The organism is Psychrobacter sp. 1U2, from assembly GCF_051847575.1.
In genome coordinates this window covers 1-57671 of the sequence record NZ_JBPYDC010000011.1, presented here as the reverse complement: position 1 = coordinate 57671, position 57671 = coordinate 1, and the positions used below count along the sequence as shown (strand labels likewise).

Below are 57671 nucleotides of genomic sequence, written 5' to 3'. Positions count from 1 at the left end.
TTGAAAGAAGATATGAGCAATTCAATACCTTTATATGGTTTAATCTGACCAGTAAAGCAGATTACAAAAGAATCGTTCGGTATGCCTAACATTTCTCTAGATTCCTCTTTACTTAAATAATTAGGGTAAAAAGGTATAAAGCTTCCATGTTCAATTACTCTTATCTTACTATACAAACTATCGTCTAAATAAATTAACTGATAAAAATCTTTTTCGTTATGTAGGTGTATTCTATAACTCAATTCACCTATTTTCTTTCTATAATAATTCTCAATCTCTATAAATTTTGAATCGTGTTCTGATTCGTTATGTATAGTCCAAACAATTCTGCCTCCTAAATCAGAAAATATATGCAATTTTTTTAAGAAACTCTCAAAAAGTTTAATAATATTTTCTTTACTATCTTTTTTCAAATCAGCAATTTTGTTCAACCAGTGTAGATGAAAATAAACTTCTTTTCCGTTATCCTTTAGAGATTTTATTGCGGAATCTATATCTCCAGATAAGACGTATTTATCTTTTAATAAACTAGAGTACATGAACTTTTGATAAGGATTACTAGTTGTATAGTCTGGCCAAAAAAATATGCGGGTTTGTGGATTATTTAAATAATAGTAATTTATAGTTCTCTTTGATTGATCACCAACAAAGTGACTACCAAAATAATGTTCTAGACCTTGTCTCATAAGACTCATTTTTTGAACTTTAAGTGTATTTTCAGTTTGCTTATCAACATTTACAATTGAAGTATTACTACCATGCCATCTTCTTTGATAGAGAACTTTATCATAATGGTAACATTCAGTTATCTCTGATATTTTCAAGAAAATATCATAATCAACTGCATTTTCAATATCTTCTCTAAAACCTTCAGTGCGGTGCCATATTTGTGAACGGAACATTCTTAAATGATGTATTATAGAGGTCATCATCATTTTTTCTCTAGAGAATATCGGGAAGTTATATTCGTCCTTTATATAGTTTCCAGTACTATCGATTCTTTCAGCAGATGAATAAACGCAACCAACCTTGCGGTTATTATCTAAATACTCTACGAGTTCAGCTATAGCTGTTGGTTTTAATTTATCATCGGAGTCCAGTTGTGCTATATAAATGCCAGAACACATATTGATTGCTTTATTTGAAGCATAACCAATACCTCCATTAGGCCCAAAAATCACTTTAACTTTAGAGTTTTTACTATATTTATCTGTTAGTACTTTTTTTGTCTCGTCTGTTGAACCATCATCATAAACACAAACTTCTAAATCCTGAAAGGTCTGTTCCAGAGCTGAATTGATAGCTTGAACAATATATTCAGCATTATTATAAGATGGAATATAAATTGATACTTTAGGCAGAACATTTTTTTTACTGTATGTCTTTCTGTACCAATGCGCTGCACAGTAGTCTTCAAATGCTTCGGTCCCTTTAATGCTATTAACATCATTGGCAGAATAGACTCCTAATGCGGGAATGAAATACTTTCCACTTAAATACAGTCTATAAGCTAAATTTTTAAAAGATATTGCTCCATCAAATATATTTGGATAAAATCCTCCAATAGACTCGAACTGTTCACGAGTCAAAGTCAGATTAGAAAAACCTACTTTTCTGAATGGATAGAGTTCTTTTTCCCAAGATGATTTACTATCAATATTAAGTGTTATTTCTTCTTTTTCTATATTTTTATCATATTCTAAAGCAAAGACTGTGAGGTCAGTAAAATTATAGTACTTAACTATCCTCTCAAGCATAAACCTTGATATTTTAAAACTTGAGATTTCTGGGAAAAAACAGATTATGTCGTATTGTATACTTTCTATAATACTATTAAGCTGATCTAGAGGTTTTAAAAAATTATAGTTATATACTAAAAGCTCACCAAAACTTCTGACAACTCCATTAGAAATATCAATTATAAGTAGCTCATGTTCAAAATAATCATTTTTTTGTGCATTAACAATCTTTAATAATTGCTCTAATTCCTTGGTATTTTTCACAAACTTCACTATTAGAAGTTTTTTTCTTATTAATTTATAATTGTTCGATAAATACTCTATGCTAGAACTAATATACTCATATTGGTTAATATTTCCTATTATCTTATTTAGTTGCAGATCAAAGTTATATCCCGATGGGTATTTCCTATCTTTACTTATCCTTCTGATAGGGGTTATTACTTTTTTCTTATGGCTATCTATTACCTGATAAACATCAAGTGGCGTACTAATGTAAGGCGCTTTGTTTACTAATATCTCCTTCAATACATCTAACTGCTTTTCAACTAAATCCTCATTTAAAGAACCATTTAGAAAGCTAGTTTTAAACACTTTATAGGCTTCATTATAATCCCCCATCTTTATATCACATAAAAAAACATTAAACCTAATCCAAAATGCACGAGGGTTAGAACTTAAAAACTTCAAATAAAATGCTTTGGCTTTTTTATAATCTTTAAGAAAATAAGAATCATTAGCTTTTTTTAATTCATTCATTTTTTTTACCTAGTAATTTAATTTTAATTACGATACTGAAATATATCTCATGTATTTAATTTAATTTGAATTAATTGTATTATATTTCAACTTTTCTTATTAATCCTATAAAAACTTATTATCTGTTGACTTAAATCTCTTGGTAACCGATATATTCTTTTGGGTGAATTTAAGCTATCAACTAATACTTTACCTACTCTATAAGACAGATGTTCTTTTACTCTCTCAGCTTCTTCCCAATCCTCGTATACATCAATATTAGGTAAGTTTTTTAGATCTAACTTAGTTTTGTGAAAATCATTATATTCCTTAAATAAAATCAAAGGTAATTTAACAATACCTATAGGATTTTTAGCTTTGACTATTTTATTTCCTATTCTATACGGTAAATCTTTTTTTACTCTATCCGCTGCACCATATTGGCTTTCTCTTTCTACTTTATCTTCTATAGTATTAGCATTACTTATACTACTTTCGCTTTTTAAAACTTTATTTTCAGTATGTTTTCTTGTTAATAGTTCTTGTAATTGATGCACTTGAGTTATTAGTAAAGTATTTTCTTTTACTAATAACTCATACTCAACTTTCATATTATCTTTAGTAGAGTATTTATTTTCTATATTATTCAAATCTAAGCAATAGTTCCTAAACAACTGGTATTTACCTTTTTCCTGCTTACCTGAATCTATTTTCTTCAACTCTTCTTCAAATATTTGCTTCTTCGTTAAATAGTATATACTTTCTTTTTGTTTACTTAATTCTTTTGAAATAGTGATCAATCTAGAAAGCTCAGCCTGCTTAGTTCTATAGATTGGCTCACTGCTTTTTATAGCCGCTTTATTCAGTAGTGTATTAAACAGCTTGATTACTTCTGGATATTTTTTTAGGATTTCATTATTGATATAATCTATCGCTGCACCACTTTGGTTAACAGCATCAGTATCATTATTTGAGGTTGGATCTGTAGCATCTTTAAATACTTGCCAATGCTTTTTTAAATATAAATCACTAGAAATAGACTCAACTTGCTTTCCTAGATTGCTAATGTTATCAACTGCACAGCTGCCTTCGATAAGTATGGCTTTATCTTCATGAGCCTCAAGTGTTTCAAGCATTTTTTGATGGTACTCTACCCATTCAGACATAACTTGATCGATGGTGTCTACCGTTATATCTGCGCTTATTGATTCACCTAACAGATAACTTGGATGATCAAATACCAATATAAACCTTGCTTCCGACTCTAACTGCTGCCAAAGATCCATAGCGAACAGGTTTTTTTCAGCCGACCAGCCCCAGTTTTTAATATCTAAATTGGACAATAGCAGATCAACCATCACATTATCAGCCAACTTATTATGAGCGGCTAATATTCCTGCACGAGACACTATCTGATACAACTTATCTGCCACTTGCTGTGCGGTCATATTATGAGTATAACTATCAAATGGCTGACCCAATCCACGCTCATACAGTTTTTGCATAATGACATCTGAGTAAGATGAACAATGTCCAGCTTGAATAAGAATACTCATAAGACCCTCTTTATAAACAGTTAAATTAAGAAATTACAAATAATATATCTTAGACTATGCATACCCATTAGGATTCTTGCTCTGCCAACGCCAGGTATCTTGGCACATCTCAGTGATAGACAGCTTGGCTTCCCAGCCTAATAACTCTTTGGCTTTATCCGCACTGGCATAGCAACTGGCAATATCCCCTGCACGGCGGGCAGCGAATTGATAAGGAATAGGCTGTTTAGAAACTTTGGTAAACGCTGCAACCAAATCTAATACCGAGGTGCCTTTACCCGTTCCTAGATTAATAGGTAAAAAACCGACTGAGCCAGCTGCATCCGAGCTGCTGTTTGAGCTGGCGTGTTGCTGTAAATAATTCAGTGCGGCCACATGACCTTGCGCCAGATCAGTCACATGGATAAAGTCACGCACGCCTGTGCCATCAACCGTTGGATAGTCATCGCCAAAGATACTCAATCGCTCAAGCTTGCCAACGGCAACTTGTGAGATATAAGGCATCAAATTATTAGGGATGTCGTTTGGGTCTTCACCGATCTGACCGGAGGGATGCGCGCCAACAGGGTTAAAGTATCTTAGGCTGATTAAGTTGAGACTAGGATAAGCGGTCGCTAAGTCTTCTAGCATATGCTCAATCATCAGCTTGCTTTGACCATAAGGATTGGTACACGAGCGCGGGGCTGTCTCATCAATCGGTAGGGTCTTAGGATCGCCATAGACAGTGGCTGAAGAGGAAAATATCAGATTATCGACTTGATGCGCCATCATGACCTCTAGCAAGGTAATGCTACCACTGACATTATTGTCATAATACATCAGCGGTTTGGCAACCGACTCGCCAACGGCTTTGAGTCCTGCAAAATGGATGACGCCAAAGAACTTATGCTCATCAAACACCTGATTCAGGCGCTTTTTATCACGGATATCGCCTTGAATAAAGTCAATAGGGCGATCAATCAAAGCGGAGACGCGGTTGATAGCCTCTACACTACTGTTGGATAAATTGTCATAGACCACCATCTCGTAGCCTGCCTCGTGTAGCGCAATACAGGTATGCGAGCCAATATAACCCGCGCCACCTGTAACTAAAACTTTGTTTTTCATGATGTTCTTAATGACATAAAAAAGACACCCCATTGTAGGGGTGTCTTCAGCATTTTTCAATACTGATTAAGGGTTTATTTAGCAAACTTCTGTTTTTATCTAACAGCGTCAGTGATTACCAGCCCGTCACTTCTTTTAGCTTCTCGCCGATTTTTGACGGATCGCGCGTGTAAGCGATGCCCGCATCTTCAAAGGCTTTGAATTTCTCTTCAGCTGTACCTTGACCGCCTGAGATGATCGCGCCAGCGTGGCCCATACGCTTACCAGCAGGAGCCGTAACGCCAGCGATATAGCCAACAACAGGCTTAGTAACATTGTCTTTGATATAAGCAGCGGCTTCTTCTTCAGCCGTACCACCGATCTCACCGATCAGTACGATAGCTTCGGTTTGTGGATCATCTTGAAACAGTTTTAGTGCATCGATCTGGTTCATACCAGGGATAGGGTCTCCGCCGATACCGATACACGTTGACTGACCGAAGCCAAGCTTAGTGGTTTGTGCGACCGCTTCATAAGTTAGCGTACCAGAGCGTGAAATGATGCCTACTTTACCCGGCAAGTGGATATGACCTGGCATGATGCCGATTTTGCATTCACCTGGAGTGATGACGCCTGGGCAGTTAGGACCGACCATACGTACATCGCCTGCTTCTTCGATGTAGCGCTTCGCTTTTAGCATATCGATAGTCGGCACGCCTTCAGTGATGACGATAATTAGCTTGACGCCGGCATCGACCGCTTCAACGATAGAATCGAGTACAAATGGCGCTGGCACATAGATGACTGAAGCGTCTGCTTGCGTCTCGCTCATCGCTTCCGCCATAGTGTTGAATACTGGCAGACCTAAATGCGTTTGCCCGCCTTTACCTGGCGTCACACCGCCAACGACCTTAGTGCCGTATTCAATCGCTTGCTCAGAGTGGAAAGTACCGTTTTTACCAGTGAAGCCTTGTACCAATACTTTGGTATCTTTATCAATTAATACACTCATTATTTTTCCTTATATTCGGTTGTCTTATAGCTGTTTGTAATAGAGGCTTGCTCGCTTAAATGGGCAAGCAAGCGGCAACTATTACAGCTGAACTCTACTGTTAACTCCTATTAATGACAGATTAGGCTTGCACAGCATCGACGATTTTTTGCGCAGCGCCTGCTAAGCCTTGAGCGGAGATGATTTTGACATCGGACTGCTCTAGGAGCTCGATACCTTTCTCAGCGTTGTTACCCTCTAAGCGCACAACAACAGGTACTTGTACATCGACTTCTTTAACCGCGGCGATGATAGCTTCTGCGATCATGTCACAGCGCACGATACCGCCGAAGATATTGATCAACACACCCTCAACACTGCTGTCTTCTAGAATGATTTTGAACGCTTCAACCACGCGATCTTTGGTTGCGCCGCCGCCTACGTCTAAAAAGTTAGCAGGCTTGCCGCCATATAGTTTAATGATATCCATCGTCGCCATGGCAAGACCAGCGCCGTTGACCATACAACCGATGTTACCTTCTAGCGCCACATAGTTTAGATCGAACTCAGCCGCTTTTAACTCACGCTCGTTTTCTTGCGTTTTATCTTGTAGCGCGGCGATTTTTGGTAGGCGGAATAGAGCATTTGAATCGATACCAATTTTACCGTCGACGCAAACGATCTCGCCATTTTCGCGTACTGCTAATGGGTTAACTTCAAGTAAAGCAAAGTCGTTATCGACAAAGGCATGATAAGCGCCAGTCATAGTTTTCACAAACTGATTGATCTGCTTGCCTTCTAGACCTAGCTGGAATGCCACGTCGCGCGCTTGATATGGCATTAAACCAACTAATGGATCAACGGTGACTTTGAAGATTTTTTCTGGGGTCTCGTTAGCAACTTCTTCAATATCGACACCGCCTTCGGTTGAAGCCATAAAGGTCACACGGCGGGTAGAACGATCGACAACTGCGCCTAAATATAGCTCAGTCTGTACCGGATACATATCTTCTGCAACTAAGACGAAGTTGACCGGTTGGCCGTCAGCGTCAGTCTGAAAAGTCACTAAGTTAGTGCCAATCAGTTCATCAGCAACTTGCTTGGCTTCTTCACGCGTTTTGACGAGCTTGACGCCGCCAGCTTTACCGCGGCCACCCGCATGAACCTGCGCTTTAATAACCGCGATGTCCGTTGGCGTCTTATCAAAAGCGGCTGCAGCTTCGTCACCGCTATGAGCGATGATACCTTCTTGGATGGGCAGGCCGTAACTTTTTAATAGCTCTTTGGCTTGATACTCGTGTAAATTCATTGATTGTATCCTTTATTTTTTTCAATTGAAAAGGTGATAATAAATAGTCGAGTAAACGCGCTACGATGTGACTGATAGCGTGCTTAGTTTTAGCGCTAGCCGTACTAATAAATACCGCTAGCGACTTATGCGCTTAGATTTGTCCGAATAACAGCGCGTTAGCGTGCCGACTTGCCAGCTATTGGCGCTTTAATTGCCATCTTCTCTAGGATTAAGTGATGACCGACTAAGGACAAACCTGCACTGTTACTATTTACGTTTTTTACGCTGAATGGCGTGAATAGCACGGCCATCAGCAGATAAGGCGGCTTCATGCACTGCTTCTGAAATCGTTGGATGGGCAAACGTCATCAGCTGCAGATCTTCGATACTAGAGACAAACTCCATCGCGATCATGCCTTGATGAACGATGTCGCCAGCGCCGGCAGAGATAGCATGCATGCCTAATAGGCGATCGGTCTTAGCATCAGCAACCACTTTAATCGAGCCTTGCGCTTCGCTTTGTGCAAGAGCACGACCGTTAGCGGCTAGATTGAATGAGCCAGTTTTGACCTCGTAGCCAGCATCAGCGGCTTCTTTTTCAGTCATACCGACCCAAGCGATTTCTGGATGAGTATAGATGACGTTGATGATAGTGTCGTAGTTGACTTGCGCTTTTTCGCCATGGATGCGCTCAACCGCCATCATACCCTCTTCCATCGCTTTGTGCGCCAGCATCGGACCGCGTACTAGATCGCCAATAGCATAGACGCCATCTAGATTAGTTTTGCACTGATCATCGACATCGATTAAACCGCGTTCAGTGAGCGTCACACCGCTATCATCGCCAAGTAGCTTTTCAGCATAAGCACGGCGACCGACACAAACGATCAATTTGTCGAAGCTTTCATCTGATGCTTCGCCTTTGTTTTCACTAGTGACGACGACTTGGCCATCTTTGACTTCAGCATTGGTCACTTTGGTATCGACGCGGATGTCCAAGCCTTGTTTTTTGAACATTTTGCGCGCTTCTTTAGCGATATCTTTATCCGCAGCGGCTAAGAATTCAGGTAGTGCTTCATAAACCACGACTTCAGAGCCAAGGCGACGCCATACTGAGCCGAGCTCAAGGCCGATGACGCCAGCGCCAATCACGCCTAAACGCTTTGGCGTTTCAGTGAAGTCAAGCGCGCCAGTCGAGTCAACGATATGTTCGTGATCTACTTTGGCAACAGGGATATCAATAGGCACAGAGCCTGAGGCTAAGATGACGTTCTTCGCGGTGATCGTGCTTTCAGCGTCGTCCTCTAGAGCGACGAACTTGACTTTTTTGTCAGCGCCTTTACCGTCGACTAGCGTGCCCCAGCCTTGTAGCCAGTCGACGCCATTGCCTTTTAATAGTGCCGCGACACCGCCAGTTAACTGCTTGACGATACCTTCTTTACGCTCAATCATCTTCTCAACGTTGATGCCGACATCGCCGGTACTGATACCATGCTCATCAAGATCATGCTTAGTGGCTTCATAACGATGTGAGGTATCAAGCAGTGCCTTTGAAGGGATACAGCCAACGTTCAAGCAAGTACCGCCTAGCGCCGGCTCGCCTTTATAGACGCGCTTTTCGATACAAGCGACGCTCATGCCCAATTGTCCGGCACGAATAGCCGCTTCGTAACCACCAGGTCCACCGCCGATAACGACTAGATCATAATTATCTTTCATAGTAGTTTCCTAATATTTCTATAATAAAATTTAGTTTGGCTCTATGCTGTTGACGCTATTCTCGCTTGTAGAGCTACTTATTTTAATTGATTCATAATGCATCAAACTCAAGATATATAGTTAATATACTATCTTGGCCGGATGGTTCATCTAAAATGAATAGCGAGAGTTGTCAGGTGAAGTTTATTGTTTTAAAAAATAGACAAGACAGAACGCTTATTAGCATAAAGGTAAAAAGCTTGTATTAGCGATTGCCAATACAAGCTTAGAAGCTTATAAGTCTAATAACAGCATGGTTGGGTCTTCAACGAGATCCTTGAGAGTGACCAAGAACTGTACGGCTTCTTTACCATCGATCATGCGGTGATCATAAGATAGCGCTAGGTACATCATTGGTAAAATCTCAACCTTACCATCAACAGCCATAGGACGATCGTTGATCGCATGCATTCCTAAGATAGCGGTTTGTGGTGGGTTCAAGATAGGCGTTGACATCAGCGAGCCAAAGACGCCGCCGTTAGAGATAGTGAAAGTACCGCCTGTCATTTCATCAAGACCAAGCTTACCGTTTTGCGCTTTACCGCCAAGCTCACGGATTTTGCTTTCGACATCCGCCATGCTCATCTGATCGGTATCACGTAGTACGGGTACCACTAAGCCGCGATCTGATGATACAGCAACACCGATATCATAAAAACCATGATAGACGATATCATCGCCATCAAGTGAGGCGTTAACCGCTGGGAAACGTTTCAATGCTTCAGTCGCTGCTTTAACGAATAATGACATAAAGCCAAGACGCACACCATGACGCTTTTCAAACTGATCTTTGTACTTTGTACGCATATCCATCAGCGGCTTCATGTTGACTTCGTTAAACGTGGTCAGCATCGCCGTTTCTTGGGTCGCTGACAATAGACGTTCAGCAACACGCTTACGCAGACGAGTCATCGGCACGCGTTTTTCGCTACGCTCGCCAGTAGATTCAGCGACTGGCGTACCCTTGTCGTTTTTGATACTGCTATCGGCTTTGAGTTTAGGGCTAGCCATATCTGATTTGGTAACGCGGCCATCACGACCACTGCCTTCAACATTCTTTGGATCAACGCCAGACTCTTTAGCCGCTTTACGGACTGCTGGGCTTTGATCTTTATGATCGTTTTCTTTCTTATCCGTCGCTTGTACTGGCTCGCCGCCGTCGGCTGCTTGTTTTTTCTGTACAGGGGCAGCAGGCTGGTTTGGATCGACGGCTGGAGCTTCCGCGTCCTCATCAGCGCTGTCATCACTACCACTATCGGTACTACCGCTAGCGCCAGCTTCAAACTCAGCGATCAGATCATCTGACTCAACCGTATCATCGACTTGCTTAACGATTTTGGTGACAACACCATCATCCGGGGCAACCACTTCTAATACAACTTTATCGGTTTCGATCTCTGCTAAAATATCATCACGGTTGACTTGTTGACCTTCAGTAACGTGCCACTCAACAATCGTGCCATCGGCTACCGATTCTGGAAACACGGGGGCTTTAATCTCAGCCATCGATATACTCCTTAGATTGGGATAAATACTATTTATTATGAAATTGCGGTAGGCAGTCAGATTATTTATTTAAGTACTTTGTTTCAATACTTCTCTTAAATGAATAATACACTGACTGCTACCACCTGTTTATTCGATCTTTTTCAAGCTAATACTTTCAAAAATTATTTTGTCAGTTGTGACACCTCTACACCTAAGCCGCCTGCAATTAAGTCTTGCTGCTGACTAGCATGTAATTTTGGCGATCCGGTAGCTGGTGCGGCACTTGCTGGACGCGCAACAGGCTCCATCACTTTCGCTTTGGTTGGGTGCGGTACGACAATACGGAACATATGCGGCGCTAGATAATACCAAGCCCCTTGGTTCAAAGGCTCTTCTTGCGTCCAAACGATCTCTTTTAGATTGCTGTATTTATCAAATTCAGCAATCAAGCGCTCTTCTGGCAGCGGGTACAGCTGCTCAATACGCACAATCGCCACATGATCTAAACCCAATTCGCGGCGCTGCTCAAGTAAGTCATAATAGACTTTACCGCCGCAAAGTACTAAGCGAGTAATCTTGTCCGCGTTTTGCTCATCGATCTCAGGGAGCACGGTCTCGAACTTGTGACCACTAGATAAATCTTCTAGCTCTGAGGTGGCAAGCTTATGACGCAGCAAGCTCTTCGGCGACATGACAATCAAAGGCTTACGAATCGGACGTACCGCTTGGCGACGCAGGGCGTGGAATATCTGCGCTGGTGTCGTTGGGGTAATCACTTGCATGTTATCTTCTGCGCAGAGCTGCAAGAAGCGCTCAAGACGAGCTGATGAATGCTCGGGGCCCTGACCCTCATAGCCATGCGGCAATAACATGGTTAAGCCGCAAACGCGCTGCCACTTCGTTTCACCACTAGCGATAAACTGGTCGATGACCATTTGCGCGCCGTTCACGAAGTCGCCGAACTGAGCTTCCCATACGATTAACGCATTGGGCACAGTAGTAGCATAGCCGTATTCAAAAGCTAGCACTGCCTCTTCTGATAATAGCGAGTTATAAGTTGCAAATCGCGCTTGATCGTTGCTCATATGCGCTAGTGGCACGTACATACTGCCATCAGTCATATTGTATATCTCGCTATGACGATGCGAGAAAGTACCACGGCCAACATCTTCCCCAGTGATACGCACTAAGGTTTTATCATGTTCGACTAAACTGGCATAAGCGAGCGTTTCAGCCGCACCCCAGTTCAGTGGCTCTTCGCCGGTTTGCATTGCTAGGCGCTGATCAACCACTTTTTGCACTTGGCGTTGTAGCTTATAGCCTTCAGGCATCGTCGCCATCTGTTTACCATAGCCTTTTAAAATTTCGATATCGACGCCAGTATCCCAGTCATCTTCTAGCTCATGACCTAAGTATGGTGTCCAATCGACAAACAATGCTTCATCAGGCTCACTCACTAACGAGTTAGCCACATATTCGCCGCGATCTAGCGATTCGCGATATTCATCTTCATATTTTGCCGCTTCGTCTTTACTAATTACGCCCGCTTCAATAAGCTTATTGGTATAAATAGTACGCGTTGTTGGCAGTTTTTTGATCACTGAATACATCAGTGGCTGCGTGGCTGAAGGTTCGTCCGCTTCGTTATGACCATTACGGCGGTAGCAGAATAAATCGATAACGATGTCTTTGTCGAACTCATGGCGATAATCTAGCGCTAATTGCGCGGCAAAAACTACCGACTCAGGATCATCACCATTGACATGAAGAATAGGCGCATGCACCATTTTTGCAATATCGGTACAGTACTCTGTCGAGCGTGCATCTTCTTGACGGCTAGTCGTAAAGCCAACTTGGTTATTGATAACGATATGCACCGTACCGCCGGTCGTATAAGCACGGGTCTGTGACATCTGGAAGGTTTCTTGTACGACACCTTGCGCAGCAAAAGCGGCATCACCATGAACGACAATCGGTAGTACCGAGTTGCCATCTTTACCATGGTCTTTTGGTTGGTCGTTGCGGCGAACTTGCCGTGCGCGTACTGAGCCTTGTAGTACAGGCGCCACAATCTCAAGATGCGAGGGGTTAAAGGCTAAGGCCAAATGCGCCTCTCCGCCAGGCGTCATCACGTTTGACGAGTAGCCATTATGATACTTAACGTCACCTGAGCCTTTTTCTGGCTGTACTTTACCATCGAACTCATCGAATAAATCCGCTGGGTTCTTACCTAAGATATTGACCAGTAAGTTGAGACGTCCACGGTGCGCCATGCCGATAACCATCTCTTTAGTACCATAGCCACCAGCGCGTTGGATGATTTCGTTAACCGCAGGAATAAAGCTCTCACCGCCTTCTAGACCGAAGCGTTTCACCCCAGTGTATTTACGCGCTAAGTATTTCTCCAGTCCTTCGGCAGCCGTTAAGCGCTCAAGAATAGATAAGCGTTTTTCTTTATCGAATTCTATATGGCCAAGATTACTCTCCATATACTGCTCCATCCAACGCTTCTCCACGCTAGTGGTCACATGCATATATTCGATACCGATATAACGGCAATAGACGCGCTCCATGATCTCGATAATTTCACGCAGCGACGCTTCAGGCTTGCCAATTTTTAGATCGTTAGTGGGAAAGATGGTATCTAAATCAGCTTCTGATAGATTGTGATAGGCTAGCGTCAAGTCTTCGACTTTATCGCGTGGGTGCAAATCTAAAGGATCAAGCTGCGCGCGGCGATGACCACGGCGACGATAAGCGGAGATGAGCTGTTGCACGCCCATTTGCTTAGGGTCAGCACAATGAGCGGTACTGCTATCACTACTAGCAGCCGGAGCACCAGCTTTACTTGCCGTCTGATTGCGTGCCAGTAGCAAAAACTGATCTTGAATGGCGTTATGCTTAGCATCATTTGGCGATTGATATTGTTTAAAGTACTGCTGCCAATCTTCATCGACGCTGTTGGGGTCGGTTAAGAACTGCTCATAAAGCGCTTCTATATAATGAGCATTATCAGCGGCAAGTTCTGTGTAACCTACATCGGCTTTTCTTTGAGTTGTACTATTCATAATAATCGTCTATTTCATAGATAAATGAATGGGAATTGCGGGTTGTACTTATAATTATTAGAGTGTTTTGGCTAAATTAACTATTTGTGAACGCTCAGTCTTATTATCTTAGTCGTTTGATAATAATAATTTATATATACTAGCTCTAGTCATAACTATGTCTATAAGTTAGTTTTTGCTCTAAGACGCTCACTATGACTGTCATAAATCAGTAATAGCTTCATTACTCAAGAATACTTGTTAATAATTTAATAATAGCGACTTATTATTAATAACCATTTCGTTAATAATAATTATTTATAAAGTTTACTGATTATTAGTATTCTTGCACTTTCGCTATACAATGCTCCCTAGGGTAGCACGGCCTACCAACTAACCATAGTTTGTTTGTTCAATACTAGGTATTTAAGTAATGAATATTCACTATCATAGCAGACGTTAACAATAGCTATCTTACTATCGAGAAACATAAGATTTAGCAGAGAATCGGTAAATTTCGTCAATTCAGCTCATGCTGCTAATGATAACATTTTCGCTCGTAAGTTTTTATGGCTAGTTTGTGATTATCGTTGCACTTAACACAAAATATTAACAAAAGAAAAACACCGCCTTGAGACGGTGTTTTTGTATCTGATAAATAGTGGGTCGCTAGAAATTGATCTACTATACTAACCGGCTTGATCGATAAGCAAATTACGTAGATGACCAATAGCTTTGGTTGGGTTCAGGCCCTTTGGACAGACTGAAACGCAGTTCATAATACCGCGGCAACGGAACAAGCTGAACGGATCATCTAAGCGCGCTAAGCGAGCTTGCGCATCGCTATCACGACTATCGGCTACGAAGCGATAGGCATGTAACAACGCTGATGGTCCCAAGAACTTATCCGGATTCCACCAAAATGAAGGGCAAGCGGTTGAGCAGCAAGCACAAAGAATACACTCATAAAGGCCATTTAGCTGCTCACGCTGCTCAGGAGACTGCAAACGTTCCGTTGGCGGTGCTGGCTGATCGTTGATCAAGTAAGGATGTACTTTTTCATACTGCTCGTAGAACTGGTTCATATCTACTACTAGGTCACGAACGACTGGTAGCCCAGGTAGCGGTCTAATGGTAATCTTTTCAGGCAGCGTATTCATGTTAATAAGACATGCTAAGCCATTTTTACCATTGATGTTCATACCGTCAGAACCACAAATACCTTCACGGCACGAGCGGCGGAAAGTGATGGTTTCATCTTCTTTCTTTAGGCGTAATAATAAATCAAGCAACATACGATCTGACTCTAATAGTTCAATCGTATAAGTTTGCATGCGCGGCGCTGCGTCCACATCAGGATCGTAGCGATAAATTTCGATGGTGCGAGTACCTCGGCTCATATTGCTAAACTCCACACTTAGTAATGGCTGGCATACAAGGGTTCTATTCTCTTAGCGTAAAGTGCTGTTGAGTAACTTGTAGCTGGCAGTAAGCTGCATTAAAGTAAATATCTTAATATTTCTACTGGTACTAGCGAATTAGTATGCGCTAGTACCAAAAAATCCAAGTAGCGATTAATTAATAAACGCGAACTTTTGGTTCAATATAATCGACCGTTAATGGAATCTTGCGCACAGGCTTATAAACGATACGGTTATCATCAGAGTACCAGATAGTGTGCTTCATCCAGTCGTGATCGTTACGACCATTTGGTGCGTAATCGTCATCTTCAGGACGGTCATAGTCAGCGACACTGTGCGCGCCGCGGCTCTCGTGACGGCTAGCCGCTGAAATCATGGTTGCTTTGGCTACTTCGTATAAGTTGATCACTTCAAAAGCTTCGATACGAGCAGTATTAAATACTTGTGACTTATCCGCTAAGTGAATATGATCGATCTTCTCACCTAGTGCTAACAGTTTCTCTACGCCTTCATCCATCAGCGCTTGAGTACGAAAGACACTAGCATGCTTTTGCATAATAGCGCGAATCTCATCAGCAACTTCTTGTGCATTGTAGCCTTCAGTTGATTGCTGTAGCTTATTTAAGCGGCCTACAGTGAAGTCTAACACATGCGTATCAAGCGGCTTGTAGTTATGATCATTGTGATGATACTCATCAACGATATGCTTGCCCGCTGCACGTCCAAATACTACTAGATCAAGCAGTGAGTTAGTGCCTAAACGGTTAGCGCCGTGGACACTGACGCAGGCGCATTCGCCAATAGCGTATAGACCTTTGACAATCGTGCCTTCAGTATATAGGCCTTCGTCGTTGGTACCAGCTTCTAGATTCGGGGTAATGACCTGACCATGAATAGTGGTTGGAATACCGCCCATCATATAGTGAATCGTTGGAATTACCGGAATAGGCTCTTTGGTGATATCGACGTTAGCGAAGTTTTTACCAATCTCAAACACCGATGGCAAGCGCTTCATAATGGTATCTACACCTAAATGCGTCATATCCATCACGATATAATCAGCATTCGGTCCACAGCCGCGGCCTTCTTTGATCTCTTGGTCCATAGAGCGCGATACAAGATCGCGCGGCGCCAAATCTTTAACCGTTGGCGCGTAACGCTCCATAAAGGCTTCGCCATCTTTATTACGTAAGATAGCGCCTTCACCGCGGCACCCTTCAGTCAACAGTACACCGGCTCCTGCCACACCCGTTGGATGAAACTGCCAGAACTCCATATCTTGTAGAGGCACACCCGCGCGAACCGCCATGCCGATACCGTCGCCGGTATTGATATAAGCGTTGGTAGAAGCCGCAAAAATACGACCTGCACCGCCCGTTGCGAGTACAGTCACTGGCGATTGGAATACCGCAACGGTACCCGTTTCTTGCTCAAGAGCGATGACGCCGTTGATATTACCATCTTCGTCTTTGATCAAATCAAGAGCAATCCACTCGATAAAGAACTGGGTGCCTTGTTCAAGGTTTTTCTGATATAGAGTATGCAATAACGCGTGACCCGTTCTATCAGCTGCCGCACAAGCACGTTGTACCGCTTTTTCGCCGTAGTTTGACGTATGACCACCAAACGGACGTTGATAGATTGTGCCGTCTTCGTTACGGTCAAAAGGCATACCCATGTGCTCAAGCTCGTAAACCACTTTCGGGGCTTCACGGCACATATATTCGATAGCGTCTTGATCGCCTAACCAATCTGAGCCTTTAACCGTGTCATAGAAATGAAAATGCCAGTTGTCATTGCTCATATTACCAAGGCTTGCACCGATACCACCCTGAGCGGCTACGGTGTGTGAACGCGTTGGGAATACTTTAGTGATTACCGCGACATTCATACCCGACTCAGCCAGTTGTAGTGAGGCGCGCATACCTGAGCCGCCACCACCGACGATGACTGCATCGTAGTTAAGGGTTTTAATATTGCTAATAGTATTATCTTGTCTTGTTGCCATTGTGATTTTCCTAATGCCTGTTTGTGCTCGCGCCTGTTTTATTGATACAGGATGCCAGCGAAGTAACTACAAGGGCTATCTACTATCTAGATCTGTACGTCTGTAAAAGGTAAAGGATTTGGCTAGTTATCGCTGCCATTCTTAGTACTTATTTATATGGTGACTGATTGGTAAGCTTTAAAGCGCTAAGTTTGACTCAAAGGTTTTAACCCAACTACCCAATCCTCTATCAAAGCGCTACGCTCAAAAGTTATACAGCGATAACCCCAAAGCCATTGCCCCAAAAGATCATGATGCCCCAAAATACGTAAACCAAAATCGCGGCAACCATCAAAGCTTGTAAGAGTAAACGCAGACCGCTCGACTTGACGTAATCGGTTAATACCGTCCAAATCCCAACCCAAGCATGTCCTGCTAGCGCGATGATGGCGACTAAACTGAATAAACGCATAGGCAAGCTAGTAATAAAAGCGCTCCACTCAACGAAGCCCACACCACTGTGCGTTAAAAAGTAACCCAGTAATACAAGGCTATATAGGGCCAGTACTAAAGCGCCAAAGCGCTGTACTACCCAATCGCGTGAGCCTGAACCGGTAAGACCGGTAGCACTTTTGACACCTGAATTATTTTTTATCATTAGAACATCACCCATATAAATGACGCGACAATCAATATCGCTGCAATCACAAAGCTAACCACTGCCGCAGTGCGACCTGATTTTAGCTCTTCGTTCATCCCTATATCAGCAAGTAAATGCTTCACACCCATCACGAAATGGTAAGAGATAGCCGCGACAAATATCCAAGCGACAAAACGCACTAGTACATTGTCGAACACGGTTGCAAAGCTCTCAGGCGAAGCCAAAGAAGTTTGCAGTAACCACAACATGACAGGAATAAGTAAAAATAGAATAATGCCAGAGATACGATGCATGATCGAGGCAATCGCAATCGGTGATTTAGCGTTTATGGTAATCACTTGGCTTAAGGGCAGATCAATAGGTCGGTTGCTTTTCACAGCGGGCATCCTTTTAGCGGTTATACTCGAGTTCTACTTATGGTCTGGCAATCATGTACCAAACGCACTGAGCAACATACGAGATGAATAAAATAAGGAAGAGCTAGCTGACTTTGCTAAATGCACGTTACGCCATCATGGTGATATGACATACTTACTAAGCGATGATTGAATTATTCTGACTAGTGCCTGTTAACCACCATAAACACAAAAAAAAGATAACGCCATCGGCTCATCTTTATTAAGAATAACTACATGATCATCATTCTAAAAATAGAATAAATAACAATAACATTCAAGTCTTAAACGCTTTTTAATCCCTAAAATGCCCTATCAATCGTAACAAGATATTAGAAAACAACCTTATTAGTCATTAACTTTTGATAGGTTTGCATCAAATTAACAAAGCGTATGCCAGTTAAATTACCGCAATTATAAAATGACTGGCGTCTAATTACAAACTTATCCCTGAAATAGTCACTTTTGTCGTTATTTTTACAAAAACTTAAGCTTTGGTAATGGTTGGTTTAACTTTTAGATCTGACTATCCTTATAAGGGCATATCCTTTATAAATGCATAACACAGCTGTATATCTGCTCACATTGAGCGCACTATCGTCATGGTGCTGCTACTTTGTACTTATTTGTTTTCGGTATTATCCTTTATATAAGCCTAAAATATAATGCTCTCAGCTTATTTTTATCAGCAGCGTTTGGCTTAGTGTGGGGTTAAAAACAGACGAAATTAACGCTAAATTACAGTTTAGACATATTTTGATACAACTTATCATCCTTTTAGCTGCCTTTAAAGTCTATGAATTTGGTGTTTGCTAAGAAAAGTCTTTTCACCTCTCCCTGAATTACTGCTAATATAGCTTACATATGAAGTGAGCGGCGTGCAAAGTAACCGCTCCTCAGTAATGACTTAACCAGTAGCGAGAGCAATCGTTACAATTACACAGTATGACGCACTAGCAAGCGTCGCTTTTACATTCATGCGCTAAAACAATGGAGAGGAAATTATGGCTGACAACATTAAGTCAAATAATGAAGCCAAACTAACCGCAGAGGGTAAGGAATACCAACTTCCTATTATTCAAGGTACTTTAGGTCGTCCGGTTATCGATATCGCTGCCCTGCAAGATTCAGGCTTTTGGTCTTATGATCCTGGCTTTAAAGTGACAGCTCCTGTTGAATCAAAGATTACTTTTATTGATGGTGGTAAAGGTGAGCTATTATATCGCGGCTACCCTATCGATCAGTTAGCAAACCACGCTGAATACTTAGAAGTTGCTTACGCGTTGATTCATGGCGACCTACCAAACGCAGAACAAAAAAAGGACTTCTTTGAGAAGATTCGTCAGCATACTGGCGTCCACGATCAGCTACGTAAGTTTTTTGAAGGCTTCCGTCGTGACGCGCATCCTATGGCGATTATGGTCGGTGTCGTTGGGGCGTTATCCGCGTTTTATCATGATAAATTAGATATCAGCGACGAAGATCATCGCGAAATCACCGCTATCCGCCTGATCGCAAAAATGCCGACTCTAGCGGCTATGAGTTATAAATACTCTCAGGGCGAGCCGTTCATGTATCCGCGTAACGACTTTAGCTACGCAGAAAACTTCTTATATATGATGTTTGCAACCCCTGCTGATGTCAATTATAAAGTCAATCCTATCCTCGTCGATGCAATGGACAAAATCTTTACCTTGCATGCCGATCACGAGCAAAACGCTTCGACCTCTACCGTACGTCTAGCGGGCTCTACAGGCGCAAACCCTTATGCGTGTATCGCTGCGGGTATCGCCGCTTTATGGGGTCCATCACATGGCGGCGCTAATGAAGCGGTCCTTGAGATGTTAGATGAGATCGGTAGCGTTGAAAACGTGCCAGAGTTTATGGAAAAAGTGAAAAGCCGTGAAGTGAAACTGATGGGCTTTGGTCACCGTGTTTACAAAAACTTCGACCCACGCGCGCAAGTACTGAAAAAAGCTTGTGATGAAGTGTTAGAAGCTTTAGGTATCGACGATCCTAAGCTTGAGTTGGCTATGGAATTAGAAAAAATCGCCTTAGAAGATCCGTTCTTCATCGAGCGTAACCTCTATCCAAACGTTGACTTCTACTCTGGTATTATTCTAAAAGCCATTGGTATTCCAACGTCTATGTTTACGGTTATTTTCTCTTTAGCGCGTACGTCAGGTTGGATCAGCCACTGGATCGAGATGCATAGCGCACCATTCAAAATCGGTCGTCCGCGTCAGCTCTATACTGGTCAGAAGCATCGTGACCTTGTCAAAGTTGAAGACCGCAAATAAGGGTCAACGATCTAGATATTGTACTAACATAAGCACCAACATAAAAAATCCCGCCGATAAGCGGGATTTTTTATGCTCAGTTTTTATAATCAATTACTGAAACTCTTTTAAGGTCTGCTCATATTTTGCAATTTGCTCATCATAATCTTTGATTGTCTTATTAAACTTAGTCATCAGCTCCTCAAACTCTTGCTGCTGCGCGACTTTCATCTCTTGCATGTAGCTGGCTTGCCGAGCTTCTATCTGTTCCCAAATCTGATGCTGAACAATGAGGCGCGCTAATGCCGGACTTTTGGCATTGAGCCTATTAGCAAGCTCAGTATGCTCAAACAGCTGCGGTATCAGAGCAGCGATATTTATTAAGGTATTCACCTCGGCGCTACTCAGAGGCTCAGACATTGGCTGATAAAGCGCGTCAATGGTTTGCTGGTAGCTGTCGATGATTTGATTTTTAGTCAAAATCGTCGTTTCTCGCGGCTCAGCGCTAATACGTCTTAATACGGTTAGATCACGCTCACCGACCTCAGTGCTGCTATTTGGTTCCAATTCAGTGTTAGCGTCGGTATTGGTATCGGTCTCGGGCACAGCGTCAGAGTCAACCGCTTCGAGTTCAGTATTAGTCGTGCTACTATTATTTGCTACAGTCGAGTTTGACTCGGCAGAAGTATCTACTGTTGCCTCATTGTCATCATTAGCAGCATTATTTAGTAATAGATCATCATCACTAGTGGTCGTATCAGCCGCTTGCAATGATTCATACTCTGCTTGCAACCGACGTTGTAAGCTTTGCATTTGCGCAACGTATACTGGCTGCAGCTGCTTGATATAAGCGGCGGCTGAATCACTTTGGGGTACAGGCTTCGTCTCTTCAGCAGCAGTCTGCTCTCCAGTATTAACCGTGCTATCATCAACTGTTGACTGCGGCTGACATCCAGCTAATAGTGATGCTGCTAATACCATAGTCATCAGCATCCGAGGCGACTGGCGGCAAGCAGACGTAGCAGGTTGCTGATAACGATTTTGTTGGCCATTCGCATCAGTATCAGGTCTAAAAAGCGGAAAATTAAGCATCAGAAAACATATCCTTTGTTAAGAGCGCCGCTACAAAAGCTAGATTGAAGTATAAATTGCTACCTTTTACTCACTTGCTCTTAGGGCGTATTTATTTTTTATTAAAAAAGTGAGTAGCTTCAATCATAGCGATTATGGCTGACAATCTGAAGATTAAATAGTGAACGAGCTGTCGCTATTAGTACGCCTATCGGGTTTTGTTTGTTCAGTCGTTACTGTCAAAAAAGGGATGCACTCCTCTAAATCCCAGCAATCGTGCCCAAGCTTCTTACGGATAAAATAGTCTTGCACCATGCGCGCTTGCTGCTCAATACCATATCTAAAAAACGATTTGCCAGCTTTTAGCTCATAAGCATAACGCCGATTGATCAGCGCTCCGCGTACTACTTTTATGCCTTGTTGCCATTGCCAAACGTGAGTGAGCTCATGAATCAGCCAACTTTGCTTACTAAGCGAAGCCTTGCTAAAGTCAGCGAGCCAATTGTCGGGATGAAAGTAAATATGACCATTGGGACTGACCGCGTAGTTTTTTAGCACCCACCAAGCGGTCCGTAAGCACACATCCTGCAACTCAATGCTCGCACCAAACACCGAACGCGCTAGCTGTTTTTCGTCCGTAGTCGATGGTCGTGATTGTTGTTTAAAACGAGCCTGGACTCTTGATTTAGACAACAGTCGCGATAAAGAGTTAAGAGAATAGCGAGACATAATTGGGACTGCCTTAAGGTGATTATGGAGGCTTTGCTTACTGTTATTTTTTAAGCGATATAGTCAGTTCGAACTAAAATCGATACGCTATAAAGCATGTGAAAAATTTAAATTATTAATTCAAACGCGCTATAGCAATACGTTTTACGTAGTTTCTGCATCAGCAGTAAGCAAGATTGATACTAGTTACGCTGTAATAGTTTCGAATTGAACCCGCTATAGAGCACCACCGTTTAATTATTAAAACAGAAATATTAAAATCAATCCACTTGTGAATAGCGAATATGCCCTAATATCTAAGAGGATAGCCATTTTTGGGAGTGCGCTTTTTATTTTAAGAGTGCCTTACTTTTAATATGCCTTAGGAGTTTTATGCCCCCTGCTTTTCACGCTGATACCCCTTTAGCACAGCGTATGCGCCCTACTACTCTAGATGATATCATCGGTCAAGAGCATCTATTAGCCGATGACGCACCGCTGCGGCGTTTGGTTGAGCAAAACCATCTATCTTCTATAATTTTGCATGGGGAAGCCGGCATTGGTAAAACCACTATCGCGATGCTATTAGCAGAAGCAGTAGGTCGACCGTTTCATGCGTTATCAGCTTTGAACACTGGCGTTAAGCAACTGCGCGAAGTGTTGGATAATAAGGACTCACTGAGCTTTGAGTCGCCGGTGTTGTTTATTGATGAGATCCACCGGTTCAATAAAGCGCAGCAAGATGCTTTGCTTGGCGCGGTAGAAGCGGGCGATATTACTTTAATTGGTGCGACCACCGAAAACCCTTCTTTTAGTGTTAATAATGCCTTACTGTCTCGTTGCCAAGTTTACCGCTTAGAGCCGCTTGATACCGAGCAAATCGCTGCCGTATTACAGCGGGCAATCACTCAAGATACGGTACTAAAAGCTCTAAACATTGAGCTACAAGCGCAAGGTTTTATCAGTGAGCTGGCGCATGGTGACGCTAGAAAGGCGTTGAATCTACTAGAGCTTGCGGTACAGACGGCTAATCCTGAGCACACCACTATTATCATCGATGATGAGATTGTCGGGCGCGTGGCACAGACAGCATTGGTGCGTTATGACAAAGATGGCGAGCAGCATTACGATATCGTCTCAGCGCTGATCAAATCGGTACGCGGCTCGGATCCAGATGCAGCGCTTTATTGGATGGCTAGAATGCTAGTCGGCGGCGAGCCTGCTGATTTTATCGCGCGGCGTTTGGTCATTTTAGCGAGCGAAGATATCGGTAATGCCAATCCAAATGCGCTACTGCTCGCGGATGCAGCCTTGCGTAGCGTACAATCTATCGGTATGCCTGAGGCGCGAATTATCTTAGGACAAGTGGTGGTTTATTTAGCCACTAGCGCGAAGAGTAACAGCACTTATAAGGCGATCAATGCGGCGATGAGCTTAGCACAAAAGGACGCCTCCCCTGTACCGCTGCATCTGCGTAATGGCGTGACTAAGCTGATGCGTAATGAAGGCTATGGCAAAGGCTATATCTATCCGCATAACTATCCCAACCATTACTACGCACAAAACTACTTGCCTGATAATCTACTCGGTACAAGCTTCTATGAGTATGCTGACAATCAGCGCGAGCAGCATAGTAAGCAGTTTATGGACTGGCTCAAGAGCCAAGCCGCTAGTAACGATTAAAGCGAGCGCTCTAGAGAATAATGTTTTGTAGTACAGCACGTAACCGTATCTACTGTTACAATGATGCACCGCTTTTTTGACACCCAAACCAATAAAAAATATAGAGAGTCTTATGAGTTTAAATACCGTTCCTGAAATAATTGAAGATATTCGCGCCGGTAAAATGGTCATCTTGATGGATGATGAAGATCGCGAAAATGAAGGCGATATCATTATGGCCGCCACCCATGTGCGCCCTGAAGATATCAACTTTATGATTACCCATGCTCGCGGCTTAGTTTGTCTCACCCTATCACAAGCGCGCTGCCAGCAGTTAGCCCTACCATTAATGTCAGATCGCAATGAGGCTAAGTTTAGTACTAACTTTACTGTCTCTATCGAAGCGGCGGAAGGGGTAACTACGGGTATTTCTGCGGCTGACCGGGCGCGTACGATTCAAGCGGCTGTATCTTCGGCGGCGAAACCAGAAGATATCGTCCAGCCTGGGCACATCTTTCCAATCATGGCACAAAACGGCGGGGTACTCCATCGCGCCGGCCATACCGAAGCGGGCTGCGACTTAGCACGCCTAGCAGGGCTTGAGCCTGCGGCGGTGATTGTTGAGATTATCAATGCTGATGGCACGATGGCGCGCCGTGATGATTTAGAGATATTTGCCAAAGAGCATGATATTAAGATGGGTACGATTGCTGATCTTATTAACTATCGTATCGCGAATGAGCAAACGGTAGAAGAAATAGAGTCGCGTCCATTTGAGACGGAGCACGGCAGCTTTACCTTGCACCGCTTTCGCGAATTTGGCGCTGATGAGACGCATTTAGCCTTAGTCAAAGGCGATGTCAGTGCCGGCGTCAGTACTGTCCGGGTGCACGGTTTTCATCCGCTGCGGGATTTATTCGCCGCCAAAAACGATACTACGGGCCGTAGTGGCTGGAGCATCCAGTCAGCGTTAGAAGAAATCAGTGCCTCAGAGCGCGGGGTCATGGTCTGGATCGGCAGTCATCAGCCTATCGATCTGGGCGATGCGCTAGATAAAGCAGCAGGTAATGAGTCCTTATCGACGATCACTCAGCAGCCGTACCGTAGCATCGGTGTTGGCGCGCAGATATTGCGCCATCTAGGTGTACGCGATATGCGTTTGTTATCGTCGCCGATGAAGTTTTATGCGCTATCAGGCTTTGATCTAAATGTAGTCGACTTTGTCCATGCGCCAAGCAAAGACTAAAAGCGCTATGAGCAAATGATTTTACCTTTAATACTTTAAGCAAAAACAAGGCACGCTAATTTGATTAGCGTGCCTTGTTGTTTTTAAGGATAAAAGAATGAAGGTACAGACGCTTTAATTGCCTTTAATGCTCTGGAATATGGTCGACTTGCGCTTCTAAAGCCAGTAAACGCGAGCGCTCTTCCGCTGTCCAAGGCAGCTTGTGTTCACTATGACTATCCAAACGCACGATCACCGCTTCTGCCTCTGCCACAATCTCTCGCTGCTGCTGGCTATAATAGCGATATTCTATAATGAGGCTGGTATTGCCTAAACGCTGACAGCGTAGACCTATAAGCAGCGTATCAGGATAAGTGACTGGCCGTAGATACTGACAACTTGAGTGAGCTAACAGTATAGCGCTACCCTCAAACAAATCTAAAGCCTGTAAATAGTGAATGCGCGCTGACTCAGCATAACGATAATACACAACATTATTCAAATGATTTAACGCATCCATCTCTCCCCATTGCACCACCTGAGGGTAAATGACGGGATAATGCTGTAAGGCAACAGGCGTTTCATAATGTCTGTCGCTATACACCTGCTGCTGATTGACTTTAGTATGCTCAGGACTAGTAGGGCTCATATCGTATCCGTTGTTCTGTGTTATTTATTATTTTTAGGTTGCTCTAGCACTTGGGTGGTTAATAGTGGCATAGACTCAGGAGTGTTGGCTATTAACTCATCCAGCCAGACAATCACCTCGCTGATATTATTAGGAGCTTTGATAGCTAATTTATCGTTGTTAGAGTTAGCATCTTTTAGGCGGGCTGTTTTATTCTTTATTGATGACTCATTCTTTGCGCCGCTCTCGTCTTTAGGAGCCGGAGTTGAAGCGACTAAGGGCTGTAGCTGCGTGCGCGCTTGGTTCAAGTAGCGTGTCAATTGGTCAGGCTCACGCATATTACTCGCTTGTGTGGCTAAATTAAGTGTCATCAGCACCTCATAAATAGTCAGCTGGCGTCTAGTGAGAGTGGTAGTTTTGTCCGCTAGAGTGTTATTTATATTGGTAGGCGGCTCGCCGCTTCTCGTTACCGAGCTGGCATCAACCGACCTCTCATAGCGATGTAAAAAGGTTTGGATATCTTGGATAGCTAAGTTGTGTAACTGCCACTGACTCGGCTGGGCACTGCGCGCTTGTAGGCGCTCGATGTCGTCGCTGAGGCTTTGCTTGATGACGATATTTAGCGCCGGGGCGATCTCATTATTCGCTTGTGAGAGTTGCCACTGTAGCCCGGTTAATAAGTCAATCGCCGCGCTATAGTTATTATCCGAAAGCAACCTATCCGCCGCTTGCATCTGAATGCGCAACAAGTCTAACTGATTCTGCGCTTGACTAGTGAGCGGCGCTTTAGGAGTGGGCGCATTCTGCTGACTAATGGCGAACAGACGATCATCCATCTCATTAAGACGAGTCACGACTTGCTCGTTATTATAAAGGCGCTCTTTAATTTGGCCCTCAAAACGCTGCTGACTGACGTAAAGCCAAACGAGCGCTAGTGCTAAAAGTACGATAAACAACCACTGCAAGCGCAGTAATAACATATTCGCTTGCCGGCGCTGCTGAATGACTAAAGGCGACTCAGATGACGGCTTGGGTTCAGTTGACATAACAAGCACCATTCTTCAAAAGGGAATAACTATTAGGGCGTATTGATTGCCGTCGAAATTGTTTCAGGAGATAAATCTTCTACCTGGATATGCGCTAGCTGCTGCGCGGCTACCATCTCCGCCAAACGTACGCCGAGCACCACATAGCGAAAGTCATCTAACCTAAGGGCTGCTTTATTACTCGTTTGGGCGTGCTGCACGACGCTGACCCAATGCTCAAAAGCCGTGCCACTGCTAATAATAACAATAGGCTTAGGTCGCAGCGCGCCGGCCTGCTCTTGTTTAGCAAGATAGCTTGACAACCATGCCGCGTAATCGCTAGCCGCGGAGTCTGGCATCATGCGCTCATACCAAGCGATGCTCTCGATCTCCACCCCGCGCGCCTGCAACGTATCGACTAAAAGCCTGCGCCCACCAAGTCCCCGCCATACCAGCAGCTTGTCGCCCGCGTGTAATCGCGCAATCTCTGCTATTGCTAGCATGCCTTCATTATTAGCAATTAACGGCTGTAATACGGGCTGAGTTGCCGTTTGTAACACGTCAGCGGTCGCATCGCCAACGGCAATGATAGCGCTTGGAGGAGCATAATGGGCGCGTCTTGCTTCCATTTGCTCTGCTGGCTGAGCTTGCTCCTGCTCGATCAGCGCTTGCCAAACAGCTAAGCCTGACTGCGCGGCGGTAGGACTGACAACGACTAACGCTTGGTAATGACCTGCGAGCCAGCGGCGCATGATATCAATATCAGCCTCTACTACCGCTCGCGTCTGCAACGTTAGCATAGGCATATCAACCACTTCAAAGCCGATATCTTGCAAATGTTCTGTCAAAGGAGCGGCGCGTTCTATGGGCCGAGTATTAATCACTACTGGTGAGAGGTTACGAGACATTGAGCTGGACACCGAGTTAAACCTTGAATGAGACATTAAATAACACAGGCAAATACCGCTATGATCGATCGCCAATGAAATAGCCGCATGAGCATTAAGATACCAGCATTATAATGTGCGGCTGGCATGGCTCATGCTTATATTTCATACTTATAATTCTTGTTTAAGGGTTATAAATAGCGTCTAAAATAGCGCCAGCCCCTTTTTCTAGCAGTTGTTCAGCAACTTCAATACCTAGCTGATTGGCTTGCTGTTCTTTTTCTGCTTGCGTGCCGGTTAGCGTTACACGTTTTTCTGCTTTTAACAGTTTACTACCGTCTTCCTCACCGACGCGCCCGCGCAGCCATAAGGTATCGCCATTGTCATCATTAAGATTGCTACTGATATCGGCAGCATCTGCCATTTGCAGTACCGCATAGGCGGCAATAGGTACCTGACAGCCGCCTTGCAAGTGACGATTCAGTGCGCGCTCAGCGATTAGGCGGATACGCGCCATATCGTCATTGAGCGGAGCTAGCAGTGCCAGTACCTCTTGATCATCCTCACGGCACTCGATAGCCAGGGCGCCTTGACCCACTGCCGGCAAGCAAGTGTCGATATCCAGCTCGCTACGGATACGCTCATCCAGTTCAATGCGCTGCAAGCCACTAGTGGCAAGGATAATCGCGTCATAGTCTCCGGCATCGAGCTTACCCAACCGCGTTCCTACGTTGCCGCGCAGAGTTTTGATCTGTAAGTCTGGACGGTAGGCTTTGATTTGGCATTGGCGACGTAGACTTGCCGTTCCCACTACAGCGCCTTGTGGTAGCTCATCGATAGTATTATAAGTATTAGACACAAAGGCATCGGTCGGTGAAGCGCGCTTACAATATACCCCAAGCGTTAGACCTTCAGGAAGCTGCATCGGTACATCTTTGAGCGAATGCACGGCAATATCTGCCTGCTTCTCATAAAGTGCCTGCTCAAGTTCTTTAACAAATAAGCCTTTACCGCCGATTTTTGCTAAAGGAGTATCCAAAATTTTGTCACCCTTAGTGACAATTTTGAGCAGGTTGATGGTCAAATCAGGATAAAGGGCCGATAACCGATCGCGAATATGCTCAGCTTGCCATAAGGCTAAAGGGCTTTGACGTGTTGCGATGTTCAAAGTAGACAAAGGAGATGACTGAGTATTGCTCATAGATAGCCTCGGAATGATAAATATAAAAAGATATATCAGGATAAAGTGACTTTAGCGCAAAAAAATACCCCTATTTAAGCATAAATAGAGGTTTGATGATACGGTCGGTTTACTAGTGCCTACATACTCTGGATTTTTTCACGTAACGCGGGCAGATGGCGGCGACTCACGGCTAACGTCTCATCCGTTCCTTTAAAGCGCACCTGATAACGCCCGCTATCTATCGTTTCTAAAAAGTCTAAAAAATCTAAATTGATAATGGCATTGCGGTGCACACGAAATAAGCGATCATCGAACTCTTCTTCTAGCTCTTTTAAAGTCTCATCAATCAGTACTATTCCGTCGATGTGACGAACTTTGACATACTTTTGATCCGCGGTAAAATAGTAGATATCACTAATTTTAATCAGCTCCACCCCCCGGTGGGTACGAGCCGCGATGTGCTCACGTACCGGACGCGACATCGGATCTTCAAGCTTACGAATCCCATCAAGCTGCGCGGCGTTTAAATTGCTGGCCTTACCTAAAGCGTCAATCAGCTCATCTTTATTGGCAGGTTTTAATAAGTAGCCGATAGCATTAGCCTTAAAAGCAGCAATAGCATAATGATCGTAAGCGGTCACAAAAATAATCGCTGGCGGATGCTCAAGCTCACCGAGTATTTGCGCGCAGCGTACACCATCCATCTCAGGCATACGTATATCGAGTAGTATAAGCTCAGGCTGATGGACTTTTACAGCGTCAACCGCTTCAGCTCCGGTACCCACTTGTGCCACGACTTCATGGCCTGACTCTTTAACAATCCTGACCAAACGCTCGCGTGCGAGTGGCTCATCGTCACAAACTACTATCCGCATAAAATACCTCTTCTGCTTTTACTCAGTCGGTTGGTTCAAAATTGTCATTTTTGACTATCGCAAACAGTGCTTTTTTAAGTACTATTTTATACTTTTTATTTCTAAAGCTACTATTTATACAGTTGCCACCTCTAAAATGACTATGGCAATAGCTTGCATCGATGACAAATTTTTCCTGTGGTTGTATACATAAGTTATGCAACAAATATGCCATATCACAAGCATTGCTTGTATTTTTGTGAGAGTTAAGGATAAGTCATACGGAAAGTGAGAGGGATAAACAGTCTTACGTTACATACCGGCATCTTGTAAAGGGTAGTCAATAACCGTCATAATTTGGGTATTAGTAACCGTACTGTTAATGGTTGAGCTAGGCCCAAAATAGATTTGTAAACGCTCAGCCTGCACATGAAAATCAACATGCTGACGTAGATCATGCACGATCATCAAGGTTTTACTCGGGAGCTTTACGCTAACAGTAATAGTGACGCGGTGATCTTGCCAAACGACGGCTATGTCTATATAGATCGTTTCCGTGGTCATCTCCACCACATTGATGAGCATTTTTTCGATAATGCTTTGCAACGTGAGGGCGGTGATGACCATATCGCTCATAACCTCATCATCGGGCAACTGCCAATTGACGACTAGCTTATCCGCTAGGCGATAAGACTCAATCGCCACGTAGTGCTCACAAAGTGCCACTTCCTCCTCAAAGCTGATCTCACGTGCGCCGTTGAAGCTGGCCCGAAATAGAGCTGAGACATGCTCAAGTAGCCTAGCCGCATGTGGCGGGTTGGACTCTATAAGCGACAGTAAACTATTAATCGTATTAAAAAAGAAATGCGGAGCCAAACGAGCCTTTATTAAGTCGTTTTGGGCGCTAAGCTTGTGCTCAAAGGACTGTTTCAGCGCCATCAGCTCACGATGACGACGCATAAAATAAAGCAAGAAAACTAACGTAAAACCGCCGGCAAAAACCATATTGAACAGTAGATCTAGCGCCAGAACCTGACGATCGTATGCTAGCCAGCCGGCATTAATCAACACCAGAATGACTAACAGCATAGATAAAGTAGAAGCAAGCATGAACATTAGAACGATATAGAGACTCACTCTAATAGGATTGCTCCTTTTGAACATAGGGCGCAAATAATCTACTAGATACAAAGTCGGTATAATGGCTAACATATAATGAATACACCTAGCCACATAAGCCACTAAAAACTGCGTCCCTGTCGTCAGCTCATACCGACCAACGATAGTAACGAACAACGCCCAGACCAAGATATACTGTAACCATTGCCAAAGCGTCATCATCTCCATAACTTTAGGCACGAAAAACTCTAAGCGCTCAGCTAGCAAGGCAACCTCATCCTTTGCTATACTTGAGCCCTTATTCTTATGAGTTGTCTTATACCGATATGAACGCCAATTCTTCAAACCCTAGTAATCCTATGCCAAGCAAAAATACTCCTGCCTCCGATTTTAGCACAAATGCACCCGACCAAAGCGCTGCTTCAAAGGCGCAAGCTCAGCAGATGTGGGGCGGGCGCTTTAGTGAAGCGACAGACAGCTTCGTCGCCGCTTTTACCGCTTCTGTCGGCTTTGATCAACGCTTCGCTCGGCATGATATCGAAGGCTCGATCGCTCATGCCACTATGCTAGGTCAGTGCCACATTTTGACTGATGAAGAAGTGGCAACTATCATTGAGGGCCTCCAGCAAGTCTTACGCGAGATTGAAGCGGGAGACTTCAACTGGTCGATCGCGCTAGAAGATGTGCACATGAACGTCGAATCGCGCCTGACCGATATCATCGGTGCGGTGGGTAAAAAGCTGCATACGGGGCGTAGCCGTAACGATCAAGTCGCCACTGACATTCGCCTGTGGTTACGTGAAGAGACCGATAATATTATTGAGCTGTTAGTACGCCTACAAAGCGGCTTACTGAACTTAGCCGAGCAGCATACCGATACTATTATGCCAGGCTTTACGCACTTGCAGACCGCGCAGCCGGTAAGCTTCGGTCATCATGTGATGGCTTGGTTTGAGATGCTCTATCGCGACACTGAGCGCTTAGTCGATGCGCGCCGCCGTATCAATCAGCTGCCTCTTGGTAGCGCCGCGCTTGCTGGCACCACCTTCCCTATTGATCGTACGATTACTGCCGAGCTACTTGGCTTTGAAGGTATTTGCCAAAACTCACTCGATGCGGTCTCTGATCGAGACTTTGCTATTGAGTTTACCTCAGCCGCCTCTATTTTGATGATGCATATGTCACGCATGAGCGAAGAGATTATCTTATGGATGTCAGCGCAGTTTAACTTTGTGCAGATACCCGATCGCTTCTGTACCGGCTCCTCCATCATGCCGCAGAAGAAAAACCCTGACGTACCAGAGCTGGTGCGCGGTAAAGCGGCGCGGGTCTTTGGTCAGTTGATGACGCTACTAAGCTTAATGAAAAGTCAGCCCCTAGCGTACAATAAAGACAACCAAGAAGACAAAGAGCCTTTGTTTGACTGCGTCGATACTTTAACCGGCTCCCTACTCGCCTTTGCCGATATGCTGCCCAATATCACTCCTAATATTGAAGCTATGCGTGAAGCAACAATGAAAGGCTATGCTACTGCTACGGACTTAGCGGATTATCTAGTGCGTAATGGTGTGGCGTTCCGTGATGCCCATGAGGTAGTCGGCAATGCCGTCGCGCTCGGGATCAAAGAGGGCGTTGATTTGAGCGATTTATCTTTAGCGCAATTGCAGCAATTTAGTGACGCTATCGGTACAGACGTCTTTGATTATCTAACGCTTGAGGGCTCATTGGCTGCTCGCGATCATCTAGGCGGCACGGCGCCCAATCAAGTTAAGCAAGCTGTCATCAATGGTCGCGCGCGCTTAAAAGCATTTGCTTAGTCGCTGTTTTTATTTCGATCTTATATTTGATCTCGTTGTTGTTAAAAGCCTGCCAATATGGTGGGTTTTTTCGTACTTTTTTACGAGGACAGTTACTGTTGCTACACTGGATAGTCTTTGCTAAATCTACCAAGAGCGTTATCATAGAAAGATACTAATATCTATAGCCTAATAAACATAACGAATGAGGAGCACGTCATGACTGAGACTTTTAATCCGCAAGCCAATACGGTATTTTGCCGTAAATACCAGCAAGATCTGCCAAAAATGCCACATCCGCCTTTTCCTAACAAAAAAGGCCAAGAGCTACAAGACACGGTCTCTGAGAAAGCTTGGCAGGAGTGGCTTGAGCAGCAGACGATGCTGATTAACGAAAATCATCTGAGTATGATGGACCCTGAAGCGAAGAAATTCTTAACTGAACAGCGTGAGAAGTTCTTAGATAACGAAGATTACGAGCGCGCACAAGGCTGGACGCCTGAGAAATAAACGTAAACCTTTACTGTAAGCAAATTAAGTAAATGGCTATTTATCATAAGCCAAATTTGTTAACATAAAAACTGCTAGTATAAAGCTTACTAGTATAAAAAATGACAACACTGACAGACTCGGGGTGCGTTGTACAATGAGCTAAAAAGCTTTTGTGCATTCGCTGAGAGATCACCCGCCGAACCTGATGCGGTTAGTACCGACGCAGGGAAGTCTTCAGCATTTTATTATGTAGGACAAAGGACGGGCAGAAATGCCTTTTTATCCCTATTACTTTTAGCGTTAATGTACGCTATGTATGGCTAAGTAATAAAAACGGATATCAAGCGTCGTCCACAGCTCGATGATCATTATTTGCGGCTAGATGGTTTTTAATTTAGTCGTTAGCGATTGCTCACAAGCTAAACTTGCCTAGATAATAAATGCTATCCCCGCAGCGACTGGCGGTGTTGATTTTGTTCAAAAACCAACACGCTAGGACAGCATATGACGACTTCAACCGTGCCAACAAAGACCCCGCAAAACGCCTCTGACAAAAAAGCGGATGCGCTAAAAACCCCTGCTCATCGTAATCAAAAAGATACCCGTTTTGAAGAAGACGCTCGCGACTTGCACCGTATCTTGCCTGCCTCCAAAAAAGTCTATATCCAAGGCTCAAGACCTGATATCCAAGTGCCAATGCGCGAGATCACGCTGGACCCTACCCCGATTCAAGGCGTACCCGAGAGTGACTGGGAGCAAAACCCACCTTTTTATACCTATGATACCTCAGGCGTCTATACCGATCCCAATGTCGATATAGACCTGACCCGTGGCTTACCCAAACTACGCGAAGGCTGGATAGCGGAGCGCGATGATACCGAACAATTAAGCGGTCTATCTAGCTCATACGGTCAAGCGCGCGCACGTGATATCACCACGGTAAACTTACGTTTCGCTCATATCGACAAACCGCGCCGTGCGAAAAGTATTGACGGTAAATCCGGTAATGTTACCCAAATGCATTACGCGCGCCGCGGTATTATCACCCCTGAAATGGAATATATCGCTATTCGCGAAACGCAAAAGCAGCACGAGCTGACTGATATGCGCCAACACGATGGTGAGAGCTTTGGGGCTAATACGCCGAAGATTATCACCCCTGAGTTTGTGCGATCAGAGGTCGCAGCAGGCCGCGCAATTATCCCCAACAACATCAATCATCCTGAGTCTGAGCCGATGATTATTGGGCGTAATTTTTTAGTCAAAATTAACGCCAACATCGGTAATTCAGCACTCGGCTCCTCTATCGATGAAGAAGTGTCGAAGATGACGTGGGCGACACGTTGGGGCGCAGATACCATCATGGATTTATCGACAGGCAATCATATTCATGAGACTCGTGAGTGGTTGATTCGCAACTCGCCTGTGCCCATCGGTACGGTGCCGATTTATCAAGCGTTAGAGAAAGTCGATGGCGTAGCAGAAGATCTCACCTGGGAGATATTCCGCGATACGCTTATCGAGCAAGCCGAGCAAGGGGTTGACTATTTCACCATTCACGCCGGCGTGCTGCTGCGTTATGTGCCATTAACTGCCAATCGCTTAACCGGTATCGTCTCGCGTGGCGGCTCAATCATGGCGCAGTGGTGTCTCGCCCATCATAAAGAGAGCTTTTTATACACTCATTTCGAAGACATTTGCCAGATTATGAAGCAATACGACGTGGCGTTTAGCTTAGGCGATGGTCTACGTCCCGGCTGCTTGCAAGATGCTAATGACGAAGCGCAGTTTGGCGAATTGCACACCCTAGGCGAGCTAACGCAAGTCGCGTGGCAGCATGATGTACAGGTAATGATCGAAGGTCCAGGGCACGTCGCGATGAACCGCATTAAAGAAAACATGGACTTGCAGCTTGAGCTATGTAGCGACGCGCCTTTTTATACCTTAGGACCGCTGACCACCGATATTGCCCCCGGTTATGACCATATCACTAGTGCCATCGGCGCGGCGATGATTGGTTGGTTTGGTACGGCGATGCTCTGTTATGTGACGCCAAAAGAGCATTTAGGCTTGCCGAATAAAAAGGACGTCAAAGACGGTATCATCACTTATAAGATTGCCGCTCATGCTGCTGACTTGGCTAAGGGTCGCCCAGGGGCACAAGCTCGTGACAATGCCTTGTCCAAAGCGCGATTTGAGTTCCGCTGGGATGATCAGTTTAATCTGGCACTCGACCCTGATACTGCCCGTGAATATCATGACGAAACTTTGCCAAAAGACGCGCACAAGTCCGCGCATTTTTGCTCGATGTGTGGCCCGAAGTTTTGCTCCATGAAAATCACTCAGAACGTCCGCGAGTACGCCAAAGGCTTAGATGCTAAAGAAAATCTAGCCGCAGACACTATGAGCGCAGCTGAAATTGAACAAGGGATGGCGGAAATGACTGAAAAATATCATAGCGAGGGTCGTCAGCTTTACAAAGAGGTGTGATAGCCAGAATTAACTTTTGTCCCATAAAAAAGCGCTACTCATCAGTAGCGCTTTTTTGATGGTTAATTTCTCATTAAAAGACTCGATTACACCTGCGATGCCTCATAAATCTCTTCAATTGAAGTATTAATGGTATCAGCAAACTCTTTATCGCTCTGCTGCTTACTAAGCCCTTCGGTGAAGGCGCGCGAGAAGCTAGCAATCATGCCCGGGTTTTGCTTAAGTTTATCGCAAGCAGCGCTGCGACTATAGCCGCCAGATAATGCCACGACTTTGAGCACTTTGGGATGATCGATTAGCTCTTGATAAAACCCGCCCTCTTCGGGTAAGGTCAGCTTAAGCATGACTTGATGATCGTCGTTTAGACGCTCTAAATTACGCAAGATGTCCGCTTTTAGTAATAGCTCGCACTCGTGTTTTTCAGCGCTATCGATGTTGACTTCCGGCTCAACGATAGGCATTAAACCTTTAGAGATAATTTGCTTGGCAACATCGAATTGCTGCTGCACTACTTTTTCAATACCATCGACGCTTGGTTCGTAGATTACTGAACGCATCTTGGTACCAAATACAGGGTAGTTTTTGGCTTTATCAAGTAGCAAATCTAAATTTGGCATCGGACGCATCACTTGTACGCCGCTCATTTGCTCAGCCAAGCCCTTATCTACTTTCAAAAACGGCACGATATTTTTGTCTTCCCATAGATAGTTTGCCGTTGGTTTGCTGTTGACCTCACGCTCCATAGTATCTTCAAACAAAATCGCACCCAGCACACGCTTACTATCAAAGCAGTCGCAGGTCATAATCCGCGCGCGCATCTCGTGTACGAGATCGAACATAGCTTCGTCATTATCATAGGCGTCGCGGCTAACGCCATAGTTTTCCAATGCTTTGGGGGTACTGCCACCACTTTGGTCCAAAGCAGCAATAAAGCCTGTGCCGTTTTTTATTTTTTCTAGTTGTTTTTGATAGTCCATTGCAAATGCATCCTATGGTTGTGAATAAAGATCAAAAAAAGATAAGGGTTAAGCGGTCGTACATGCCACTATAAACGGCTATAAGTATCAGATAATAAGCCAAATAGTCTACAAATAACCTTACCATAGCACAAGCGATGTGCCTATTATTGCAATGTAAAACGACCGCAAGAACACATCAGAATATTTGGGCCGTGTTTAAAATGACCTAAGCCAAAAATAATACCGCCACACAGCTAATTGCTAGGACGATACCTAGCATATTAATACGATTCAGCTGCTCTTTAAACACGCCGACACCTATCAAGGTGGCGACGGTGATGACCCCGACATTCATCCCAGTAAAGACAATACTAGGCGACTCGGACAGTACCTGATGGGCACGCACATAAGCATAGATATTACCCATATTTAATGCGCCAAGCAGCAGCCCTGCTAGCAAGGCATTAACCTGCCAGCGCACGCGGGTGATCAGTAAATAGATAAACAACAATAATCCTGCCAAGCCAAAACTGACAAATAATGTCAATGGAAAAGCCGCGCCTTGCTTCGCCACTTGTTTAAATAAGATATCAATAACACCGTAACCCGCCCAGACGCCAAATAGCCATAAAGGGGTCTTAGATAAAGTATTCTGACGATTATTATTTGCAGCTAGAGTGGCAGTAGAGTCATGCTCAGTTTTCATAGTAGTGTTTATATCAGTGTTCACACTAGACTTTTGCGGCGGGCTATAAACTAACGCGCCTAAAGCCAAGAAGCCAAGCGCTAAGCCAAAAATACGTGTATTCGTCAACACTTCACCAAATAATAAAAAGGCGGCGATAATAGGAATAATCAAAGACAAACGCTGAGCGGCATCGGTTGCTACCATACCGATAGCCGCGATAGCACGGCCTAATATGACAAACACCAAGGGTAATAATATGCCTAATGCGATGATAATACCCCAAGCCGACCCTAAGGTGTCGATAGCACTAAGCTCAGGTTTTAGCAGCACTAACGTCAATAAAAATGCCACAGGGTAACCGGCGACGATAGTCTGGCGAATATCAATATCTTTTTGACGAAGTACTTTTAGCAGTACAGAAACAGCGACGCTACACAGCACCGCTACAATTAAATAGATCATTAATCTTACCCTTTAGTTTTTGTTATTCAGCAATAAAGTTATGCGGTCTTTTATGACAAAGGGTTAAATGTAACTATATATTTCTAAACTAGCAATGGCTAATTTTGACTCTATCTATTTCTTGGCCATGTTGCCAGCAGTGATCAGGGTCAAATTACAATTAGGCAGCAGGAGGAGGTGCTAAGTTTTGTTAAAATAGAGGCCAATTTAGTCATCCCATCTACCGTGTAAATTTAGGCTGCCCCTTCCTTTACTACACTGCTCTTATGTATTGTTATTACTTATGAACGCACTATTTCGCTTTTTTGAAAACCGCCTATCTGCCTTTCCTGATACTCCTATGCCATTGCCCTCACCACGTGATGGGCTGTTAAAGTTTTTATGGGCGTGTACCAAAGGTCTACGCGGCTGGCTATTGCTGTTTATGTTTTTGTCAGCGGGTATCGGTGTTTATGAAGCAATGTTGTTTGCTTGGATTGGTAATATCGTTGATTGGCTTGGTATATATACGCCGCAGACATTGTGGGATGAGAAAGGCGATGTGCTGCTGCTAATGCTTGCAGTGTTAATTATTAGCCCATTTTGGATTGCGTTATCCTCATTTATCCACTTTCAAACGCTGCAAGGGGTGTTTCCGATGCAGATGCGCTGGCGCTTTCATCAGCGTATGCTGGGTCAATCGATGCAGTTTTATCAAGATGAATTCTCAGGTCGCGTCTCAGCGAAAGTCATGCAAACCGCGCTAGCTGTTCGCGATACTATCTTGACCGTCACTGATATGTTCACTTATGTGGCAGTATATTTTTTGACCACTGGTATTATTTTATTTAATTTAGATAGCTTACTGCTGATTCCTTTTGTTATTTGGTTAGTGCTAGTAGCCGTGACTATTCGCTATTTTATTCCGCGGCTCAAACGTACCGCTATTGTACAAGCTGATGCTCGTGCCTTGATGGTTGGGCGTATTACTGACGCCTATGCCAATATTATGACCGTTAAATTATTTAGCCACTCGCGCCGTGAATTAGGCTATGCCAAAAATGCTATGGGGCAATTTTTAGGAACCGTACACGCGCAGATGCGCTGGGTCAGCTACCTAGAAGTCTCTACTCATTTAATCAGTGTGATTTTAGTTAGTAGTACCGCGGGCATCGGGCTGTATCTTTGGCAACAAGGTGCGGTCGGCGTTGGCGCTATTGCCGCTGCGACCGCGATGGCACTGCGTCTAAATGGCCTGACGCGCTGGATTATGTGGCAAACGGCCAGTCTTTTTGAGAGTATCGGCACGGTACAAGACGGCATGCGCACGCTATCTGCCCCGCAAACCATCATTGATGTGCCGAACGCGCAAGATCTAAAGGTGACAGATGGTCATATTGTTTTTGATCATGTCAATTTTAGCTATGAGGGGGAAGACGAGACGGATATCGAAGGCGAGCGCATTGATGAGATCAAGCCTTTAACAACAGCTCTAACCAAATCAGAAGTAAAACTGTTAAATAATTTTTACTTAGATATCAAAGCAGGGGAAAAAATCGGTCTCGTCGGGCGCTCAGGCGCGGGTAAGTCAACCTTAGTTAATCTCCTCTTAAGATTCTTCGATGTCGATAGCGGCAAGATCCGTATCGATGGGCAAGCGATCGATGAGGTCACGCAAGACTCTTTACGTGAACAGATCGGCATGGTCACGCAAGATACCTCCCTACTGCATCGGACAGTGCGCGAAAATATCGCTTATGGTCGCCCTGATGCTTCTGACGAAGAGATTATCTTTGCTACTAAGCAAGCTCAAGCTTGGGAATTTATCAAAGATCTGTATGATGATAAAGGCAATACGGGTCTCGACACTCAAGTCGGTGAGCGCGGGGTTAAGCTATCTGGCGGGCAACGCCAACGTATCGCTATCTCCAGAGTCATGCTAAAAAATGCTCCTATACTCTTGTTAGATGAAGCAACTAGTGCACTGGATTCTGAGATTGAATTTGCCATTACTGAGAGTCTCAACGATATCATGACCGGTAAAACGGTGATTGCCATTGCCCATCGACTTTCCACTATCGCCGCGCTTGATAGGCTCGTGGTTATGGATCAAGGTCGTATTATCGAACAAGGCAGTCATGAAGAGCTGCTAGCATTAAACGGCGTCTATGCTGGACTCTGGCAGCGTCAAAGTGGTGGATTTTTGGGGGCAGAAAGCTAGCTTTAGCTCTTAAACTTAATCTTTCATATTAAAGCGACAATCTGTGTAAGCTGCAAAAACGTAAAGCTTTAATCCAAACCTGATGATAAAAAAGGCACTAGCGTCATGGAAGAATTTGCTAAAAGTATCACTCTAGATAATAAGCAAGCGCGCTATTATGATTTGAGCGCATTAAATAGCTCCTCTACAGCTAAGTGCCCTGCACATTTTTATGGCGGTAATGGCTTTACTGTGGGTAGCTACACCCCTCTGATGACAGCGCTTGCTAGTGACTTTAAGATGAGCGCCTTAGCCATGCGCGGCTACTGGTATGACAAGCCTGAGGAGCGAGTACTGACTCGGCAAAAAGATGCTGATATGCTCATTGAGTTTTTGGAGAAGACGCAAGATAAGGCCATCGTCGGTATCGGCCATTCGCAGGGGGCAACGGCTACCGCTATGGCCGCCGCCAAACGCCCTGACCTATTCTCAAGGCTTTATCTTATAGAGCCTGTCACTTTTACCAAAGCCCAATCTACTTTATATAATCTACTGCCGCGCGCTTTTTTGCAAACTCGGGAGCCTTTTAAAAGTACCCTCAAAAAGCAGAGCCGCTGGCCTAGTATAGAAGCTTATTATGAACACTTGCGTAGCAAAAATGCCTATCGGCGTATCGGCGATGAGCATCTGCATACCTTTGTAGAGCAAAGCTTAGTCGCTAATGATGACGGCAGTTATGATTTATTGTTCGCGCCCAAATACGAGTTAGCTAGCTATTTTGGTACACCTTATATCGACCCTGCGCTAAAGCAATTACAGAAAGCCAAGGTGCCTTATACTTTAATCACTGGTAAGCCTACTATTTTTATCAATGATAAAGTCCGTAAGCAATGGGCAAAGTTTGTCCCTAATAAGCGTATCATTACTTTAGCTGACTATGGTCATTTGCTACCAGTAGAAGCACCAAAGCGATGCGCTGAGATAATTTTGCAAAACGCTAGTAGTGAATCCTCATAGCTTATGACTGATTTATTCGCGCCCGACCCTACTGATAATTTATTGCCTCATGATGGTCAAGTCAACGATTTAGGTATTGTGATTGAAAACAGCGATGAACTCTATCAGACCTTATTACACCAGCTGCCTTGGCAAGCCGATATCATCACTTTATTTGGTAAGACACATATCACCAAGCGGCAAATCGTTTGGATGGGTGATTCGGGCTTGAGCTATCAATATTCTGGGCATACACGGCAAGCTTTACCTTGGACAGAGTCTGTGTTTCACGTGAAACAGCTTGTCGAACAGCAGCTAACGAGTATTGGTATTGAGGCAGATTTTAATTCCTGCCTGCTCAATTACTATCCGACAGGTAGCGAGGGCATGGGCTATCACGCCGATGATGAAAAGGAGTTGGGGGACCAGCCTATCATCGTGGCCCTATCGCTTGGCGCTACCCGTAAGTTCGTCTTTAAACATAAAAAAACTCAAGACAAAGTTGAGCTTTATCTTGAGTCCGGGCAGCTTATTGTTATGCATGGTGAGACGCAAAGTCACTGGAAGCATACTATCACTAAGACCAAAACGGTCAATCAAGGTCGAATCAGTCTGACTTTTCGGCGTATGATCCTTAATGATAAAAGCTAACATAACACAAGAGCTGTAATTGGTTATTTAAAAACGCGATTGGTTAGAAATATAACTTTTAACAGAGTTAATCCTAACCCTGCTGACGATCTAAGAAACGCTGACGATACCCTTGATAAGCGGCCTCACATACGCTTGAGGTGTAGCTAGCGTTAACGCCACCAGCGACCACTGCCCCTACTGCAGGGACAATCTGCGCCGCTTTGGTCTTGACTAAATTACTAGCAACTTTAGTAGCCGTCTGTCTTAACACACGCGACATCAGCTCTTCATTCACTTGATTAAAAGCCATAGTCTCAGGATCTTTGACCAGCGCAAAAGTTTCCTGTATTGCCGATTGACGTTCATCGCTTGAGGTGGAAGTCGCAATACCTAGCAACGACATCGCAAATAGCTGCTCACCCTTATCACTCATATCAAAACCATAATAACTGCCGTACTCGCCAATAGCGCGCAGATTAGCAGTGAGTAGCCCGACAATATCAGCAGGAATACCTGCCCAGCCCGCTAGACCTGTGGTAACTCCTTGAGCGCTTGTCAGTGCGACATATTTACTTTTGAATAATTTAACTTGCTCATCCACGACCGCGATCGGTAGCTTTTGAATATCCGCAAGCTTCTTTACTGATGCTGCTACTTCCTTTGCCTCATTTTGATAGGCTTCGATAACATCTTGAGTATCTAAACTCCAATTGGCGGCATCGCTCAAAGTGGTTAGGGTTTTTTCAGTCGCTTGCTTGAGAGTATCACCAAATTGTGGCGCATTCATCAAAGCTTCACCTGCTTTGTCGATCGGTGCTGTAAGCGTCGCTAATGTCTTATTCAATAAATTACTATCCGGATTTTTCCAGTTCTCAATTTCCTGACACACTTGCGCCCTATACTTATCATTGTCAGTTAAGTCTTCGCTAGTGCTATTTTTTTTATTAGTATCCATGTTTATCTCTCCAGTAGCCCGTGAGCAAAATAGTCGCTGCTATATTTGTTACGATTATAACTATAGCAGCTTGTGAAAATGCTCTTTGTAAGTAAATTCGATAACCGATAGGGCTTTAGTAAAGATAGGACAGAATCTAAAGCCAAAAAAGGCTAGATAAAGGCTCTCTCTATCTAGCTTCGTCATACTTATACTGATTCTGATTAATTTAAACTTACACTCTTAAGACAATTTTGCCAAAAGTATCACCTTTTTGTAGCTCAGTATGAGCCGCGACTATCTCAGATAAGGGATAGCTTTTTTGGATATGCAGCTTTAGAGTATCGTCAGCGACTTGTTGTAAGATTTTTGCCATATCTTCAGCATTCGGCTTGACGGCATAACCTTCAATAGTTAACTTATCGCTACCTGCAGCTTTGAGTTTATCGACCCAAATAGTAGGCAGGACAAAAACGCGAGCATCAGACTTTAGGGTGCGCAGTGCTTTTACTCCAGCTTCATCACCGACTAAATCGAGTAATACATCAGCTTGTAAATCAGGAAACTCTTGTTGTTCAGTGTAGTCGATCCAGCCGGCTAGCTTACTTTTATCAATCAAACTATCGAGCTTGTCATATTTATCAGGCGAGCAAATCACGGTGAGCTTAATGTTGTCTTGCGCCGCTTTTGCTATTAATAATTGCACCACTAGCTGACCGACACCGCCCGCTGGCGCATTCATAACCACATGCTCGTCTGCCTTTATATCAGCAAACTGCACAAACTGTAGCGCGGTCTGGCCGACACAAGGCAAAGCACCTGCTTGCTCTAAGCTGATATTGTCAGGAACTTTAGCTAATAGCTTACTATCAACGGCAACATACTCAGCGTAACAACTGCCATCGAAGCTCAACGCGGCAACTCTATCGCCAACTACAAATTCAATGCTATTACTTTTGACCACCTCTCCTGCCACATCAAACCCTAAGATAGCGGGCTGATTGTAATCAAATTTATTTTTTTGGATTTTATCAGCGCCCCAACCTTTGCCTTGGCGAGTTTTATAATCAACCGGATTAATACCGGCGTAAGCCACTTTGACGAGCACTTGCTCAGCACTTGGCTCCGGCACCTCTACTCCGCTTTGATATGTCATGACCTCAGGCTCGCCGAATTCATGGATGACAGCAGCGTGTTGGCTAGTAGGTAAAGACGATTTGGACATTTTATCTCCCTTATATTTTTTATTTTTAGACTAGGTAGAGTGCTACAACTCCGTAAACTTAGCGCTAATTGGTAGGTGGTCAGACAAGGTAGACCAAGGCTTGCCCGTGTGTACCCAAGCGTCTTTAACTTTGAGGTTACGTACATAGATCCGGTCCAGACTGAGCACCGGCAGTTTGGCAGGAAAGGTTGGAGATAGCTTGCCATGACAGCGTCTAAACGCTTCTACCATACCTAGATCAGAAGCCAGTCTATCGCAAGACATCCGCTTCCAATCATTGAAGTCGCCCGCCAGAATCAGCGGCTGGTCATCAGCAATCTCGTTACGCATATATTGGCTAATCGCTTCGTATTGCTTGACTCTATCACGTTCAAACAGATTCAAATGCGCGCACAAAATAACTACCGGCTTCTCCCATCCTAAAGGCTGCACCTCACAATGCAAGACTCCGCGTTGCTCTAGTTTATTCACTGTAATATTCACATTATGCTTAGGGTCTAATGGAAACCGGCTTAAGACCGCATTACCGTGATGGCCGTTTTCGTACTCTGAGTTTTTGCCATAGCTGTTTTGTAGTTGCAGATATTCGCCAAACCACTCATGCTGCGACTGATCAGGATACTCATTGTATTGCATATTACGTTTGAGGTTCTGTCCTTGTACTTCTTGCAAGCACAAGACATCAGAGCCGATTGACTCTAGTGCTTGGGCAATACCTTGCATTTTGACCTGTCGATTCAGTGGCGACATGCCTTTATGAATGTTGTAACTGGTTAAAACAAAAGATTGTGTAGTCATAGAGTTGGTATTCTTGAGCTAAGAAAGAATTCTGGTCTCATAAAATGATAGCAAAACCACCATCTAACCATAAGGTTAAGATAAAAGAGCATTGATCCGTAGCGAACCAATGCCCTGTTTAGATCTATTTATGCTTTACAGTCATGACCTAACTATAATTCGTGACTTAAAAGTCGTGACTTAATGAGTGCTGATTAGTAGCGAGTGACCAAAGCAATCGGCTGATCTTCGCCCATAATCTCTTCAGGTAAAAAGATAACATCACCACCATTATGCATAACATGTTCGATGATAACGCCAATCGCATCATCTGTAACGCCTTCTGCAGCAGCGTCCTCAGCGAGGGTTAAAGATTGCGCTTTTTCGTCAATCTTAGCGGGTTGAATATACCAACGACGCACATACAAGGTCTCACCAGCTCCTTGGAAAGCACTGCGATAGACTTCTTGCAAGTCAGTCTGTAGCATACTAGCGCCGCGTGCTTTGTCAATCTCGCCCATAGCTTCTTGATGTAAGGAACTACGATACTCTTCTACCGCTTCTTGGACGCTATCAACAATGTGCTGAGCGCTGCCATCATCTAGATTTGTCACGTTAGATACGGTGGCAATGATATTATCAGGACGATCACATACTTCTTTATAGTACCCGATATTTTTTGCATCACCGACGATCACTAGCGGCATTTTGTGCTCGCCCCATAGCTCTTGGACGCTTTTGTCGACTTGGTTGAAATACTCTTTCAAATGGCTGCTTTGATTGCCCGCTGAGCGATCAGAGCCGCCATCACTGGTTTTATATAGGCCATTATTATCAATAGGGAATGGGATATTCTCCATATTGTTTTGCTTATCTGAGTCAGCTTCAAACTCCATAACTACCCGATCATTAGACGCTTCGATTAGGCGTGCTTTATCACTGGTCAGAACCACGGCATAAAAATGTACTGCGCTTGCCATATCGCGGACTAAATCGCGCGTCGCAAAGCTATCAGAGATGACCACACGTTCTGTTGTGTCAAGAGGCATGCGCATCACCTGCACATCATCAGTACTGGCAAAAATAGCTAAAGTATCTAGATTATAGTTATGATTTAACTCGTTAGTCTTGGCATGTATACCTTCTAAAATCGTTGTCGCAGTCTGTTTATCATATTCTTTATTTAGACGATCTTCGGCGACTTTTAGCTGATTTTTTAGGGCAATAGGATCTTGTTCGTTTGCAGGATGCTCACGATGCGTTTTGACAAAGATACTTACCGCGGGGTTAGCTTTGGTTTCGCGTAAACTCTTAAGCGTCGCTTTCATAAATCATGCTCCTTATTTTATTATCGTTCGTTTTCTATTAATTTTGTTTTCTAGTAATTATGGTTCTAACAATGATAATTAGCTATACAAAATAGCGTTTCGTTACGTAGTGCTCTACGATGGAAATGAGCTTCATCTGATCTATACCGATCCGTTTTTTATACTTATAAACTTTATATTTAAAAGATTGGAAGCTCATAACTCGTAAATCCTCCTAGTTATTCCCATTTATTGATATTAGTCATTGATGGGACACCTATTTATGAGATGACTGTCATTAGGAATTCTCATTAGGACTACTATGATGCTAGCAATTTCACTCTATAAGCTATATGGTTGCTTTGCAAGCAAATGATAAGGCTTTGTAATCAAGCTAAAGCAAATCCTAGACTTTTTTCATTACTGTAATAGCATAAAGCACAGTACAAATTATGGCTGTCATGCCTTGTATAATACCTAAGAACTATTATCACTATAAAAGCTTATGGCTTGCATTCTCAGTCAAACATACCCATCTTTTGTCTTATACATTCTTTAATCTTTACTTTTTTTAACCCTTACTTTGGATATTTTTATGACTGCTCTAGCGACCCATTTGCGCCTTGTTGATTTTCCTGCAGCGACGCCTAGTCACTTGCAACAACAAGTCACGACAGCTATCGATGAAGCCAATGACTTCTTGGATCAGCTTAGCGCCTCTCAAAACAAAGATTCGACGCCAATAAGTGCTGAGCAGGCGCTTGACGACATTATGCAATTTGATCATATTAATTTGGCACTAGATCGTAGTTGGGGCGTGCTGTCACATCTAAATGGCGTGATGAGTGATGATGATATTCGCCATGTGCATCACGAGTTGCTACCGATGCTATCGGCTTATGGTACTCGTGTTGGACAACACAAGCCGCTTTTTGATCGCTACCAAGCTATCGTTAATGATGCAGAGCTCTACTCCCAGCTTGAGCCTGCTCGTACGCGGGCGATTGCTTTGGCGCTACAAAGATTTGAGCTTTCAGGAGTGGCGCTGCCTAAAGCGCAGCAAGATCAGTATGCTGCTATCCAAAGCAAGCTATCCACGCTATCGGCCACTTTCTCCGATCACATCTTGGATGCAACCCAAGCTTATGCTTTGCCTTTGCAAGCTGAGCAATTGGCGGGGCTGACTGATAGCGGCCTGGGTCTACTAGCCGATGCCGGCGAGCAGTACAAAGCTCGCGAACTGGCTAGCGGTAAGCTGACGCAAGCTGAAATCGATGCGCTACCGACGCCTTATTATGTGGCGACGCTCAATATCCCTGTTTATCTAGCAGTGATGACGCATGCTGATAATCGTCAGCTACGCGAGACGCTTTATCACGCTTACGTCACGCGTGCCTCAGAGTTTGATACTCATACCAATGCTAAAGGCGAATCACTAAACAACGCCGATATCATGAGTGATATCCTACAGCTACGCGAACAAAAAGCGGCGCTGCTCGGCTTTAATAATTACGCCGAGGTGTCCTTATCTACTAAGATGGCGGATAACGTACGCGAGGTCGAGACATTTTTACGCAACTTAGCCGCTAAGGCTACGCCGGTCGCCCAGCAAGATTTAGCGCAGTTACAAGCATGCGCTAAAGATTATGGTATTGCGGGCTTGCAACCATGGGACAACGCTTATATCGCCGAAAAAGTGAAGCAAAACAAATTTAATCTATCGCAAGAAGCCATACGCCCTTATTTTCCTCTGCCAAAAGTCATAGAAGGATTATTTGCGATTGTTAAGCGGCTTTATGGCATCACAGTGATTGAGCAAAATCAGGCGGATAATGAAACTAGTGAGTCCGCGTCGCTTTGGCACAATGACGTGCGCTTTTATCAGTTATTCGATAGCGATGATAGCTTAATTGGTGGTTTTTACTTCGATCTATTTGCGCGCAGTGGTAAGCGTGGTGGCGCTTGGATGAGTGGCTTCCAAGCGCGCTATCGCTATGATAGCCAGAATTATGAGCAGCTCCCGGTTTGCTTTATGGTCGGCAACTTTACTCCAGCTCTCGCCGGCAAACCTAGCTTACTCACTCATGATGAAGTATTGACGCTGTTTCATGAGTTCGGTCATGGTCTGCATCATCTACTGACACAAGTGAGCGTCGGCGATGTAGCTGGCGTCAACGGCGTAGAATGGGACGCCGTCGAGCTACCGAGCCAGTTTATGGAGAACTGGGCATGGGACTCTGAGGGTATCGCGCTTATTAGCAGTCATGTCGAGACTGGCAAGCCTTTACCGCAAGATAAACTCGATGCTTTACTTGCCGCCAAAAACTTCCAAAGCGGTATACAAACATTGCGTCAAGTCGAATTTGCTTTGTTTGATTTGCTCATTCACGCCCAAACGCCTGCACCCGATTATGAAGGTATTTTAGCGACGCTAAATGCAGTACGCGCTGATATCGCTATTATGGATACACCTGACTATAACCGCTTTGCCAATGGCTTTAGCCATATTTTCGCTGGTGGCTATGCGGCGGGTTATTATTCTTATAAATGGGCCGAGCTCTTATCCGCCGATGCTTTTAGCAGATTTGAAGAAGAAGGTATTTTTAACCCTAATACTGGCAAGGCGTTTCGCGATACCGTCCTATCAGTAGGAGGAAGCTTGCCTGCTAAGATCAATTTTGAGAACTTCCGTGGCCGCAGCGCCAGTATCGATGCCTTACTGCGCCATAGCGGTTTTGACCATATGAATACGCAGATAACAAACGAGGTCAGCTAATGCGTTATCAGTCTGAGCGCCCTAAACGTCGATTTTTAGCAGGTGTGCGCTGTCCTAAATGTCAGGCGCTAGATGCTATCGTACAAGTCAACATCTTCGTACCTGAGGCGGATGAATATATCGAATGTACCCAGTGCGATCACAGTGAGCGTCGCCCTGATCCTGATGAAGTCAGTGCCAAAAACCATCTTGAGGATCAGCTAGCACGCGATGCTATGCCGACAGGGACGAGCGGTACGGTCAAGTTTAAGCCTTAAGCGAGTCTGCAAGTGTTTTTATAATTCTGTCTTTATTCTTAAAGCCTATCAATAGATAGGCTTTTTATTTTCAGTTTGCTATAGTATAGCCACCTGAATTCTAGTAGCCACTGACAAGCGTATGACCTCCAAAAAACCGCGTTCTACCTTTAACAAGGGCAAAAAACACCAGTCTGCAAAACCGCGTCATAAAAAATGGCTAGTGGCAATATTGCTTTTACCTATTTTCATAATTGGCTATCTATTTTGGTCACAGCCTTCTTCTGATACCACGGTCACACCTATGGTCGCGCCGCCAACAGTAGCCCAGCAAAATGAAGCAGCTCGCTCTGCCGAACCTAACGCAGAAGATAGTATTATCGAGTCGAATACTAGCAGTGATAATCATAATAAGGCTATTGAAGACCCTATCAATGATAAGATTACTGACGAAAATTTGAGCGCTGATAAAGCCCGGGCTATTAGTCAGGGCACAAAGGTAGCAATACCGAGTTCGAAGGCCATTATTGATGCACCTATCCCAGAGACTGATACGCTAGCGAAAGAAGAGATTGATCGCTTAGCGGATGAGCGTCAACGTCTAAAAGAGCAAGAAAATATCGACGCTGAGCAAGTAGAAATGACTAAAAGTTTAACGCAGATGAAAGCCCAGCAAATCGAATTACTCGAACAACAAATTGCTGAATTAGAAGCCGAGCAAGCGGCTCAATAAGAAGCGACTAATCGTTGCGATGTTATTAAGTGAGCAACCATCGCGATTAGAGCGTGCTTGCTGATGCCAACAGACCTTGTCACTGATAGCATTCTTTATTGAACGGATTATTCAGCAAAAAAGTGGGCTTTTACTTGCTAAAGCTATCAGCAATAGGAAGATCGTCATGGCTACTATCGAGCAAACCCATTCGCCTATTTTGAACAGTAACGCGCAAGTCCTTATTTTGCCAGTCAACAGCGCTGGCATCCTTTTAGATCCAGTATTAACGCGCGGCAAGACTCTTTATCCTGATAACTATCAGCGCTATCATCGAGCATGCCGTGATGGCAGCCTAATGGTTGGCAGCTGCTTACTGCACAAACGCCAGCGTGAGCTCGCCGGTCTTAGCGCCTCACACAATGGTAATCAGCCGAATTATATTGCCAATCTAGTCATCTCTAACCACCCTTATCATCCTGCTCGTACTCATTGGCTAACGGCAGCCCTAATAGATCTGCAACAGCAGCTGATACCGCTGATTCGCTATCAAGGTGTGCGTAAAGTGGCTTTATTAGCACGCCCTTTTCTCTCTCATCATTCCACTCACATGAGTGAAAGTAATAGTGCTGGCCTGACAACAGAGACACCACGGATTCCTTTGGACTGGGATTCAGTGGTTCTGCCTTTGATTATTCAGCACCTAAGGCCGCTTCCTAAGTTACGTGTTGCCATACATATTCCAAAGAGTGTTGTGCTGTAAAAGGTGTCACTTTATAAAACAGCCTCTTTTGCAGCGCCATTTAATGATTTGTGTTTATAGCGTATTTTGTAAATTACCTTGTAAAGAAAAATCAAAATGTGCTAAAAAATATAGCTCAATGACTAAAGCGACGAGCGAGACTTTCGCTAAGCAGCGACGAATGCCACGACTTAAAGCATTTTGATGTAAAGCGTCGCGATCTACAGTATTATGATTTAACTGACAAAAGGACTGTCTATGAAAACTCTCAGAACTCCCGATTCGCATTTTGATAATCTACCCGACTTTGACTTTGCGCCAAATTATCTGATGGTTGATGATGGCGACGAAGGCGAGCTGCGCGTGCATTATTTAGATGAAGGTAACGAAGGTGCTGACCCTATATTACTACTGCACGGTGAGCCGTCGTGGTGCTATCTGTATCGCAAAATGATACCGACCTTAACCGCAGCAGGGCATCGCGTTATCGCGCCAGACTTGCCAGGCTTTGGCCGCTCAGACAAGCCCGCCTCACGTACAGACTACACTTATCAGCGCCATGTGGACTGGATGCAATCGCTACTGGATCAGCTAGAGTTGCAGAATATCACTCTGTTTTGTCAAGATTGGGGCGGTCTCATCGGACTGCGTTTGGTCGCGGATAACCCTGAGCGTTTTGCGCGAGTCGCAGCTGGCAATACCATGCTCCCTACTGGCGATCATGACCCCGGTGAGAGCTTTCGTCAGTGGCAGCAGTTCTCGCAAGACACACCTGAGTTTCATATCGGCGGTATCATCAAGGGCGGCACAACTACTGAATTATCACAGGCGACCATAGATGCCTATAACGCGCCCTTTCCTGATGAGTCCTACAAAGAAGGCGCGCGGCAGTTCCCTATACTAGTGCCGACCACGCCTGATGACCCTGCTGCTGAGGATAACCGCGCAGCTTGGACAAAATTGAGCCAATGGACTAAACCTTTTATCACCTTATTCAGTGACTCTGACCCCATTACCGCAGGCGGCGATCGAGTGATGCAAAAACTTATTCCTGGTACTAAAGGTCAAAATCACACTACGATTGCTAATGCCGGTCATTTTTTGCAAGAAGATCAAGGTGAGAGCATAGCTGAGCTGTTAGTCAAGTTTATCGCTGATAATCCTTAACGGTTTATAATTTAACTAGATTCTTCTAAAAACCATTAAGCCATCACTGCTATTTTGAAAATACAGACCAGCCGGTCTGCTCTCCTAGTAGCTCTAATGCTTTGGTTCCAAGTTTTGAGTTACCTACTGAATTTAGGCCAGGTGACCACACTGCGATCGCGCCTTTACCCGGCGCTATCGTTAGAATACCACCGCCGACGCCGCTTTTGCCCGGTAGACCTACCTGATAGGCAAACTCCCCCGAGCCATCGTAATGACCGCACATCATCATTAGTGAATTAATCCGCTTAGATTGCTGCGGACTGATCACCTTCGCCCCGGTGGGTTGATTGATACCATTAGAGACCAAAAACAGACCAGCACGGGCCAACTGCTCACAGCTCATCGCAATCGAGCATTGATGAAAGTAAGTATTAAGTATCTTATCGACATCATGCTGCAAATGACCAAAAGACTTCATAAAATGCGCTAATGCTGCGTTGCGATCTTCGTGATCGATCTCAGACGTCGCTACTTTATAATCAAAACAGATCGACTCATCGCCTGCTATAAAGTGTACGAACTGTAGTATCTCATCTAAGATCTCTTTGGGCTCGCGTCCTAACGTAATGGCATCTACTACTGCAATGGCGCCTGCATTAATAAAAGGATTACGCGGCCGACCCGATTCATACTCGAGTATGGTAATAGAATTAAAGGGGTCACCAGAGGGTTCACGGCCCACGTGATTCCAAAGCGCACTTCCCAACTTACTAAGGGCTAGGGTCAAAGTAAATACTTTAGAGATACTTTGAATCGAAAATAGCGTATCAGCATCTCCTGCCGAATAAATTTGACCATCAGGCGTCGCGACAGCAATACCAAACTGATTGGGATCGACATGCGCGAGCTGCGGAATATAATCTGCTACCTTTCCGCGCTTAGTTTCTAAAGCCATCTGGGCGGCAATGTCATCTAAAATCTGCTGCATCATAAAAGAGTAACCGTATTTTTATTGGGTTATTAAATGGTAGAGAGTTTAACTGAATAAAAGATAAGAAGGCGGAGAAATTATGATTTAATTCGGGCGTGCAAAATTGAATGGCTAACAACAGCCGATCTTATAAAACCTTAGAACATTACGACAGCACATTGAAGGTGACCAGTAACTTTTCCGTTCATTTAGCTATATATGCTTCTGTGCCATTCTTATAGCCAACTTTAATAAATCGTCGGATGTCATATCTTTTAGAGGCTCTATTTTTTCTATCTCCTCTTTTTCCATAACCTGTTTTATCGTCTCTTGCTCGCTTGCCAAGTTGAGCTTTTTGGGATTATCAATATACTCTTGCATCAGTTCACGTATGACTAGCGACTTTGTATAGCCGTTCTGTTCAACCGCTTGCTTGAACTCATTTGCTAATTTTTCATCACAACGAATATGAATAGAGGCTTGTTGATGTTTACTCATAACTATCTACACTCCCATGCATAAAATGAAAGACGTTGTCGCAATTATCCCTATCGAGGATATAACGATCTATACCTACTGTAGCATTTGTAGCCCTTTTTGCAACACACAGCTGATTCAATTAACTTATACAATAAATAACGAGCATAAAAAAACCGCTTTGAGTGCTATTTACTAGCAGCTCAAGGCGGTTTTCGAATTTGTACTAAGTTAAATCGACTAAAGCTATTTACTCAGCAGCAGCATCCTGCTCAACGCCTTTCATAGTCAACTTGATGCGACCACGGTTATCGACGTCTTGTACTAGTACTTTAACGGTCTGACCTTCTTTTAGATAATCAGAGACATTCTCGACGCGCTCTTCTGCGATTTGTGAGATGTGTACTAGGCCATCTGTGTTTGGCAAGACGTTTACGAACGCGCCAAAGTCAACAATACGCGCGACTGTACCTTCATAAGTTTTGCCGACTTCAACTTCAGCCGTTAGCGCTTCGATTTTACCAATAGCGGCTTTCGTTGCGGCTTTGTTCTCACCAAAGATACGAATCGTACCGGCATCATCGATATCGATAACCGCGCCAGTCTCTTCAGTAAGCTGACGAATCATCGCGCCGCCTTTACCAATCACATCACGGATTTTGTCAGGGTTGATTTCGATAACGGCGTAGTTAGGCGCGTGAGCATTGATCTCAGTACGGCTCTCAGGTAATACTTTATTCATCGCATCTAGGATATGGATACGACCGGCATGAGCTTGCTTAAGCGCTTGCTCCATGATGTCAGGCGTGATGCCTTCGATTTTGATATCCATTTGTAGCGCAGTGATACCGTCTTTTGAACCAGCCACTTTAAAGTCCATATCGCCAAGATGATCTTCATCACCTAAGATGTCAGATAAGACAGCAAAGCGATCGCCTTCTTTGACCAGACCCATAGCGATACCAGCAACCGGTGCTTTGATCGGTACGCCGGCATCCATCAAGGCCAAACTTGCACCGCAAACAGACGCCATAGAAGAAGAACCATTCGATTCAGTGATCTCTGATACCACACGGATAACGTACGGGAAGCGTTCGCTGTCCGGTAGCATCGCTTGTACACCGCGGCGCGCTAGACGACCATGACCGATTTCACGACGTTTTGGAATACCTTCACGGCCCGTCTCACCCACTGAAAAATGCGGGAAGTTATAATGCAGCATGAAATGATCACGAATCGTACCGGCTAATGAGTCAATCATATTGACATCACGACTGTTACCCAAAGTAGTTGTGACCAAAGCTTGTGTCTCACCGCGAGTAAATAACGCTGAACCATGCGTATAAGGTAGCACACCAACTTGGACATCAAGGGCACGCACAGTCTCAAGATCACGGCCATCGATACGTGGCTTACCCGATAAGATGTTATCACGAACCGTACGGTACTTTAGCTCGTTATAGATGTCTTTTAGCTCAGCGACTTTGCTACTATAGTCCTCGGCTTCCGCATCACCTGCTAGGGCTTCGATAGCGGCGTCTTTGATTTCGTCAAGTTTCGTGTAGCGATCTTGCTTATTCTTAATGCTATAAGCATCAGCCACTTGCGCGCCGAACTGCTCTTTCATGCTGCTCTCTAGTGCCGCGTCTGCTTTTGGCGCTTCATACTGCTGCTTGGCCGTACCGACTTCTTCAGCTAGCGAGATGATGTTATCAATGACGATTTGCTGCTGCTCATGACCGTACAGTACTGCACCTAGCATTTGATCTTCTGAGAGCTCAGCCGCTTCTGACTCGACCATCAGTACCGCAGACTTAGTACCAGCTACCACTAGATCAAGATCACTCTCTTTTAGCTGCTCAAGCGTTGGGTTTAGGACGTATTCGCCATTCATAAAGCCAACACGCGCCGCCGCAACAGGGCCATTGAATGGCGCATCAGAGATAGCAAGTGCCGCTGACGCACCGATGAGGGCTGCGATATCAGCAGATTGGGTTTTGTCAGATGACACAACCGTCGCCGTAATTTGAATCTCGTTTACATATCCTTCAGGGAATAGCGGACGAATCGGACGGTCAATAAGACGTGAGGTTAAGGTTTCATTTTCGCTCGCACGGCCTTCGCGTTTGCCATAAGCGCCTGGGATTTTACCAGCAGCATACATTTTTTCTTGATAGTTGACGGTTAAAGGGAAGAAGTTTTGGCCTTCTTTAGCCTCAGACTTTACTACCGCTGCGACTAAAACAGTGACGCCGCCCATATGTACCATAATAGAGTTAGCCTGACGGGCAACGCGGCCGGTCTCTATAACGACTTGCTGATCACCGTACTGAAATTCACGAGTAATAGTGTTAAACATTGACTGATTTGACATATAAGTTTTTTCCTAATGTTGAATGACGAAAATGATAGCCGCCGCCTGTATAGACAGCGCGCTTATCGCTCGTTAAAACTTTTAAATAAATGCTTTGGCGTATGGTGATTATCGATAAGCTCAACAAACCAAGCTTCACCGCGCCTATAGTAACTACTGTGCGAGTACTTGCACTGAATAAAAATCCATATATTATATTTTGCTTCTTTATAAACTTGATAGCGCTAATAGTAATAACTCTGATAGCACTTTTATACCATCGCCTATTTTACAGAGATTTGTGGCCCTTGACCAATTAATTGCAAACCTAAGCACTCTTTATGTTAGTGACTCGTTATCAGTTATTATGAGACTTACTATCTCTAAGCCTTTACCGTCTTTTTTCTTATAAAACCTCTGTTACCGCTTTTATTGAACCGCAAAATAACGACAACTAAATGACTAAACGATAACTAGATAACTATAGGTGCAGCCATAAAAAAGCGGTGTGAAACTATTCCACACCGCTTTATACTGCTCAAGTCTTACTTCATGAACCTCATATCCCTTGTAGGAAGAGGTTAAATTAACGACGCAGACCTAACTGGCTGATCAAAGTAGAATAACGACCTAGATCTTTACCTTTTAGGTAATCAAGTAGTTTACGGCGAGTGTTAACCATACGAATAAGACCACGGCGGCTATGATGATCGCCTTTGTGCTCTTTGAAATGGTCTTGTAAATCATTGATACGGGCACTCAATAGAGCAACTTGTACTTCTGGGGAGCCAGTATCGTTTTCGCCGCGTTGATATTGGGCGATAATTTGTTCGCGATCGGTATTCGTTAGCATAATATTCTCCAGCAATGCTAAGAGTTAAATAACTTATTCAATGAATTTGAACGGTTATAAAACAATAAAGTAAATAAAATAGCTCACTCATCATTCAGGACAACCCTGCATTACTAGAGTTACCCTATTGAAAAGTAAACTTAGGCTTTCAGCTTTAAATAAAGGAAATAATCAATACCAAGATAATAAAACCATGACAGTGATAAACTTATAACATTGATAAGTCTGCAGTCCTGAAAACCACAATCTAATCCCGATTAAAACTTGGCGCTAGTATAACAAAAAACGGCCCAACTAGCAGCAATTATTCGCTGTAGTTTGAACCGTTTATACAAAGATAGATATCGATAAAAAGTATCAGTAATTCATAGCTTAATAGTTCGCTGGCTTACTTTTTGTTTAAATCGTCCTCTTTGGCAGTTCCGCCTAAGGCATCATTATCCAAAGGAGCGGTTGTCGCTTCAGCTAAGCTATCAGGAAGCTTGTCCTCTCTTGGATTAATGTCATCGACTAGCTTTTCAATCTTTTTTTCTTCTTTATCCATATTTTTCTCTGACTTGTCCATACTATCTCCCTACGCACCATTATTACGTTGATGTTTAAACAATTTATATTAGAATTTTTAACTATTTATCTTTCTTGGCTTCTTTTAAGTTATCAGCGATACGATCTGCCGCTTCTTCACTATCGGTAGTGTGATTATCTTCAGTTTGGCTCTTGAGTGAGGCTTTCGCTGACTCTGAACGTTGTTGCTCAAGCTTGGTATCGTTTGGGTTAGGCTGTGTCATGGTAATATCCTTTTTAGGTTAAATTATCGTTATAAAATGAGTGATTATTAAAATTATTCAGCTACTAATTAATTACTAAAATATAGTAATAGTAGTGAAGAAGTCGCTTAGTTAGACAACGCTTTGTCGATAGCTTCAACAAAATTATCAATATCATCTGGGTTACGCGAAGTGATTAAGTTACCATCGACTTGTACTGTCTTATCGACGAAAGTCGCTCCGGCGTTTTCTAAATCTGTTTGTAATGAGTGGTAAGCAGTTAAAGTTTTACCTTTAGCGATGCCGGTGTTAATGAGTGTCCAAGGTGCATGACAAATTACAGCCAAGGTTTTATCGTTGTCATTAATAGCTTTTATGATGCTATGAGCTTGCTCATTACCACGAATAGTATCGGCATTAACCGTACCGCCTGGCAATACTAAGGCATCGTAATCGTCGGTTTTTGCCTCTTTAGCAAAGATATCAGCGGTAAAAGTATCGCCTTTATTGACATCTTGATTCATCGCCTGAACTTCTTTGTCGTCGTTGGTCGTTATGAGTATCGTGTTATAGCCTTTATCTTTCAGCTTACTATTGACCTCTTCGTACTCAGCTTGTTCAAAGTTATTATGTAATAAAAATGCAATAGTCTTCATGGGCCACCTCTTTTGTTCGTAACGTTAATTTAGCTTGTTAATATTATAATTATCGTTATTGAATTTATTATTTTGATTGCTGTTGCTTAGAGTCATCTCAGTAAGGTGTTATTATTATTTTATAATCTAAGCTTTCCTTACTAGACCTCTTGCAAAAGTAGTTGTGAGACACAACGTATATTATTGAACTCTACTTACTTAATAGATATGCCAAACATAGATAAGCTACTCAAACAAAGTGAC

The 57671-nt window shown here is 43.9% G+C and carries 47 protein-coding genes and 1 riboswitch (1 of these 48 running past the window's edge); of the genes, 14 read left to right on the top strand and 33 right to left on the bottom strand.

Annotation, left to right across the window (positions count from 1 at the left end):
- The 12 genes from ACS8FD_RS07175 to sdhC all read right to left on the bottom strand — a co-directional run.
- On the bottom strand, positions 1–2498 hold the 5' portion of the coding sequence (locus ACS8FD_RS07175; protein WP_439275152.1) for a glycosyltransferase. Its footprint begins 457 nt before the window's first position; 2498 of the gene's 2955 nt are visible here — the first part of the coding sequence; the start codon lies at positions 2496–2498; the stop codon falls past the left edge of the window.
- Positions 2499–2584: 86 nt separating this feature from the next.
- Positions 2585–4033 (bottom strand): hypothetical protein, encoded by a 1449-nt coding sequence (locus ACS8FD_RS07170; RefSeq protein ID WP_439275151.1) that lies wholly within the window; start codon positions 4031–4033, stop codon positions 2585–2587.
- Between the two features lie 54 nt (positions 4034–4087).
- Positions 4088–5140 (bottom strand): UDP-glucose 4-epimerase GalE, encoded by a 1053-nt coding sequence (galE, locus tag ACS8FD_RS07165; protein WP_439275150.1) that lies wholly within the window; start codon positions 5138–5140, stop codon positions 4088–4090.
- 115 nt (positions 5141–5255) lie between these two features.
- Entirely contained in the window at positions 5256–6131 is an 876-nt protein-coding gene (sucD, locus tag ACS8FD_RS07160) for a succinate--CoA ligase subunit alpha (protein ID WP_439275149.1), read from the bottom strand.
- Positions 6132–6252: 121 nt separating this feature from the next.
- Positions 6253–7419 carry an ADP-forming succinate--CoA ligase subunit beta gene (sucC, locus tag ACS8FD_RS07155; RefSeq protein WP_439275148.1) on the bottom strand — a complete coding sequence of 389 codons (1167 nt, stop codon included), beginning with the start codon at positions 7417–7419 and terminating at the stop codon, positions 6253–6255.
- A 249-nt stretch (positions 7420–7668) separates the two neighbouring features.
- The gene (lpdA, locus tag ACS8FD_RS07150; protein ID WP_439275147.1) at positions 7669–9120 is read right to left on the bottom strand and encodes a dihydrolipoyl dehydrogenase; all 1452 of its coding nucleotides are present in this window, start codon (positions 9118–9120) and stop codon (positions 7669–7671) included.
- 273 nt (positions 9121–9393) lie between these two features.
- Positions 9394–10665, bottom strand: coding sequence for a 2-oxoglutarate dehydrogenase complex dihydrolipoyllysine-residue succinyltransferase (gene odhB / locus ACS8FD_RS07145; RefSeq protein WP_439275146.1), 1272 nt, complete (start codon positions 10663–10665; stop codon positions 9394–9396).
- A 164-nt stretch (positions 10666–10829) separates the two neighbouring features.
- Positions 10830–13715: a 2-oxoglutarate dehydrogenase E1 component gene (locus ACS8FD_RS07140; RefSeq protein ID WP_439275145.1), complete on the bottom strand. Its 2886-nt coding sequence runs from the start codon at positions 13713–13715 to the stop codon at positions 10830–10832.
- A gap of 668 nt (positions 13716–14383) precedes the next feature.
- Positions 14384–15094 carry a succinate dehydrogenase iron-sulfur subunit gene (locus ACS8FD_RS07135; protein ID WP_439242272.1) on the bottom strand — a complete coding sequence of 237 codons (711 nt, stop codon included), beginning with the start codon at positions 15092–15094 and terminating at the stop codon, positions 14384–14386.
- Positions 15095–15272: 178 nt separating this feature from the next.
- Complete coding sequence (gene sdhA / locus ACS8FD_RS07130; RefSeq protein ID WP_439275144.1) at positions 15273–17123, bottom strand: succinate dehydrogenase flavoprotein subunit; 1851 nt, start codon at positions 17121–17123, stop codon at positions 15273–15275.
- A 250-nt stretch (positions 17124–17373) separates the two neighbouring features.
- The gene (gene sdhD / locus ACS8FD_RS07125; protein WP_439275184.1) at positions 17374–17757 is read right to left on the bottom strand and encodes a succinate dehydrogenase, hydrophobic membrane anchor protein; all 384 of its coding nucleotides are present in this window, start codon (positions 17755–17757) and stop codon (positions 17374–17376) included.
- A gap of 2 nt (positions 17758–17759) precedes the next feature.
- Positions 17760–18149 carry a succinate dehydrogenase, cytochrome b556 subunit gene (gene sdhC / locus ACS8FD_RS07120; RefSeq protein ID WP_439275143.1) on the bottom strand — a complete coding sequence of 130 codons (390 nt, stop codon included), beginning with the start codon at positions 18147–18149 and terminating at the stop codon, positions 17760–17762.
- Between the two features lie 1013 nt (positions 18150–19162).
- On the opposite strand from sdhC, the gene gltA reads away from it, so the two are divergent.
- The gene (gene gltA / locus ACS8FD_RS07115; protein ID WP_439275142.1) at positions 19163–20458 is read left to right on the top strand and encodes a citrate synthase; all 1296 of its coding nucleotides are present in this window, start codon (positions 19163–19165) and stop codon (positions 20456–20458) included.
- 93 nt (positions 20459–20551) lie between these two features.
- Here the strand turns inward: gltA and ACS8FD_RS07110 are convergent, their stop codons facing one another.
- On the bottom strand, positions 20552–21529 hold the full coding sequence (locus ACS8FD_RS07110) for a hypothetical protein (RefSeq protein ID WP_439275141.1): 978 nt from the start codon (positions 21527–21529) through the stop codon (positions 20552–20554).
- A 153-nt stretch (positions 21530–21682) separates the two neighbouring features.
- Positions 21683–22237, bottom strand: a complete 555-nt coding sequence (locus ACS8FD_RS07105) for a type IV secretion protein Rhs (protein ID WP_439275140.1) — start codon at positions 22235–22237, stop codon at positions 21683–21685.
- Positions 22238–22609: 372 nt separating this feature from the next.
- On the opposite strand from ACS8FD_RS07105, the gene ACS8FD_RS07100 reads away from it, so the two are divergent.
- Together ACS8FD_RS07100 and ribBA are read left to right on the top strand one after the other, a co-directional pair.
- Positions 22610–23899, top strand: a complete 1290-nt coding sequence (locus ACS8FD_RS07100; RefSeq protein WP_439275139.1) for a replication-associated recombination protein A — start codon at positions 22610–22612, stop codon at positions 23897–23899.
- 112 nt (positions 23900–24011) lie between these two features.
- Positions 24012–25124: a bifunctional 3,4-dihydroxy-2-butanone-4-phosphate synthase/GTP cyclohydrolase II gene (gene ribBA / locus ACS8FD_RS07095; RefSeq protein ID WP_439275138.1), complete on the top strand. Its 1113-nt coding sequence runs from the start codon at positions 24012–24014 to the stop codon at positions 25122–25124.
- 124 nt (positions 25125–25248) lie between these two features.
- Here ribBA and ACS8FD_RS07090 read toward each other — a convergent pair whose 3' ends face one another.
- From ACS8FD_RS07090 to ACS8FD_RS07065, 6 genes are all read right to left on the bottom strand, one after another.
- Positions 25249–25752: an acyl-CoA thioesterase gene (locus ACS8FD_RS07090; RefSeq protein ID WP_439275137.1), complete on the bottom strand. Its 504-nt coding sequence runs from the start codon at positions 25750–25752 to the stop codon at positions 25249–25251.
- Between the two features lie 20 nt (positions 25753–25772).
- A complete protein-coding gene (locus tag ACS8FD_RS07085) occupies positions 25773–26777 on the bottom strand; it encodes a hypothetical protein (protein WP_439275136.1) in 1005 nt (334 codons plus the stop codon).
- A 32-nt stretch (positions 26778–26809) separates the two neighbouring features.
- Positions 26810–27676 (bottom strand): uroporphyrinogen-III synthase, encoded by an 867-nt coding sequence (locus ACS8FD_RS07080; protein ID WP_439275135.1) that lies wholly within the window; start codon positions 27674–27676, stop codon positions 26810–26812.
- 151 nt (positions 27677–27827) lie between these two features.
- A complete protein-coding gene (gene hemC, locus ACS8FD_RS07075; protein WP_439275183.1) occupies positions 27828–28820 on the bottom strand; it encodes a hydroxymethylbilane synthase in 993 nt (330 codons plus the stop codon).
- A 143-nt stretch (positions 28821–28963) separates the two neighbouring features.
- A complete protein-coding gene (locus ACS8FD_RS07070; RefSeq protein WP_439275134.1) occupies positions 28964–29701 on the bottom strand; it encodes a LytR/AlgR family response regulator transcription factor in 738 nt (245 codons plus the stop codon).
- A gap of 291 nt (positions 29702–29992) precedes the next feature.
- Positions 29993–31066 (bottom strand): sensor histidine kinase, encoded by a 1074-nt coding sequence (locus ACS8FD_RS07065; protein ID WP_439275133.1) that lies wholly within the window; start codon positions 31064–31066, stop codon positions 29993–29995.
- Between the two features lie 176 nt (positions 31067–31242).
- Here ACS8FD_RS07065 and argH point away from each other — a divergent pair, with 176 nt between their 5' ends.
- From argH to thiC, 3 genes are all read left to right on the top strand, one after another.
- On the top strand, positions 31243–32616 hold the full coding sequence (argH, locus tag ACS8FD_RS07060; protein WP_439275182.1) for an argininosuccinate lyase: 1374 nt from the start codon (positions 31243–31245) through the stop codon (positions 32614–32616).
- Positions 32617–32814: 198 nt separating this feature from the next.
- The gene (locus ACS8FD_RS07055) at positions 32815–33105 is read left to right on the top strand and encodes an oxidative damage protection protein (RefSeq protein ID WP_439242246.1); all 291 of its coding nucleotides are present in this window, start codon (positions 32815–32817) and stop codon (positions 33103–33105) included.
- Positions 33106–33215: 110 nt separating this feature from the next.
- A riboswitch (TPP riboswitch) is annotated at positions 33216–33333 on the top strand.
- Between the two features lie 258 nt (positions 33334–33591).
- Entirely contained in the window at positions 33592–35577 is a 1986-nt protein-coding gene (thiC, locus tag ACS8FD_RS07050; protein ID WP_439275132.1) for a phosphomethylpyrimidine synthase ThiC, read from the top strand.
- Between the two features lie 86 nt (positions 35578–35663).
- On the opposite strand, the gene ACS8FD_RS07045 is transcribed toward thiC, so the two are convergent.
- The gene (locus ACS8FD_RS07045) at positions 35664–36554 is read right to left on the bottom strand and encodes a fructose bisphosphate aldolase (protein WP_439275131.1); all 891 of its coding nucleotides are present in this window, start codon (positions 36552–36554) and stop codon (positions 35664–35666) included.
- Positions 36555–36762: 208 nt separating this feature from the next.
- Positions 36763–37686 (bottom strand): EamA/RhaT family transporter, encoded by a 924-nt coding sequence (locus tag ACS8FD_RS07040; RefSeq protein WP_439275130.1) that lies wholly within the window; start codon positions 37684–37686, stop codon positions 36763–36765.
- Between the two features lie 283 nt (positions 37687–37969).
- Between ACS8FD_RS07040 and ACS8FD_RS07035 the strand changes: the two genes are divergently transcribed.
- The 3 genes from ACS8FD_RS07035 (at position 37970) to ACS8FD_RS07025 (ending at position 41512) form a co-directional block, all read left to right on the top strand.
- Positions 37970–39886 (top strand): ABC transporter ATP-binding protein, encoded by a 1917-nt coding sequence (locus ACS8FD_RS07035; protein ID WP_439275129.1) that lies wholly within the window; start codon positions 37970–37972, stop codon positions 39884–39886.
- A gap of 105 nt (positions 39887–39991) precedes the next feature.
- The gene (locus tag ACS8FD_RS07030) at positions 39992–40882 is read left to right on the top strand and encodes an alpha/beta fold hydrolase (protein ID WP_439275128.1); all 891 of its coding nucleotides are present in this window, start codon (positions 39992–39994) and stop codon (positions 40880–40882) included.
- Positions 40883–40885: 3 nt separating this feature from the next.
- Positions 40886–41512: an alpha-ketoglutarate-dependent dioxygenase AlkB family protein gene (locus tag ACS8FD_RS07025; RefSeq protein ID WP_439275127.1), complete on the top strand. Its 627-nt coding sequence runs from the start codon at positions 40886–40888 to the stop codon at positions 41510–41512.
- Positions 41513–41585: 73 nt separating this feature from the next.
- On the opposite strand, the gene ACS8FD_RS07020 is transcribed toward ACS8FD_RS07025, so the two are convergent.
- The 4 genes from ACS8FD_RS07020 to ACS8FD_RS07005 all read right to left on the bottom strand — a co-directional run bounded on the left by ACS8FD_RS07020 (position 41586) and on the right by ACS8FD_RS07005 (position 45758).
- The gene (locus tag ACS8FD_RS07020) at positions 41586–42449 is read right to left on the bottom strand and encodes an EcsC family protein (RefSeq protein WP_439275126.1); all 864 of its coding nucleotides are present in this window, start codon (positions 42447–42449) and stop codon (positions 41586–41588) included.
- Positions 42450–42663: 214 nt separating this feature from the next.
- A complete protein-coding gene (locus ACS8FD_RS07015) occupies positions 42664–43653 on the bottom strand; it encodes an NADP-dependent oxidoreductase (RefSeq protein WP_439275125.1) in 990 nt (329 codons plus the stop codon).
- Between the two features lie 42 nt (positions 43654–43695).
- Positions 43696–44451, bottom strand: coding sequence for an endonuclease/exonuclease/phosphatase family protein (locus ACS8FD_RS07010; RefSeq protein ID WP_439275124.1), 756 nt, complete (start codon positions 44449–44451; stop codon positions 43696–43698).
- A 194-nt stretch (positions 44452–44645) separates the two neighbouring features.
- Positions 44646–45758: an AOC03_06830 family ribosome hibernation factor gene (locus ACS8FD_RS07005; protein ID WP_439275123.1), complete on the bottom strand. Its 1113-nt coding sequence runs from the start codon at positions 45756–45758 to the stop codon at positions 44646–44648.
- A 574-nt stretch (positions 45759–46332) separates the two neighbouring features.
- On the opposite strand from ACS8FD_RS07005, the gene ACS8FD_RS07000 reads away from it, so the two are divergent.
- The 5 genes from ACS8FD_RS07000 to ACS8FD_RS06980 all read left to right on the top strand — a co-directional run bounded on the left by ACS8FD_RS07000 (position 46333) and on the right by ACS8FD_RS06980 (position 51370).
- On the top strand, positions 46333–48513 hold the full coding sequence (locus tag ACS8FD_RS07000) for a M3 family metallopeptidase (RefSeq protein WP_439275122.1): 2181 nt from the start codon (positions 46333–46335) through the stop codon (positions 48511–48513).
- Positions 48513–48770 (top strand): YheV family putative metal-binding protein, encoded by a 258-nt coding sequence (locus ACS8FD_RS06995; RefSeq protein ID WP_439275121.1) that lies wholly within the window; start codon positions 48513–48515, stop codon positions 48768–48770. Before ACS8FD_RS07000 ends, ACS8FD_RS06995 begins: the two co-directional genes overlap by 1 nt.
- A gap of 121 nt (positions 48771–48891) precedes the next feature.
- Positions 48892–49482: a hypothetical protein gene (locus ACS8FD_RS06990; RefSeq protein ID WP_439275120.1), complete on the top strand. Its 591-nt coding sequence runs from the start codon at positions 48892–48894 to the stop codon at positions 49480–49482.
- A 166-nt stretch (positions 49483–49648) separates the two neighbouring features.
- Positions 49649–50224 carry a hypothetical protein gene (locus ACS8FD_RS06985; RefSeq protein WP_439275119.1) on the top strand — a complete coding sequence of 192 codons (576 nt, stop codon included), beginning with the start codon at positions 49649–49651 and terminating at the stop codon, positions 50222–50224.
- Positions 50225–50461: 237 nt separating this feature from the next.
- Positions 50462–51370: a haloalkane dehalogenase gene (locus ACS8FD_RS06980; protein WP_439275118.1), complete on the top strand. Its 909-nt coding sequence runs from the start codon at positions 50462–50464 to the stop codon at positions 51368–51370.
- 49 nt (positions 51371–51419) lie between these two features.
- Here ACS8FD_RS06980 and ACS8FD_RS06975 read toward each other — a convergent pair whose 3' ends face one another.
- From ACS8FD_RS06975 to ACS8FD_RS06945, 7 genes are all read right to left on the bottom strand, one after another.
- Positions 51420–52343, bottom strand: a complete 924-nt coding sequence (locus tag ACS8FD_RS06975; protein ID WP_439275117.1) for a glutaminase — start codon at positions 52341–52343, stop codon at positions 51420–51422.
- Between the two features lie 192 nt (positions 52344–52535).
- Positions 52536–52820 carry a type II toxin-antitoxin system RelB/DinJ family antitoxin gene (locus ACS8FD_RS06970; protein ID WP_439275116.1) on the bottom strand — a complete coding sequence of 95 codons (285 nt, stop codon included), beginning with the start codon at positions 52818–52820 and terminating at the stop codon, positions 52536–52538.
- A gap of 229 nt (positions 52821–53049) precedes the next feature.
- Positions 53050–55158 carry a polyribonucleotide nucleotidyltransferase gene (gene pnp / locus ACS8FD_RS06965; protein ID WP_439275181.1) on the bottom strand — a complete coding sequence of 703 codons (2109 nt, stop codon included), beginning with the start codon at positions 55156–55158 and terminating at the stop codon, positions 53050–53052.
- A gap of 580 nt (positions 55159–55738) precedes the next feature.
- The gene (gene rpsO / locus ACS8FD_RS06960; protein ID WP_439275180.1) at positions 55739–56008 is read right to left on the bottom strand and encodes a 30S ribosomal protein S15; all 270 of its coding nucleotides are present in this window, start codon (positions 56006–56008) and stop codon (positions 55739–55741) included.
- A 385-nt stretch (positions 56009–56393) separates the two neighbouring features.
- A complete protein-coding gene (locus ACS8FD_RS06955; RefSeq protein WP_439275115.1) occupies positions 56394–56570 on the bottom strand; it encodes a hypothetical protein in 177 nt (58 codons plus the stop codon).
- Positions 56571–56631: 61 nt separating this feature from the next.
- A complete protein-coding gene (locus ACS8FD_RS06950) occupies positions 56632–56793 on the bottom strand; it encodes a hypothetical protein (protein WP_439275114.1) in 162 nt (53 codons plus the stop codon).
- Between the two features lie 107 nt (positions 56794–56900).
- Entirely contained in the window at positions 56901–57428 is a 528-nt protein-coding gene (locus ACS8FD_RS06945) for a type 1 glutamine amidotransferase domain-containing protein (RefSeq protein WP_439275113.1), read from the bottom strand.
- Between the last annotated feature and the right edge of the window lie 243 nt (positions 57429–57671).

Bases quoted from the DNA above. Each gene is read 5' to 3' on its own strand.
- ACS8FD_RS07170 (WP_439275151.1), bottom strand. From the start codon at position 4,033: ATGAGTATTCTTATTCAAGCTGGACATTGTTCATCTTACTCAGATGTC.
- galE (WP_439275150.1), bottom strand. From the start codon at position 5,140: ATGAAAAACAAAGTTTTAGTTACAGGTGGCGCGGGTTATATTGGCTCG.
- sucD (WP_439275149.1), bottom strand. From the start codon at position 6,131: ATGAGTGTATTAATTGATAAAGATACCAAAGTATTGGTACAAGGCTTC.
- sucC (WP_439275148.1), bottom strand. From the start codon at position 7,419: ATGAATTTACACGAGTATCAAGCCAAAGAGCTATTAAAAAGTTACGGC.
- lpdA (WP_439275147.1), bottom strand. From the start codon at position 9,120: ATGAAAGATAATTATGATCTAGTCGTTATCGGCGGTGGACCTGGTGGT.
- odhB (WP_439275146.1), bottom strand. From the start codon at position 10,665: ATGGCTGAGATTAAAGCCCCCGTGTTTCCAGAATCGGTAGCCGATGGC.
- ACS8FD_RS07140 (WP_439275145.1), bottom strand. From the start codon at position 13,715: ATGAATAGTACAACTCAAAGAAAAGCCGATGTAGGTTACACAGAACTT.
- ACS8FD_RS07135 (WP_439242272.1), bottom strand. From the start codon at position 15,094: ATGAGCCGAGGTACTCGCACCATCGAAATTTATCGCTACGATCCTGAT.
- sdhA (WP_439275144.1), bottom strand. From the start codon at position 17,123: ATGGCAACAAGACAAGATAATACTATTAGCAATATTAAAACCCTTAAC.
- sdhC (WP_439275143.1), bottom strand. From the start codon at position 18,149: ATGCCCGCTGTGAAAAGCAACCGACCTATTGATCTGCCCTTAAGCCAA.
- gltA (WP_439275142.1), top strand. From the start codon at position 19,163: ATGGCTGACAACATTAAGTCAAATAATGAAGCCAAACTAACCGCAGAG.
- ACS8FD_RS07110 (WP_439275141.1), bottom strand. From the start codon at position 21,529: ATGCTTAATTTTCCGCTTTTTAGACCTGATACTGATGCGAATGGCCAA.
- ACS8FD_RS07105 (WP_439275140.1), bottom strand. From the start codon at position 22,237: ATGTCTCGCTATTCTCTTAACTCTTTATCGCGACTGTTGTCTAAATCA.
- ACS8FD_RS07100 (WP_439275139.1), top strand. From the start codon at position 22,610: ATGCCCCCTGCTTTTCACGCTGATACCCCTTTAGCACAGCGTATGCGC.
- ribBA (WP_439275138.1), top strand. From the start codon at position 24,012: ATGAGTTTAAATACCGTTCCTGAAATAATTGAAGATATTCGCGCCGGT.
- ACS8FD_RS07090 (WP_439275137.1), bottom strand. From the start codon at position 25,752: ATGAGCCCTACTAGTCCTGAGCATACTAAAGTCAATCAGCAGCAGGTG.
- ACS8FD_RS07085 (WP_439275136.1), bottom strand. From the start codon at position 26,777: ATGTCAACTGAACCCAAGCCGTCATCTGAGTCGCCTTTAGTCATTCAG.
- ACS8FD_RS07070 (WP_439275134.1), bottom strand. From the start codon at position 29,701: ATGCGGATAGTAGTTTGTGACGATGAGCCACTCGCACGCGAGCGTTTG.
- argH (WP_439275182.1), top strand. From the start codon at position 31,243: ATGTGGGGCGGGCGCTTTAGTGAAGCGACAGACAGCTTCGTCGCCGCT.
- ACS8FD_RS07055 (WP_439242246.1), top strand. From the start codon at position 32,815: ATGACTGAGACTTTTAATCCGCAAGCCAATACGGTATTTTGCCGTAAA.
- thiC (WP_439275132.1), top strand. From the start codon at position 33,592: ATGACGACTTCAACCGTGCCAACAAAGACCCCGCAAAACGCCTCTGAC.
- ACS8FD_RS07045 (WP_439275131.1), bottom strand. From the start codon at position 36,554: ATGGACTATCAAAAACAACTAGAAAAAATAAAAAACGGCACAGGCTTT.
- ACS8FD_RS07040 (WP_439275130.1), bottom strand. From the start codon at position 37,686: ATGATCTATTTAATTGTAGCGGTGCTGTGTAGCGTCGCTGTTTCTGTA.
- ACS8FD_RS07035 (WP_439275129.1), top strand. From the start codon at position 37,970: ATGAACGCACTATTTCGCTTTTTTGAAAACCGCCTATCTGCCTTTCCT.
- ACS8FD_RS07030 (WP_439275128.1), top strand. From the start codon at position 39,992: ATGGAAGAATTTGCTAAAAGTATCACTCTAGATAATAAGCAAGCGCGC.
- ACS8FD_RS07025 (WP_439275127.1), top strand. From the start codon at position 40,886: ATGACTGATTTATTCGCGCCCGACCCTACTGATAATTTATTGCCTCAT.
- ACS8FD_RS07020 (WP_439275126.1), bottom strand. From the start codon at position 42,449: ATGGATACTAATAAAAAAAATAGCACTAGCGAAGACTTAACTGACAAT.
- ACS8FD_RS07015 (WP_439275125.1), bottom strand. From the start codon at position 43,653: ATGTCCAAATCGTCTTTACCTACTAGCCAACACGCTGCTGTCATCCAT.
- ACS8FD_RS07010 (WP_439275124.1), bottom strand. From the start codon at position 44,451: ATGACTACACAATCTTTTGTTTTAACCAGTTACAACATTCATAAAGGC.
- ACS8FD_RS07005 (WP_439275123.1), bottom strand. From the start codon at position 45,758: ATGAAAGCGACGCTTAAGAGTTTACGCGAAACCAAAGCTAACCCCGCG.
- ACS8FD_RS07000 (WP_439275122.1), top strand. From the start codon at position 46,333: ATGACTGCTCTAGCGACCCATTTGCGCCTTGTTGATTTTCCTGCAGCG.
- ACS8FD_RS06995 (WP_439275121.1), top strand. From the start codon at position 48,513: ATGCGTTATCAGTCTGAGCGCCCTAAACGTCGATTTTTAGCAGGTGTG.
- ACS8FD_RS06990 (WP_439275120.1), top strand. From the start codon at position 48,892: ATGACCTCCAAAAAACCGCGTTCTACCTTTAACAAGGGCAAAAAACAC.
- ACS8FD_RS06985 (WP_439275119.1), top strand. From the start codon at position 49,649: ATGGCTACTATCGAGCAAACCCATTCGCCTATTTTGAACAGTAACGCG.
- ACS8FD_RS06980 (WP_439275118.1), top strand. From the start codon at position 50,462: ATGAAAACTCTCAGAACTCCCGATTCGCATTTTGATAATCTACCCGAC.
- ACS8FD_RS06975 (WP_439275117.1), bottom strand. From the start codon at position 52,343: ATGATGCAGCAGATTTTAGATGACATTGCCGCCCAGATGGCTTTAGAA.
- ACS8FD_RS06970 (WP_439275116.1), bottom strand. From the start codon at position 52,820: ATGAGTAAACATCAACAAGCCTCTATTCATATTCGTTGTGATGAAAAA.
- pnp (WP_439275181.1), bottom strand. From the start codon at position 55,158: ATGTTTAACACTATTACTCGTGAATTTCAGTACGGTGATCAGCAAGTC.
- ACS8FD_RS06955 (WP_439275115.1), bottom strand. From the start codon at position 56,570: ATGGACAAGTCAGAGAAAAATATGGATAAAGAAGAAAAAAAGATTGAA.
- ACS8FD_RS06950 (WP_439275114.1), bottom strand. From the start codon at position 56,793: ATGACACAGCCTAACCCAAACGATACCAAGCTTGAGCAACAACGTTCA.
- ACS8FD_RS06945 (WP_439275113.1), bottom strand. From the start codon at position 57,428: ATGAAGACTATTGCATTTTTATTACATAATAACTTTGAACAAGCTGAG.